This window comes from Pseudarthrobacter sp. YAF2 (genome assembly GCF_052113345.1).
Lineage (GTDB): Bacteria > Actinomycetota > Actinomycetes > Actinomycetales > Micrococcaceae > Arthrobacter.
On the sequence record NZ_JBFRDA010000009.1, the window covers coordinates 1 to 55,421 of the forward strand.

Below are 55,421 nucleotides of genomic sequence, written 5' to 3' on the forward strand. Positions count from 1 at the left end.
TTGAGGAGGTGTTGAAGGTTGGGGTGTAGATATAAAACATGACTTTGAGGAGGTGTTGAAGGTTGGGGTGTAGATATAAAACATGACTTTGAGGAGGTGTTGAAGGTTGGGGTGTAGATATAAAACATGACTTTGAGGAGGTGTAGAAGGTCGGAGTGTAGATACGAAGCTCAACCTTCCCGCGCTCTGCGTAACTGACTGCGGCTTGCTTCCTCCGGCTGTGTCACACGCTCTCCGTGGCAATCGTGGGCTTCATCGTGATCACCACTCTGCTGAACATCCTGGGCATCAACGTGGCGGACAAGGCCAACTACGTGCTGATGGCGTTCCAGCTGCTGGTGCTCGTGTTCTTCGTGGCGCTGGCCATCGGCAACGTGGTGTCCGCCAACGGTGGCGGGGGACTGGCCAGCGGGCAGCCGTTCTTCAACGACACCTCCAGCTTCGCCACCGTCTCCGCCGGCGCGGCGATCGCCGCGTACTCGTTCCTGGGGTTTGACGCCGTCACCACCCTCACCGAGGAGACCATCAACCCGCGCCGGACCGTGCCGCGGGCCATCATGCTTGTGGCCCTGATCGGCGGCGGCATCTTCGTGGCGGTGTCCTACGTGACCCAGCTGGTGCACCCCGGCGGGGTGTTCGAGGGCTCGGCGTCCGCGGCCAGTTCCATCGCCCTGCAGATCGGCGGGGAGCTGTTCGGGGCCGTGTTCCTGGCCGAGCTGGTGGTGGCGCAGTTCGCCTCCGGCCTCGCCGCGCAGGCCAGCGCGTCCCGCCTGATGTACGCGATGAGCCGCGTCTCCGTCCTGCCCAAGGCGGTGTTCGGCAAGCTCAATGAGAAGTTCCACACCCCGGTGGCGAACCTGGTCATCACGGGCGTCATCAGCCTGATCGCGCTGTTCCTGGACGTGGCCACGTCGACGTCGTTCATCAACTTCGGTGCCTTCACCGCCTTCACGCTGGTGAACGTCTCGGTGGTGTTCCACTACGTGCGCCAGCACCGGGCCGGGCACCAGCTGAACCCCGTGTCATACGTGGTGGTCGAGCGTGACCGGCAGTCGGAGCGTTGCTCGACCCAATCAAAACCTACACCTTGTCCTTGGGCCAGGAAGCGGGCGAGTCGTACCTCTGTGCGGCCCATAGCAATGCTCGTTTTTGCATCGGACTTGGACGCCGCCTGAGATTCTTGCTCGGGTGAACTGTCGCAGATTTCGAATGGAAGTATATATGGTATGGGAATGAGAGCACATCTTCCCGGAACACCCGGAAACATGAAATCAGCGGCAACGGCCTTAGCCCTTCTCGAAAAGGAGTTGCGCGCAATGAATATTTTTCATTTTGAATGGCCGCAGCATGTGGATTCAGGAATCGACTTGGTCGGCTTTGCCACGCTAGCACGGGAAAAAGAGGACGATCGAGGTGCTGCGACCGCATTTGTGGCCGGCTTTCAAGCTAAAGGAACCGATGAGTACTTCACGGAGAACCAGGGGCGATCGGTGCAAATCGGGCAACATGAAGATTATTGGAAGAGTGCGACACTTCCAGTCTTTGTTGCCAGGATAAGCAACGATGGTAACGCGCTCCTCATAGAGGACGCGCTTTCATCTCTTCATGGCATATCGCTGATACCTACATACGCTGGTCGTCTCAAGAGCATACCAACAAAAGTGACGATTCAGTCTGCAGCCACTGATATCCGATTGCGTATGTTCGCGCATGCTCTGGCTCCGTGGGTTTCCCAGCGACTGCGTTCCAGGACACTCGCACATGAAGATGAAAGTTGGGGGTTAAACGCACAATCAGCTTGGTCGCTGCTTGACTATGTGGCCGGACGTTATTCTGCATTCCCAATTCCCGGCTCGTGGACGGATGTCACTCAATACTTTAGGCTTGTAAGTTTCCTTTTTGACGATTTCAATTTTCGTAACCAACTATTGGACGATTTGAAAGTACGAAGGCTCGAGGCGGTGGATGATGAGGCTTACGGATGGGATGAGGAGTTTGTTTCAGAAAAGGCAAGGAGTTACGGAAAATCAATTCAAGGCGGTGCATACAGGCTGCTTGGGGGCATGGTGGAGCTAATACATAGATTTGAGTCCGTTCACGCCTCGTTAACTGCGGTACCGCGACCAAATGAACATACGCTAAAGGCTTTCAGGACTAAACTTGCCGAGTATCGCAAAAATGAAACGCGGGAGAATGCTCATGCCTACAAGCAAGCTGATGAAGCGCATAGCCGCCCTCGGGAAGCCGCAGCACGGCACGACGTCGAATATGCAATTGCGGTAACTAAAGAAGTGTGGAACGGAGCAGCAGCCGCGCTGGATTGCACACATCAGCAATTTGCCGATGAAGTCCTCCGATTTGCAGGCTCTCTTCGTTCTCCAGCTGGCAACGCTATTGGCGAAGTCGCCGAAGGCCGACTCGACCTTGAATCGGCGTTATATGAAGCCTTGCGACCCTGGGCTGCTACAGCCTTTTATGTCCGGCATTGGACATGATCCTATACAATATGGTCGAGCTTTGAGAAAGTTTGTGTATGGCCCCTGGCAGGTGTCATATAGCCAACCTCAACTTTTTGTCTTCTAGCTCTCCCCGCTAACTCGAGCTGGAACTGCCGATCTCGTCTTCCTTAAATTTGTTCCGTGTGAACAGTGAACAGCGACTTATTGGGTTATTGCTGCCGAGACTAATAGCCTGGCCTAGTGAACACACCTGACTGGGGATCAGAAATGGAACAACTGCCCGAAGGTCTATATGAGTTGCTCAGTACTGAAGGCCTGAGGACAAGCTTGTCCAAAGTTTCTGAACTGCAACCACTCTATGGGCGCATCGATGACGAAGACTCTCCGGATATCCTTGCCCGTCATGTGGCTGGCGCTGTTCGGAAGGCTCTCGCCGAAGCAAATCCCACTAACCGAGTTGCTCTAGCAAACCGACTTCTTCAGGAGCTTAGGTGTGACGACCTGGTCTTGGATGTCCCTGCCCAACTCCAGTCCCTCTACCGCCCCGACGTGCTCAAGCGCAGACAACTCCGTCGGCCCACTACAAAGCTGAGTGAATCCGCGCTTCTCACCAACAGCAAGGATGATCCCAACCTTGCTGCTGAGCTCCGGGCCGAGATGGAGTCCGCCGATACGGTGGATCTCCTTTGCGCCTTTATTCGCTGGACCGGCCTGAGGCTCCTGCAGCCGGCACTTGAGCGGCTCAAAGAACGAGGCGCCAAGCTCCGAATCATTACCACTACGTACATGGGCGCCACGGAACGTCGAGCCATTGACGAGCTCGTGAACCGGTACGGGGCCGAGGTGAAGATCAGCTACGAAACGCAGGCAACCCGGCTGCACGCTAAAGCCTGGCTGTTCCGGCGTAACACCGGCTTCGACACCGCATACGTGGGCAGCTCCAATCTGAGCCAGGCGGCACTGTTGGATGGTCTGGAATGGAACGTCCGGCTCAGTTCCGTGGCAACGCCCGCTCTCCTGCAGAAGTTCGAAGTCACCTTCGACAGCTACTGGGAGCAGCGGGCTTTCCAGAGCTACGACCCGGAGCGCGACGGCGAGAGGCTGGACGATGCGCTGGAACGAAACGGCGGCCGACGCACCGCGGCGCCGGACGCGCCCACCGGTCTTGAGGTGCAGCCGTTTCTCCACCAGGAGGAGATGCTGGAGGACCTGGAAGCGGAGCGGCTCAAGGGTTTCAACCACAACCTTCTGGTTGCCGCGACGGGCACCGGCAAAACAGTCATCGCTGCCCTGGACTACAAACGGCTAAGCGAAACTGCCGGAAGAGATCTAAAACTGCTCTTCGTCGCCCACCGGCAGGAAATTTTGAAGCAGGCGATGCGCACCTACCGTGACGTCATGCAGGACGGCGCCTTCGGGGAGCTCTACGTGGGGGAGCACAAGCCGCACGAGTGGAAGCACATCTTCGCCTCAGTCCAATCGCTGTCATCGCTCGGTATCGAACAGCTGGAGCCGGACTTTTTCGATGTCGTCGTAATCGATGAATTCCACCATGCCATGGCACCGACATACCGCCACCTGCTCGACCATCTCAAACCGCAGCAACTCCTCGGGCTCACCGCTACACCGGAGCGCGGCGATGGCGTCGACGTCGCCAAAGAGTTCTTCGACGGCCGGACCGCCAGCGAGCTAAGGCTTTGGGACGCCCTGAATGCTGACCTGCTGGTGCCGTTCCACTACTTCGGCGTCTCCGACGACGTCGACCTGAGCCAGTTGGAATGGAAACGCGGCAACTACGACACCACCCAGCTGAGCGCCCTCTATACGGGCAACGATGCCCGCGCCGCCAAGGTCATCCGCGAACTCAGGGACAAGGTGACCAACACCGACCAAATGCGGGCCATCGGCTTTTGCGTCTCCGTGCAGCACGCCCACTACATGGCTGAGGTGTTCAACCGGGCCGGCATTGCGTCCGTGGCCGTTGACGGCACTACTGACAATGCTGACCGGGAGGAAGCCCTCCGGCGCCTGGGGCAGCGGGAGATCAACTGTATCTTCGCCGTCGACCTTTTCAATGAAGGCCTGGACCTGCCGCAGGTGGACACCATCCTGCTGCTCCGGCCCACGCAGAGTGCCACGGTCTTCCTCCAGCAGCTGGGACGCGGTCTGCGCCGCGCTGAGGGCAAGGCAGTGCTGACGGTCCTGGACTTCATCGGCCAGCAGCGCCGTGAGTTCCGCTTTGATCTGCGCTACCGGGCTCTGACCGGTTACGGGCGCAAGGAGCTGGAGAAAGCTGTTGAGGACGAGTTCCCGTACCTGCCGTCGGGGTCGCAGATCGTCCTCGACCGGGTGGCGCAGAAGGTGGTGCTGGACAACATCAAGGCACAGCTCCGGTTCAGCCGGGCACAGCTGGTCCGGAATATTGCCTCGTACGCCGAGACCGAGCTGGAGGCCTATCTGGAGCGGTCAGGGAACGATGTGAAGACGATCTACCGTTCCACCAGGGACTCGTGGACCGGTTACCTCCGCCAGGCAGGGCTGATCGAGGGGCTTTCACCCCTCGAGACCGTGTTGCGCGGGAAGCTCGAGGAACTGTCAGACGCGGAGGAAAAGAAGCTGCTGGGCCGCATGGCCGCGCTCATTCACGTGGACGACCCGGAACGCGCCGCGGCCTATTCCATGCTGGTTGCTCCCGACGCTCCCCGCTACGCCGACCTCGGCATGCGTGAGAAGGCTTACGCTCGCATGCTCTTCTATACGCTGTGGGATGACGGCGGAGGATTCAAGACGTACGACGACGGCTTGGACCACCTGCGCGGCTACCAGTTTGTGTGCCGCGAGATCCGCCAGGTGGTGAAGCTGGGAGTGGCGGCATCGAAACATGCAGCGAAAAGCCTTGGCGCCGGATTGCAGCACATCCCGCTGCTGTCACATGCCACCTATCGGCGCGAGGAGGTCTTGGCGGCGCTGCAGTACGGTTCGCTTGAGCAGGGCAAGAACATTCAGCACCGGGAAGGCGTCGCATGGTGTCCTGCAACTTCTACCGACGCCTTCTTTGTCACCCTGAACAAGGACGACAAGAAGCATTCGGCAACGACGATGTACAAGGACTACGCCATCAGTCCTGAGCTGTTCCACTGGGAGTCGCAGAATGCCACATCACCGAAGAGCCCGACCGGACGGCGCTACCTGGACCGGGCTTCCCACGGCTCGAGGATTTTGATCTTCACGAGGGACACGGCCGATGACGAGACCGGGCTGACAGTTCCCTACACGTGCCTTGGGCAGGTGGACTACGTACAACACACCGGCGAGAGGCCGATCGCCATCACCTGGAAGCTGCACCGGCCGATGCCGACGGACGTATTCAAAACAGCGGCGGCCGTTGCTAACTGATGTGTCCCCGACTTTATGACTCATAACATGCACTCGAGATTTTGGAATAAGAACAGCCATCCCCGGGGGGAGTGACGACATTGGCCAAGCTAAGACACTTCACTGTGGCGGAGTTGATGGGAGCCGGTTTTGATGGGTTCATTCCGTTCAGCAGCATCCGTCAGCAATATTCTCAGGGGGACGGCGGTATACCAATGTCACCAGGCGTCTATGTTGTTGTAAGGCCGAGCACGGATCCTCCGACGTTCCTGGCCAAAGGCTTCGGCGGCACGCACAAAGCCAAGAAGGCGAACGTGCCGGTTGCCGAGTTGGCTGCCAAATGGGTTCCGGGGGCCTCGGTGCTTTACATCGGTAAAGCCAGCCAGCGCAAGAGCCTTGATGGCTTGTGGGGTCGTATCAGCGAATACGAGAAGGCTGGACACCGAGGCCAGACCCACAGCCACAGCGGCGGCGAACGCATCTGGCAATTAGCGGATGCCCAGGACCTACGGGTGGCTTGGAAAGTCGTGCCTAACAAAACCGAAAAGAGGCTGGAAACGGCCATGATTCTGGCCTTTATGGATAGGTACGGGCGAATTCCGTTCGGTAACCGAAAGGCCAGCTAGTGAAACGCCCGTCCCGTCACGCGAGGCTTAGCCCTTAGTTTTCGCTGTCACTGTCACCCGTCTGACCATCGGCTTCACCAGGTTCATCAACGGCATCGTCAGGACCATCTGAGTTCTGCATCTTCTTGAAAGCTGCCTTCAGCTTTGCTTTTGCCGTCGCTGTGCTCACCTTACGTTCCTCAGACATGGACTTGTACTGGGTTACGACGTATTTGCTGAACTTAACACATCCCACGGCCACGGCCACCAGTGCGACACCAACGACAAGGCCTTCCGCATGCTGCTTAAGAGCAGCATCATCCACGGCGTCGGATTGAAGCTGCTTGATGTACGTATCCGCGTCTCGGGTGAATTCCCCGTACCTACCTAAGTTGTCTATGTTGCTCACAGCGAATTGCCCCTGCTCTGTAAATCATTGTTGCCCAGACTTCGTACTTCACATCTTCGCAGATGCCCTAGAGTTGTAAGGAAGCGCTTCAGGGTGGAGTTCCCTCGGGAGGGGTCGGCACTCGGATTGGCGAAACCATATGAAAACGCCCAGGTCAGGTGGCTTTGATCCTTCCGGGGCAATTCCAGGTCAGGCGAAGCACATATTTGCGGCAGAACCCCAAAAGTCAATTCAGTTTCCGTTAAACCGACGGGTTAGAGAAGTAGAGCGGGGCAGGGTGGCTCAGATCGGCGGCATTGGTCAGATTGTCACCAGCTGCACATAGCTTGAGCGCCGCAGCGGGCCTCCCGCTGCATACTGACTATTCGGTACGACTTTTAGTACTTCAGATAGTTTCCACTCTGACATAGTCACCTTTTGTGGCCTTCAAACTGTAGAGTCCGCTGTGACGGAAGAACTTGCGGCTTGGGGGAATAATGGATTTTGGAAAATTTCTGGAAGAGCAAGAAACCGCGTTGCCGGTTGAACCGGGTGAGCTTCACGAGCAGTTGCCCAACAAAGTTCCTGGATATGGGTACCTGCGTGACGTGCAGGCTCAGGTTCTTACGGCCTGGCATGCTCGACGGGAGGAACGTGACCTCGTCATAAAGGTGAATACGGGTGGTGGTAAGACCATAGATGGCTTGGTCATACTGCAGAGCTGCCTCAACGAGGGGGTGGGCCCAGCACTCTATGTAGCTCCAGACAAGTACTTAGCAAAGCAGGTTCTGCAAGAGGCTTTCAACTTAGGCATCGCCACCGTTACGAACCCCGATGACGCCCGGTACCTGCGAGGTGAAGCCATCGCCGTGGTGAACGCACACAAGCTGTTCAATGGTAGGACGGTCTTCTCCGACGATCGGACACCGGCGGCCCCCGTCCCAATTGGAACCGTTGTTATTGACGATGCGCATGCGGCGATCGCCACAACGCGAAAGCAGTTGTCGCTCACCATCGCTCGACCACGACTAGGTGCTCCGGTGGATTCTGAAACGGACTCAATGTTCGAGGACCTACTCGATCTCTTTCGTGAGGATTTACATCAGCAGTACCCAGACGGCCTCCTAGACATCATCGAAAGGAGTCCGGGGGCTTTGATCCGGGTTCCGTTCTGGTCTTCGAGGGGGAAAGTCGAGGAGGCTCGTAGCATCCTGCGTGCTCACACAAAGTCAGGGCAGAAGCTTTATTACCCCTGGCCAGCCGTGAGCAGGGTACTGCACCTCTGTCGCGTCGTGTTCAGCAGCACGGAAGTGACTATTACACCGCCTTGCCCTCCAATCGCGCATGTCAGCAGTTTCGCTGGCGCAAAGCGCAGGATCTATCTCTCGGCGACGATGGCGGACGACAGCGTACTCGTTACCGACTTTGGTGCCAGTCCTGAAAGCATCAAGAACCCCATAAATCCCCTTACAGCCGGTGACATTGGGGAGCGCATGATCATTGCGCCACAAGATATAAACGGGAGCATCACTAGTGACGAAATCCGGAAGGCAATAGTAAAACTGAGTGTCGACTACAACACAGTCGTGCTTGTGCCCAGCAACGCTGCTATGGCTGCATGGCCCGAGGCGGATAGGACGGCGAGTGCTGACGACATTGAAGGCGACGAACATCCAAGTAGTTACTGCGGCTGCCTCCATGACGAACTCCCCCTGTTTTGCGTTAGAGCCACGCGAGATCCAACTCCGGCCAGATCATGGCGTGGAACTGCTGCTGCCCACCCTACCGGCGACCTCCAGGATTTCGTTGAACAGGTGGCAGGTGACGGCCGGACTGAATCCTCTTGAGCAGGAGGACTGGCGCGGCGGCACCCGGCGCTACAAGAAGCGGCCGTCTGTAAGGATGGACCCATGAACCAGAGCAGCATCCGCCAACACCAGGATTCCATCACGGTCAACGTCCCCGCCGAGGCGCTCTACGACCTGGTCTCCGACATTACCCGCACCGGTGAGTGGAGCCCGGTCTGCACGTCGTGCTGGTGGGACGACGAGAACAGCGCCGGCCACGTCGGTGCGTGGTTCACCGGGCGGAACGAACTCCCGCACCGGACCTGGGAGACCCGCTCCCAGGTGGTGGCTGCCGACCGCGGACGCGAGTTCGCCTGGGTGGTGGGCGGCAAGTACGTCCGCTGGGGATTCACCCTTACCCCTGCAGAGACCGGAACCGTCCTGAGCGAGTCATGGGAATTCCTGCCGGACGGGATAGCCATGTTCGGAGAGAAATACAGCGACGAGGCAGACGCCCACATCGCCGAGCGCACCCAGCAGGCCCTCGACGGCATTCCGAAAACACTCGCAGCAATCAAGCGGATCGCCGAGTCCACCGCCGCCCACGACGAAGTAAGGTCCTAAAGCCGCCATGACCCGCGAACAGCACGAATCCGCCGCGTCGGAACTGGACAGCACCGACCTCCCCGCATTCGAAGCCGCCTATCAGGCCGCCCAGAAGAGCCTTTCCGAAGGCGGCATCCCCATTGGGGCTTCGCTCGCCAGGGGCGGAGCGGTGGTTGCCAGCGGCCACAACGAACGCGTCCAGAACGCAGATCCGATCGCGCACGGGGAGATGTCCGCGCTCCGCGCCGCCGGCCGGCAGACGAGCTACCGTGACACCACCCTCTACACCACCCTGGCCCCGTGCGCCATGTGCGCCGGGACCATCATCCAGTTCAAGATCCCCCGCGTGGTGGTGGGGGAGGCGCGCACGTTCGACGGCGAACTGGAGCTCCTGCGGTCACGCGGGGTTGACGTGGTGGTCCTGGACGACCAGCGCTGCGTGGACATGATGCGCTCGTTCCAGGCCGACAAGCCCGAACTGTGGGCCGAGGACATCGCCGAGTAGCCTCAGTTCAGTGTGTTGTGAGATGGCGTTTAAGGGCGAACCGGTGAGGCAGCCTCGTTGCCTAACACCGTGGTCCACGGGCCGGCGGTCCATGACGTCACGACGCCGTTGATGACGTAGGGGTCTGCGGCTGCAAACGCCTTGGCGGACTCGAGTGCGTTCTCGCCGGTGAAGACCAGCAACCCTTTGAAGGGTCCCTCGCCAACGGCCCCACCCAGCAGAAGCTCGCCGCGCTCGACGGCTTCCCACCCGGCTCTGAGGTGGTCTGCGCGGTACTGTTCGCGGGATTCAAGGTAGTTGTCCGCGTAGGTGTATTCGAGCACGGCATGCATAGTGACCGTCCATTTCGTTGAGGGTTTCGCTGCTTGCAGAAGTAGCGTACCCATCTATGCCCCTGCCAAGCAGCGGCTGCCAGCCACCGGGTTCAGCGCCGCAGGCCAGCCGTCATCGCAGCCAAATCTGTCATAGCGCGCACAGCGTCCTCATTTGGGAGCCCGTTGTCGTGGCAGAGGGAACGCCAAGTCCAGAAGGACACCGCGTGGGCGATCACGGCGCGCAGGCGGCCGCCGCCGGGCTCCGGAAATGGCTCCAGGAGCTGGTCACGGAAGAACGTGTCGCGCTCTTGGATGGCTGTGCGGTGCTTCTCCGGAAGGGCCGCCCAATCGCCGTAGATGTTCCTGAGCATTGACTCGCCGTCACGATAAAACCGGTACAGGTCCGTCAGCCCGGCGTGCAGGCGTTCCAGCGGGTCCGAGAGTTCACGCCACGCCGAGGGATCCGGCAGCTGCTGCTGTGAAAGCCAATGCGAAGAGCAGGCGGAGAACAACGCCTCGTCGTCGGCAAAATGCCGGTAGACCGTCAGCCGCGTGACCTGGGCCTGCTCCGCGACGCCTGAAATGGTTGTCCGGGCAGGGCCAACGGATCCATGCAGGGCTACGGCCGCGTCGACGATGCGCTGACGCGTTGTGTCCATCTGCTCGGCACGCTTGTTCATCTGGTACATGCGCGCTTTGGCTGAACGCTGCTGTTCACTCAAAGTATTGACACCGGTCCTGGATGGGTTGACAATTCGATGTACACCACTGTATATCGAATTGGAAAGGATGAATGCCATGGGCGCTAAGGAGGCTCCGCGGCTTACAGTCGTGCAGCCTGGGGAAGGACGCCAGGGCAGCCTGGGAACCATCGGGGTTGTCTTCAAACTGTTCGGCGAACACACCAACGAGCAGATCTCCATCGTGGAACACCCGTTTCCGGTGGGAGCCTTGGTGCCGCCACATCTGCACAGCCGCGAGGATGAATATTCAATCGTCCTCGAAGGCGAGATCGGATTCCGCTCCGGTGAGCGCGAGGCAGTATTGGGCGCTGGAGGCTACATCACCAAGCCGCGCGGCGAGCTGCACACCATGTGGAACGCGGGCAAAGTTCCGGCACGGATGATCGAAGTGATCAGTCCGGCCGGGTTCGAGCATTTCTTCTGGGGGCTGGCCGACCAGCTTGAGGCCGGGGGACCGCCGAACCCTGAAGCCATCGGCAAACTGGCTGCAGAATACGGACTCCAGTTCGGCGAGGCCCCGTGGCTGCCGGACATCATCGCCCGGTACGGGCTAAATCCACCAATGGGCTGACTGGAACGCCATGGGCGTCCAGGCTCCCCTTTACCGAACGGGGCGGCGACTTGGTCTCGCCGCCCGGAAGCCGGGGGCACCGCTGGCCGGAATGGCCGCCGTCGTACTTCTGCTGCACGTGGTGGGCTGGGGAGTGCTGGTGCTGGGCGTCATCCCGCAGAACCTCCTCCTCGGCTCCAGCCAGATCTTCGGGCTGGGGATCGGCTTAGGCGCCTATCTGCTGGGCATGCGCCATGCCTTCGATGTGGACCACATCGCCGCCATAGACTGCACCACCCGCAAGCTCGCAGGCGAAGGTCTTCGCCCCGTCTCCGTGGGTTTCTGGTTCTCCTTGGGCCACTCCAGCATCGTCTTTGGCCTCTGCCTGCTGCTGGCTGCGGGAGCCCGCGTCCTGGGAGGCCAGCTCGGCGATGACGCCTCCTGGTGGCGCGAGGTCATGGGACCAGTGGGCGCAACGATCTCCGGTTTGTTCCTTTACCTCCTGGCCTTTCTCAACCTTGCCCTGCTGAGTCGCGTCGCTTCCGACTTCCGCCGGCGGCGGGCAGGCCGGCCCGGAGCAGGGGTGCATGTGGGGGTCTCGAGCCTTATGGTCCGCCTGCTGCGCCCGGTGATGGGGAGCATTACCCGGCCCGCGCATATGTATTTGGTGGGGCTGCTTTTCGGCCTCGGGTTCGATACCGCCACCGAGGTGGTGTTGTTGGTTGTAGCCGGGGGAGCCTCGGTGGTGGAACTTCCCTGGTATGCGCTCCTTACCTTGCCCGTCCTGTTCGCGGCGGGCATGAGCCTGTTCGACAGCCTGGACGGATGGTTCATGAATGCGGCCTACGGTTGGGCGTTTGCGCGTCCGCGTCGGAGGATGCTGTACAACCTGGTCCTGACGGGGCTCTCCGCCGCCGTGGCACTGGGTGTGGGGACCGTGGAACTGCTGTCTGTGGCCAAAGCGAACACCGGAGCCGTTTCCGGGGTTTTTGCGGCTGTCGGCAGCATCGATCTGACTGGGCTTGGCTATGCCGTTGTTGGCTTGTTTGTTCTCGCCTGGCTGGCCGCAGCCTGCATCTGGAGGTTCCGGCGCGGCGTAACAACTGCCACCCGCCTGAAGGAGTGAGCCACCCTCGTTCTTCTGATCCTGCCTGCTTCAGCCCTCCGGAAGGAGGTTGGCCGCCAACGTCCGGGCCATAAACCGCCCGAACCGCTCCGCGCTCCAGCGGCGCTTGAGGACCAGGGTCTCGTAGAGCTCGGCCGAGGTACTCATAAAGAAGACGTCGGCCACCTCCTCCACCCCTAGGTCCGGCCGCAGGAAGCCCCGCCGCAGCACCTGGTGCGCGTTATGCAGCATCCGCTGGTACCGCTCGTCGTCCACGTCGCGCAGGAGCGCAGCCATGTCATGGTCCCCGCTCGCTGCGGCGTCCCTGATGAGGAGGTACACCGGCGATCCCAGGGGACTGATCTCGGCGACGAACCGCCCGAACTGCTCCATGAGTTCCCTGGGGTCAGTGACCGTGGCCTGTGCGCGGTCGGAGCGCTCTTCCGCCGGAGGGCCGCCGGCGCCAAGGAGGCTTTGCTCGTAAATCGCCCGGACCAGCCCCGGCTTTCCACCGAAGCCCTTGTACACGGACTCCTTGGAGACGCCCGCGGCGTGCGCAATGGCGGCGATAGTGGTCCGGCCGTATCCCTTGGCCAGGAAGAGCCCGCGCGACTCCGCGAGAACCCGCTTCCTCGACTCCTCGGCCGCCTCCTGCCGGCGCCGGGCGTCGTAGCTCCGCGAGCGGGGTAATGCACCGTTGACCGCGGGTCCCATGGGGCTTAAGCTCCTTGTATCAGTTAGATACAGCTGACTGTATCAGATTTAGCGTACCAACCTCTCCGCCTCCCGCGACGGAATCTAAGGAGCAGATCATGGACGCTTCAGGACTCGACCGCGTCCCCGAAGGCCCGGTCCGGCGCATGCTGGCCGCGGCCGGCCGCCATGACCTCGAGGCCATGGTGTCCGAGTTCGCGGAAGACTACCGGAACACCACCCCCGTCCACCCGGCCCGCAGCTTCACCGGGTCGGCCCAGGTCCGGAAGAACTGGACGGCACTTTTTGCCGGCCTGCCGGACCTTACCCTCACCGTCCATGACGCGGCCACCGGACCGGACGGCAAAGTCTGGCTGGAATGGAGCAACCGTGGCACCCGGCCGGACGGATCCGTGCAGCGAGCCGCTGGGGTTGCTATCTTCACCCTTCGCGACGACAAAATCGCCGCGGCCCAGTTCTACCTTGAACCTGTAGACCAGGACTCCGGCGACGTGAACGAAGCCGTCCGGGAGGCAGTCCATGGGGCAGCCGGAGGTGACCGGTCATGATCCTGGTGGTCGGCGGCACGGGCCGCCTGGGCCGCGCCGTGGTTCCCCTGCTGGTGCAGGCCGGGCAACAGGTCCGCGTCCTGGCCCGGGGCAAGTCCCAGCCGTTCCTCCAAAAGATGGGCGACGGCGTCGAGCTCCTCCGCGGGGACCTCGGCTCCAACGCGGACTGCCGGGCAGCCGTGGCGGGCTGCACCGAGGTGGTGTTCGCGGCCTCGGGGTTTGGGATCAAGGACTCCAGCCCGCGCGCGGTTGACCGCGACGGCGCCATCCGCCTGGTCCGCGCGGCGGCGGCGGCCGGAGTGCGGCACCTGGTCATGATGTCCATGCCCGGCGCCGCACCCGACGGGCCAATCGACTTCCTACGCTGCAAGGCGGCGGCCGAGGATGCCGTCCGCTCCTCCGGAATGGACTGGACGATTGTCCGGATCGGAGCGCTCCTGGAACAGCGGCTGGAGATTATGGGGGAGCCGCTTGCGTCGAAGGGCAAGGTGCCCGTGTTCGGCTCGGGATCCGCTCCGGTGACCTATACCTCGGTCCGGGACGCGGCCGCCGTCGTGGTCCGTGCCCTCCGCGACCCGGCGCTGCGGAACCGCGTCATCGACTGGGGCTCGGAGACACTCAACGCAAATGAGGTGGCGGAGGCGCTGCTTGCCCGGGCCGGCCACGGCTCGGTCCAGCGGGTTCCGGCGGCCGCCGTGCGTGTCCTGTCCGTGGCCGCCAGGCCGTTCTCGCCGTTCCTCGCCAGAGTGGCAGGGGCAGCTGTCTGGGAGGAATCGGGAGCAGCCGCGTTCGAGTTTGGTCCGGCGCGCGCAGAGTTCCCGGACATCCCCGTCACCGGGCTGCAGCAGGTTCTCGAAGCATCCGGGGCGCCGGGACCATAATCCGGTTCAAAATCCCGCGCCTGGTGGTTGGGGGAAGCACGGGCGGTCGACGGCGGGCTGGAGTTTCCCAGGTCGCGGAGTAGGGGATTTCCGGGCGGTTGTTGTTTAGCTGCCCGGGGCCATCGTATGAAGCCCCGCTTGCGTTGCTGCCCGCTGGATCTCCTTGTCGAAAGCGACAAGGAGATCCGTTTCGAGCCTGATCGCCGCAGCAAGATGAATCGCATCGGCACTGCGCAATTTTCCTGGGAGCGCGGCAGCGTACAGAAGGTCTGCACGCGTCAGGTCCACCAGGTTGACTGCGTCCAGAACGGCGTTGACCAAGTCCGGCGGCAAGTCGCGGCGGTTGGCGGCGCAGTGCAGTTCCGTGTGGAGGAGCATCGAGGCGACAAGTCGGTCACCCTGCTGCGCCGCTGTCGAAAGGAACTCTGCGGTGAGACCGGATTCCGGCTCCTCGACCACCAGTTTCAGGGCAGCCGATGTATCGACGTAGACGATCACCGGTCGCCGCGGAGGTCAGTGATCATTTCTGCCGTGCCAACATCAGATGCCACGCGTTGGAGCAACCGGAGGTCGACGGCGCTTTGCGATGCCGGCCGCACGCTGCCGGACAGGAGCAGGCGCTCGAAGGGTGAGGCGGCGGGCGGGATGAGGGTGGCGGCAATTTCACCATTATTGGTGACGTCGATGGTTTCGCCATTTTTCACCCGCTCCAGGATCTTGCTGCTCTGGTTACGTAGCTCGCGGTGGGGAATTGTTGCCATGGGAAACCTCCGTAGCAATCGTAGCATTTGCGCCTCCGTGGACTCATGAAAGCCAGGGCCCGTAGCGACGTGACTGCCCCGGAGGCGGAAAGCTAACTGCCGATGGTCCGGTAGATCCCGGTGTGGTCAAGGTCGCCGTCGCCTGCCGCGATCATCTTTTCGAAGACGCTCTGCAGGCAGCCGGCCAACGGAAGTTTCAGGCCGGAATTCCCCGCAGCCTCGGCGATGAAGTTGAGGTCTTTCAGCTGGTTCTTCGCCGACCCGCCGCCGTCGAAATCCTGGTCGATGAAGCGCTGTCCCTTCTGGGCCAGCACCTCCGAGTTGGCCAGGCCGCCGGCAAGGACGGACTGCACCTTCGCCAAATCCAGGCCCGATGCGTCTGCGAGGGCCATGGCCTCGGCCAGCGCGGTCACCGTGGCGGCAACCACGATCTGGTTGCAGGCTTTGACGGTTGATCCGGCTCCGGTTTTCCCGAACCACGCCACTTTGGCGCCGTACAGCCCGAACAGTGGTGCGCAACGTTCGAAGGCATCCCGCGGACCGCCGGCCATGATGCTGAGCCGGCCCTCCTCGGCGCCAATCGTGCCGCCGCTAAGAGGTGCGTCAACCACCGTCACTCCCCAGTTCCGCAGGCACTCCTCACCGAACGCCGCAACGGCCACGGGCGAGACCGTCCCGTGGATCACGAGGATGGGTTGTTCGGTGCCGGCGCGCTCCCACCCGGCCAGCAGCCCGTCGTCGCCCTTCAACAGGGCCTCGACCTGCGGCAGGTCCGGCAGGACCGTCAGGACGATGTCCCTGGCGGCGCCGGCAGGGGAGGCCGCAACGCTGCCGCCCGCGATGGCCCGGGCCTTGTCCGGTGTCCGGTTCCACAGGGCCAGCGGGACGCCGGCGGCCAGGATGTTCCGTGCGATGGGCGCCCCCATCGGTCCGGTGCCCAGGAGGGCCACGGACCGGTGGATGGCGGGCTGCTGCTGTTGCTCAACTGTCAAGGTGGTCATGTTCTCTAGAAGGGGATGAGGCCGGCGAGGGCGGGGAGGAAGGTGCTGAACCATGGCACGGCCGCGAGTACGAGGAGTCCGATGAACACGGCGATGAGGTAGGGCCAGAAGTGCTTGAGGCTCTTCTCGACGGTTTCGTGCCCGGTTGCGCAGGCTACATAGAAGCCGACGCCGGCCGGCGGTGCGAAGGAGCCGATGCCCATCGAGATGATCAGCACCATGGCGTACTGCACCGGGTTGACGCCGAAGCTGGTGGCGATCGGAAGCAGCAGGGGCGCGAAGATCAGGACGGCAGGGAGGCCTTCGAGCAGCTGGCCCATGATGATGAGCAGCACGACGGTGAAGAGCATGAAGAGGACGGGCGAATCACCCAGGCTCGACATGAGGTCGTGGATCTGCTGGGAGACGCCGGCGAGGGCGAGGGTCTGCGCCAGGGGCGAGGCGGCGGCGATGATGAACAGCACCATGCCCGCCGTCGTGGTGGTTTCCCGGAGCGTGTCGCCCAGCAGCCGCTTGCTGCCGCGGCGGTAGGCGGCGGCGAGGATGAAGGCGTACGCGACGGCGACGGAGGACACCTCGGTGGGGGTCGCGAAGCCGCTGAGGATCCCGGCCACCATGCCCACGGGAAGCAGCAGCGTGGGAATCGCGAAGAAGGTGGCTGATCCGCGGGTCCGCCACGTTGCCTTGGGGCTGGCGACGCCGCCCTGTTTGCGGGCGCGGACGAACACGAGCGCCATCACCACCAGGGCCAGGAAGGCTGCCGGCAGGAATCCTGCCAGGAACAAGGTGGTGGTGGAAATGGTGGTGATGGATCCAAGGACCAGCAGGACGATGCTCGGCGGGATGGTCTCGCCCATGATGGCCGAGGCCGACAGGACCGCGACCACCTCACCGCGGGGGTACTTGCGTTCTTCAAGCATGTTCCGCATGGTGGTGCCGACGGCGGCAACATCTGCCACCTTGGAGCCGGAAATGCCGGAGAAGATGTACATCGTCACGACGACCACCTGGAGCAGGCCACCGCGCAGGTGCCCGATGAGTGCGTCAACGAGTTTTGCCAGGGGAAGCGTCAGCCCTGCGGAGTTCATCACCGTCCCGGCGAGGATGAAGAACGGGATGGCGAGCAGGACGAAGCCCTTGGCGCCGGAGGCCATGCCGATGGGGATGGCACTGACGTCGGAGATGCCGCCGAGGTAGAGGTAGATCCCGGAGGCCAGGGCCAGGACGAAGGCGATGGGAAGGCCAAGGAACAGCAGGATGAACAGCACCGCAAGGACGACGCCGAGGAGGAGGTTGGGGGACGCGTAGTAGAAGAGCGGCTGGCTGAGGACCACCAGGGCAACCAGCACCGCGGTGATGCCGGCCGCCACGAAAACAGGCCGCCGCTCCTGCCGCTTCAGCTTGACCAGGGCGAACCAGGCGATCAGGATCATCCCGGCCGAGAAGGGAAGGGACACCCAGAACACGGGCAGCTGGAGGATGGGGGTCTTCTCTTCGATCTGCTGCACCAGGGTGGGGACGTAGAGGGCAAACGATCCCGCGCTCATGACCAGGACCAGGCAATCGACGAGGGCCGCAAGGTAGGGCTTCCAGGTGGCCGGCAGCCGCATGATGAGGGCCTGGACGGACATGTGCGCACCCTTGGGGTAGGCGATCGCGCCGCCGATGAAGGCGATGGTCAGGAGCGCGATTTCCGACACTTCCTGGGTCCAGAGCACGGAATCGCCGGTGACCAGCCGGACCATGATGTTCAGCAGGATGACCAGGAGCTCTGCGATGATCGCCGCGCCAACGGTGCCCTCGAGGACCTTGTCGAACCACACGGCCCCGCTCCAGCGCGGCGGGACGTGGCCGTGGTGCAGGATCTCCTCCGCGTCAGAGGGGAGGACTTCTTCAAGTTCCTCGGGAGGGATGGTGTGTTTCATGTTCTTCCAGACTGTCGACGTTGAGAGCGGATGTGATGTGCAGGTGCCGGGGCGGCGGTGCGCCCCGGCACCCGGCTGCGGTTAGTTGGAGGAGGTGAAGGCGATCGCCTGGTCGAAGAAGTCCTTGCCGATCAGCTCGGAGAACTTCGGGTACAGGCCCTTCGCCGCGGTCTTGAATTCCTCGACCGCGGAGGCGCTGAGCTCGTTGGCCTGCATTCCCTTGGCCTTCAGGTCGTCCAGCTGCTTCTTGGACTGCTCCGCGTCGTAGCCGGTCTTGAACGTGGCCGTCTCGGCGGAGGCATCGGTGAGGGCCTTCTTCTGGTCTTCCGAGAGCGTGCCCCACTTCTTCGATGACAGGGCCAGGACCCACGCGTCATTGATGTGGTTGGTCAGGGACACGTATTTCTGCACCTCGGAGAACTTGTTGGTCCACGGCACCTCGATCGGGTTTTCCTGCCCGTTGATGGTCCCGGTCTGCAGGCCGGTGAAGACCTCGGAGAACGCCATGGTGGTGGGGCTCGCACCCAGCGACCCGAAGTAGTCCGTCCACAGCGGGTTGCCGGGGACGCGGATCTTCATGCCCTTCAGGTCAGACGGCTGCTGGATGGGGCGCACCGAGTTGGTGATCACCCGGCCCGTCCTGGTCAGGAAACTGAGCGCGACGGTATCCTTCTGGGCCAGTTTGTCCTTCAGGACCTGGCCTGGCTTGCCATTGAGGAAAGCTGCCTCCTGGGTGGTGTCCTTGAACAGGTAGGGAATGCTGATGCCGTTCATCTCCGGCACCACGGAGGCGTACACCGACGTTGACAGGATCAGCGCGTCCAGCGAACCACCCTGCAGGCGGGTCACTGCCGCGTTCTGGTCGCCGCTGAAGCTCGTCCCGTTGGGAACCACGGTGACCTGGACCGACCCGTTGGAGGTCTTCTTGACCTGATCGGCAAAGTGCTGGGCCGAAACGCCGACGGACGAGTCAATCGGATCGGGGATGGAGAGCTGGATCTTCGCCGGGGCTGCGCCACCGGTGCCGCCGGCAGCGCCCGACGCGCAGCCCGCCAGGAGTGACGCGGCGAGGGTGCAGGCCAGCGCTCCGGTGAGGGCGCGGAATTTCGAGTTCATGTGAAGCCTTTCTTCGTTGGAAGGAGTCAGTTCAAAGCGGGCAGGTCAGGCGGTGAGGGCGGATTCAGTGACGAGCGCTTCGGTTTCCCGGCGCAGTTCCAGAGCCTGGGCCAGGGAGTCGTCCATGATGACGTCGTCCCAGCCCACGATTGCGCCCTTGGCGATGTCATTGCGCAGTTCCACGTGGTGGGCCAGCGCCACCGGCAGCGCTCCGGTTTCCACGGAGTGCCTGGCCGAAACGAGCTTGCCCCAGACGGTGTAGCCGCCTTCGCCGTCGAGGAACTCGCCGGCTTTGAGGTCCTTCTTGGCCGTGGCCACAACGTCGCCGAAGAAGCCCACGGGCGAGCCGGTGGCAATGCCGCGGAGGGCTGCGTTGGCGATGGAGACGTTAAGTTCCAGGCCGACGTAGTGGTAGGGGCGGTACAGTGCGGCGTACTGGCCGGTGGGGTCCGGGTGCCAGGGGTACTCGGTGAAGCAGCCGGAAACATATCCGTTGGTCGCCTTCACCACCACGAAGACGCCTTCCTGCGTGTTGTGGCTGATCCAGCTGCCGTCCCGGTTGACGCTGGACATGACGTCGACGCTGCCTTCGTGGGCGAGGGCACCGCCCACATCGCTTGGCCGGCAGACCGTGGCGATCTGCTCGACGTCGCCCGGGGTGAAGCTCAGCCCGTTATCTGACGGGACCAGCCCGGCGCCGTTGGCGACCGCGGCCATCTCGATCGATGCCTTGGTGCCGTCCCGGAACGAGGTGTGCATGTACGGGTTCAGCTGGCCGGAGTCGGTGAGTTCCTTCGAGAATTCCCAGTTTTCCCAGACGTTGTCCGGGTTCATCTCGTGGTAGTGCTCGAGGTACTTGGCGCCCTTGCCGGCGCAGACAACGTCGAAGCCGCTGGTCCGTGCCCAGTCCACCAGTTCCATGATCAGGGCCGGCTGGTCCCCGTATGCCATGGAGTAGACCACGCCGGCGGCTTCCGCGCGGCGGGCCAGTGCCGGCCCGGCCAGGGCGTCGGCTTCAACGGTGACCATGATGATGTGTTTCTTGGTGTCGATGGCCCGCAGCGCGTGCTTGACCCCCACGATGGGGTTGCCGGTCGCCTCGACGATGACGTCGATGTCGACGTCGAACAGCTCGTCGGCGTTTGCAATGATCGCCGTGCTGCGGTCGCGAAGGGCGGTGGCGATATCCGGCGCGATCTCGTTCTTGGGCCAGCCGACAAGTTCGAAGGCTCCTTCGGCGCGCTTGACGTTGATGTCCGCGATGGCCACCACATGGATCCCGGGGATGTTGTTGGCCTGGGCGAGGTACATGGTGCCGTACCTGCCGGCGCCGATGAGTCCCACTCGAATGGGACGTCCCTGCTGCTCGCGGTCGCTGAGGAGCTTGTGAAGGTTCATGGGTGGATCTCTCTGATTGGCGTTTCCGCGTCCGGGAAGCACCGCCACCGCACTGGTGGGGCAACTTCGTTGTCGCGGGATGTGAATTCGGGGTTCGGAGTGGAACCGGTTCCACTTTTGTACCAGTGGGTGCTAGGCTGTGTCAACGGTCACAAGGAAAACGCGTTATTTGACGCCTCCCATGACGGCGACGCCGTTAATGCCGGCGATCGGATAGAACCTTCAATGAGGAGGAGAAGTGAAGAAGGCTCCAACAATCCGCGATGTCGCGTCCGCTGCGGGCGTGTCGGTTTCCGTGGTGTCCCGGGTCCTTAACCCGGAGTCGGGCCCTGTTGCACCGGCCAAGCGGGACATGGTCCTCCGGGTCATCGAGGATCTCGGTTACCGGCCGCGTGCCGCCGCCCGTGAATTGAGCGTGGGCCATGCCCCCACCGTCGGGCTGGTGGTTGCGGACCTGGCCAACCCTTTCTTCGCCCAGTTGGCTGACCGGATTGTCTGGGAGGCGCGCGGCCACGGAGTGCAGGTGGTGGTGATGACCACCCAGGAGGACCCGCACCTGGAAGCGGATTCCCTGGATACACTTCTGGACCGGTCCGTGAGCGGTGTTATCGCCACGCCCACCGGAGCAAACGTTGAGAAGTGGGCGCGGCTGCAATCCCTGGGTGTGAACGTTGTCTTCGTCGACCGCACCATCCCGGAGCTGGCGGACGTTGACGTGGTGAGCATCGAAAACGTGGACTCGGCCCGCCGCGCCACCGAATACATGCTCGGCCTGGGGCACACCCGGATCGGGTTGATTACCGGGCCGGTCAGCACCTCCACGGGAAGATCCAGGATCCAGGGGTACCAGGCCGCCCATGACAGCTGCTCCGTCATGGTTGACCCGCAGCTGATCCGGGATGTGCCGTTCCGGGGTGACGGAGGGGGCGACGCCGTGGGGTCCCTGCTGGCACTGCCGGACCGCCCCACAGGAATCATCGTTGCCAATACCGCCCAGGTCCAGAGCGCCGTCCGGCGCCTGGTCCAGACAGGCACCCGCATCCCCACTGACCTTTCGGTCATTGTCTTTGACGACAGTCCCTGGACTGAACTGACAAGCCCGCCGCTCAGCATCATCCGCCAGCCCATCGCCATGCTCGCGCTGCACTCGCTGGAGCTGGTGCTGGGGCGGATGCAGGGCAAGTTGCCCGACGGCCAGCGCACCATCGAAGTCAAAGCGGACTTCGTACCGCGCAGCAGCTGCTCACCACTTGTGCTCACCCCAACCAGATAAGGAACACCATGACTGTCATTGTTACCGCCGTCTTCACGCCCAGGGACGGGGCCTTCGATGCCGTTGCCGCCGCCCTTGCCCCCGCCATCGCCGAGGTGCACAAGGAGCCGGGCTGCCAGCTCTACGCCATCCACGAGGCCCCCAACGGCCAGATCGTCATGATCGAAAAATGGGACTCGGCCGAACTGCTCGACGCCCACGGTGCAGGTGAAGCCGTCGCACGGCTCGACGCCTCCCTCGAGGGCCTCCTGCGGGAGCCGGTGGAAGTTACCAGGCTGGCCCCGATGCCCGCCGGAACTCCGCATCAGGGCGAGCTCTGACAGGCCTCGTCCTCTCCGCATTCTCAATGAAGAGGACGACGGCGAACACGCCTTGGGAGCGTCACCGCCGCTAATGATGCCGGCCAGCTGAGACCCTGCCCGCTACCCGGCCCGGACGAGGGCACCGATCCAGGTTGCCGCGAGCCAGTTCGAGAACCTCTCGTCGCTCCAGCCGCGTTGACCCACGAGCTGGGACCAGAGGGTGGCGTCCATGGTCGCGAACAGCACGTCCCTGCACTCCTCTTCGCTGACGCCGAGCTGCCCCGTCGCGGCCGCGGCATGTGCATAGCGGGTGGCCACATCCAGCCGCCGCTGCGCCCACTCGGCGAGCATGGCGGCGGCGTCGGTCTCGCTCGCGGCAGCTCCGGTAAGGGCATTGAGAAGCGGAAAGATGCGGCGGTTGGTCGCCGTCACGAAGACAGCGTGGCGGCGGATCCTGTTCGACAGGTCCGGCTCCGCCAGGATGGACTGCATCTCCGCGCGGTCATACAGCGCCACGTCCGCTTCATCCCCCCGGAAATCGACGTACCAAACGTGCCTGAGCAGCGCTGCTTTGGTGCCGAAGGTTGCGTACACGGTCTCGACGGAGACGCCGGCCCGTGCGGCCACCTGCTTGATGGTGGTCTGGCCGTAGCCCTGGGCAATGAAGAGCTCGTTCGCGGCCGCGATGATGTTCCGCCGCGTTTCGGCCGCCTGCGCCTGGCGGCGACGGGAATCGTACTGCCTCTTGATCTTGCGTTCCATTAGATGCATTATAACTGTATTCAAAACAGTTCGACTGTAATGGAGTTGGTCATGTCCACCGAAACGGATGCATTCCTGGCCGAGATGATTCCCAAGCAGCGGGCCGCGGACGGCGCGATCCACAGTGGTGACGTCGCTCCGCGCATCGCGCTTTGGTCGCGGAACGATCCTGTGACGCTCTTTGGTGCGCGGCTCAGCGGCACGGGCTGGGGCGAAGTGGAGCCGATGTTCCACAGCGTGGCCTCGTGGTTCACGCATGCGGACTCCTTCGACCTCGAGATCATCGCCGCCGGAGCAAGCGGCGACCTCGCCTATACGGTGGGGTACGAGCACACCTCCGCCACCGTCGAAGGCACCCCGCGCCAGTACACCCTGCGGGTGACCCACGTCTACCGCCGGGAGGATGGCAAGTGGCGGATTGTGCACCGTCACGCGGACTTCCCGCCGGGCGAGCCCACTGTCCCGCTGCCCGGCGCCCCAACGGGTACGTGAGCGGGCGACGGTGAGCGGGCCATGCACAAGCAAACGGAAGCGTTCCTGGCAGAGATCCTGCCGCGGCAGCGTGACATGACCGTGGCGCTGCATAAGGGCGACGTGGCACCCCGCATCGCCCTGTGGTCGCACCGGAACCCGGTGACGTTGTTCGGCGCGCATATTTCTGGAAAGGGCTGGGCGGACCTCGAACCCAAGTTCCGCCAGGAGGCCCTCCGGTTCACGGGCTCCACCGGCTCTGAGTTCGAGGTCGTCGCGACGGGTGCCAGCGGGAGCATGGCCTACACGGTGGGGTTTGAACACAGCACCGCCGTGGTTGATGGCATCCCTGCCGTCTACACGATGCGCACGACGCACGTCTATCGCCGCGAAGGGGGCGTCTGGCGGATCATTCACCGGCACTCCGATCTCCTGGCAGATCAAGGCCTCCGGGGCCGCATGCCCTGATTGCGCGGAGCCTGTTCCGGAGGAATGAGGGCGCGCTTGGGAAAGCGGCTCAACCTTAGAGCTCCGGCGCGAACACCACAGCAGGACATCCTCGCCGGGAACGTGCCAGTCCCGCTCCGGCGCGCGGCGGAACCCCAGCGACCGGTAGAGGGCGTGGGCGCGTTCCATGAACGTGGCGCTGGTGATGCTGATCGCCCCGATGCCGGGCAGTTGCCGGGCGTGGATGGTCCGCCACGAAATGCCCCGCTTTGAGGTACGCGTCGCGGAGCGGAAAGATGCCCGCTCCACATAGTGACCCAGGTGTGCCAAATCCGGCTGGGAGGACGGATCGCCCACGGCGTCGGCACCCAGCGCATTGGCCAGTGCCAGCGCCGAGGTGTCGCCCAGTCCCTGCAACAACGCCACCGAGGGGCTTTGGCCTCTGTGTCCACTCCCAGGACGGGGCGTTGACTGGAACCAGCGGGAACGGCACGGCCCGGGATGCGAAGGGCGTTCCCGGGGCTGCGGCAATATCGAAGGAGCAAGCGCATGGCACAGTTATTTGAGTTTTTCACGGACCGGGAATCGCAAGTGCCTTTGGTGCGCCCCGGCAGGGGCAATACCGGTCGGCGTTCCTCCTCCGTTGCAAGCGCCTGACATGCAGTCTGCGGCGACGGCGGACGTTAGAACCGGGACTGAGGATGTTCTCGCGGTCAACGCCCTGGTCAAACGCTATGGCGACCAAACGGTCGTCGACGGGGTCTCCTTTCGCATCCGGGCAGGAGAAATCTATGGGCTACTTGGGCCAAACGGTGCGGGCAAGACCACCATTATTTCCATGGTGGCTGGACTGATCCCTTCCGAGGCCGGGTCCGTCAAGGTTCTGGGAGAGGCCATGACTCCCTCCAGCACGGGTCCCAAGGGACATATCGGTCTGGTTCCCCAGGAATTGGCGATATACCCGGACTTGACCGCCCGGGAGAACCTGCGGTTCTTCGGCAGCCTCCAGGGGTTGCGGCGCAAGGAGCTCAGGGCAAGAACCGCGGAGGTGCTGGAACTCATCGGACTGACTGACCGCGCCAGCGAACAGACCAAGAAGTTTTCGGGCGGCATGAAGCGCCGGCTGAACATCGGGATCGGCCTGCTTCACCGCCCCACTTTGCTGATTCTGGATGAACCGACAGTTGGTGTGGATCCGCAGTCCCGGAACTCGATCCTGGAGTCGGTGGAGCGTCTCGGGACCGAAGGGATGGCGGTCCTGTACACCACTCACTACATGGAAGAGGCGGAGCGGCTGTGTGACCGTATCTCCATCATTGATGAGGGCCAAGTCCAGGCGGAAGGGACAAGGGATGAGCTAATCCGCCTCACCGGTGGCGTGGACCGCATTGATCTGCGCGGAAGCGGCAACACCAGTGCTGCCGCGGCGGCCTTGAGGAAGGTGCCCGGGGTGCAGCATATCGACGGCGGCGGGGGCGGTTTGATACTCACTGTCCTGGACGGACCGAGTCTTCTGCCGGCCATCGTCACCGGGGCAGGGAGCGCGGGGATGGCTTTGACGTCCGTGAAGATTACCCGGCCGGATCTGGAATCCGTTTTCCTCCACCTGACTGGCAAGGCCCTGAGGGATTGATTGACATGACCGGAATCTGGACAATGGTCGGAAATGATTTGAGACAGCGTCTTCGCGACAGGTCGGTTTTCATTTTCTCTCTCCTGGTTCCTCTCTCGCTCATGGGCGTGCTGAACCTAGCCTTCGGTGGACTCGGTACCGACGGTCCCGACCTGAAGCCGGCCACCGTCATCGCCGGCGTGGACGACAGCGGACAGCTCGGTGCCGCGCTCCTGGACGCCGTCGGGTCGTTGAAGATCATGGACGTGACGATCAGGAAGGTCCCCGCTGCTGACGTAATCCGGGAAACCCGCGACAGCGGAGCGGACCTGGGCATCATCATCCCCGCAGGATTCACCGGCGCCGTGACCTCAGGGCGTGCTGTCACGGTGCAACTCGTGGAGGGCGCCGACGCCGGGCTGGAAACGAGCGTACTGGTCTCGCTGGTGGACGGTCTCGTTGATCAATTCGGAGCCGGAATGGTCACCGCGGCAGCCGCGGAGACGGCCGGCCTTCCCCACGATGCCATCGCTGCCGTTGCCCAGCAGGCTGCTGCCGGCGCCCCCGCCCTGACCCTGTCCGAAGGGAAGGCATCTGCAGAACAGCTCTCATTAAAAGGAACACTGGTGGCAGGCCAGTCGGGGCTTTTCCTCCTCTTTACTGTGGGCTTCGGTGTGCTCGGCCTGCTGGCGGAACGCGAGCAGGGCACGTTGGCGCGCCTGAAATCAATGCCGGTGCGCGCGGGCTCAATCATCATCGCCAAGGCACTTGTTGGATTTATCCTTGGCGTGTCCGCCACAGCGGTGCTGCTCACGGTTGGCACGTTGCTGTTCGCCGTCTCCTTCGGCTCACCCTTCGTGGTGGGACTGCTTGTTCTGAGCATCTCGGCGGCGGCCACCAGCATGACCTTCATCGTTGCCCGACTGGTGCGGACAGCCGAGCAGGCGAACATCGCCCAGTCAATTCTCGCCATGGTGCTCGGTATAGCCGGTGGAGCGTTCTTCCCGATTGAAGCGTCGGGCGCCATCGCAGCTTTCATGGACCTGAACCCGGTGGCCGCGTTCATCAGGGGCCTGGGCATCTCTGCCGGTGGCGGCGGCCCAGCCGACGTCGTAATTCCCATGGCCGCGATGCTGGGATTCGCGGCGCTTTGCACACTGGCTTCTCGGCTGGTGCCGGACCGGGGGACCCAGGCATGAGCGTCATCATGGCAATTGCAGGTGTTGAAGTCCGCCGGTTCCTGCGCGACTGGTCCAACATTTTCTTCGTATTCGTCTTCCCGCTCCTGCTGATCCTGTTGCTTGGTTCCCAATTCGGCGCGAACAGCGGGCAGGCTCGAGTGTCGGTGGCGGGAGATGCCGCCACTGAACTTGAAAAGAGCATTACCGGCCAGCTCCAGGCCGATGGAGTCAAGGTGACGCACGATAGCCCCGCATCGGTCAGGGAACAACTCAGCAGGGGCCGGACCGACGTTGGCATTTTCATCAGTGACGGTGCGGCGGCCGCTTTCGAGGCCGGTAACCCGGCTGACCTCGAAGTGGTCGCGTCATCGCACTCGGGTGCCCAGGCAGCCCTGCAGTTGGTGCGTGCCTCAGTGCAGACGGTCAGCACCCAACAACGGCAGCTCGCAGTTCTGCAGAATGCCGGCATCGATGCCGATACAGCGGCCGCGGCGCTGCGACAGGCAAAAGAACACCTCGATCTCCCTCAGTTGGAGATCGTCGATACCAATGACGTGTCGCAGGATTTTCGCAGTCTGGGCCAGTTCGATCTCGGCGCCGCTCAGCAATTGTTGCTTTTCGTGTTCCTGAGCTCCCTCACCGGTGCCGCAACCCTGATCCAAGGCCGACGCCTCGGGGTCATTGCCCGCGTCCTTGCGGCACCTGTCTCGACCGGGCAAGCGATAGCGGGGGAGGCGTTGGGCCGGTTCGGCATCGCCGCGGTCCAGGGTGGATACATCATGCTCGGCACCGCCGTGCTGTTCGGCGTCGACTGGGGAAATCCCCTCCTTAGCGGTCTGGTACTGCTGCTCTTCTGTGCAGTTGCTGCCGCGGCAGCAATGGTCATTGGTTCAGTCATGGATAACGACGCCGCTGGCTCCGGCCTGGGCGTAGGACTGGGCCTCGTCCTCGCCGGCCTGGGAGGTTCCATGGTGCCGCCCGAGTTCTTTTCCGACGGCATGCAAATCGCTTCCCGCTTCACCCCGCACCGCTGGGCCTATGACGCCTTCGCCACAATTCAACGGCACGACGGATCGTTGCTGGACATTCTTCCCCAACTAGGAATGCTCACCGCCATGGCAGGAACGCTCTTGGTACTGGGTGCTTTGCTCCTGCGCCGAAGCCTCGGCCGCGCGCTCTAAACGGCCCGATGCGGGCGCCGCGTCAGCGCTCCTGATCTAACGCTGTCTTCTCCAGGGATCGGGCCGATGCGCGAAGCAGGAAAGCGAAAACTACGAGCAGGGCGCCGGTAAACCATCCGCCGACGGTGGACGGCGCGGCGAGCCGCCCGAACAGAAGTAGAACCCCTGTTGCCGTCAGCGCTGCCGCCAGGACTGCGAACAGGCGCATGCCGTAGAGAAAGACGAAGGGGAGGTAGTGTGCGCCGACGATGACCATGCTCGCCGGGAAGAATAGTTCACTGCGGCCCCCGAGCATGGCTATGACCACGACGAAGCCGATGGGTACCGTGAAAGCTATCTGCATCGCCAATCCCGCCATCGGGTGCCCTGCCGGCAATGATGAAGGCCGTCCGGAGAGTCGGATGACGAGCGTCGTCAGCGGGAAGATCAGCATACCGCCGAAGAAAAGGGCGCCGACACCAGCCGGTGGAGAGATCCATGTGGCCGCGGCGGCGGCGATCAGCCAAACCACCCCGGAAACCAGCTGACCATAGAAGCCACCCGCATAAACCCGGCGCACCTCACGCTGAGCTTCAGCTATCGACACGAAGCTCCCTTCAGGGGCACAGGATATGCAGACTTCACATGTCGCCTCATGTGGCCCTTGGCTTGCCTGGAGGCGCAGGATATTAGCAGCCTAGCCTCAAGGAGATGCGAGTCAATACCGGTACCTCGCTGTGGAGAGGTGGGTCAACCGGCAGATCATGGGCTAGGTCGACGCCACCGGTTCCACCGTCATGACGCCGGTCAAGGCCGGGCCGGGTCTCATGGCCAAGAGAAGCCGCCACAGCGCTCCGAGGGTGGTGGCCGCGATGAGCCCGATCGGCAAGAGGATGAACCAGTCGGCTGCCTCGCCACGCGCTTGCGTGACGAATGGAATGACGAGGATGGGCAAGCAGGTCACTCCGAGGAAGACCAGCGAGGCAACAGCCGACGCATAGCCGATCCGCCGGCGCCGAAGCAGGAGAATGCCGCTGGCAAAGACCCCGGGCAGGAAAAGGGCCAAGTCAAGAACGTGGACAGGATTGGTGGGTACGTCCCAGTAAGCCGCGCTCGTCGACGGCCTCCCGGCCAACAGGTCCGGAACAATTTCATTTAGCCACAACAGGGTAAACAAGGCAGACGTCGCGAGCAGGGTCCAGGCGGGGAAGCGCGCTTGCTGGCCACCGGACAGTGTTTTCGGGTCCGGCCGGAGGATCGATGCCATGCTGCCGGCGGCGGCGAAGACGGACAGTCCCAGCACGGCCACCCAGAGCAGGAACAACGGCCCGAAGTGGACGGAGAATGCGTAGATTGCGTAGTTGTAGGCGGTGAAGGCCAGGAAGCCGTTCAGGCAGAGCCACGACGACGGATGCCGCCTCCGGGCCGCGACGGTGGCAAGGAGCAGCGTCATCGGCGCAACGAGGAACAGGTTAACCAGGTCCTGCGCAATCGCGGCGTTGAAGAGGGCCGGGGTTTCCCGTCCATAGATCAGTTCGGGAGCCAGGAGCCCGATGGCACTGCCTGCCAACCCAAGGACAGCGGCTGTCCAGGACGGTACCGCCCACAGCAACGGCAGCCCTTCGCGGTTCCCCGTGCCCGGTTCCTCACTGGGCATGTGTCGGCTCATGACGCTCCGTCCACAAGTGCGGCCCGTCCTTGCCGCGGCGAAACTATTGCGGGCGCAATCCCAAGCACCGCGAGCACGAGTATCAGTTCCAATGCCCCGAACCCGAAGTACACGCTTTGCAGCCAGGAGTAACCGATGATGGCCAGTTCGGTGAAATTCCAGATGAGCATGGCAAAGCCCGCAACGGCGGAGGCCAGCAGGGCCCAGCGGCGCTGTGTGAGCATCGCGATCGCGGCCACCGTATGCGTACCACCGAGGATTATCCCCAGGATGAGGCCCAGGGCCAGGAAGGAGGACTGAAACCACGTTCCGGCAAGGACTTCGAGCGGAACGCCCGCTCCGTTAAAGAAAATGGCCATGACAGCGCCCGCGAACGATGACACAGCGTCGAAGAACAGGAGCGCAATGAGAATGCCTGAAAATGTCTTGCTGGAAAATGGGAAATCCACGATTCAGGACCTTCCGGGTGGCGCCTTGGGTGTCCAGGGATCAACTGATCTCCTTGAAGAAGACTCTCTGGCTCCTGGTTGGCCGCACAGGGCCTAAAGTCACACCGTGGCGGGAAACGGGTAAGCCATTGACGGGCAAACCCGGCCGGTCCGGTAGCTTCCGGTTCCCGTGTTCGGCGCGTCACGTCGTCGGCATTTACTTTAGGCGACGCTCCTGACATTCTTCATCCAGCCCACAACGGAAAGAGGTTGGGATGTGGCCAGCACTCCCTCGTCAGAAACCTCTCCGGCGCGTGGCCGCCGTTGCCGCGTTCCTGCTGGCGCTCTCCACCGCGGCTTGCACCAGCCCTCCGAAACCTCCGGAGCCCGCGGCTCCCGCGCCCGATGTCCACATCGCAGCGGTGGGGGACATGAACCCGGCCGACAACACTGACCCTGACAGCCCGTCAGGCCGCAACGGTGCAGCGATCACCAAGCTCGTGGAAGACAACGGGATCAACGCGTTCCTGGGGCTCGGGGACTTCCAGTACAGCACCGGGTATTGCGACGACTACGTGAACTACTGGGCCCGTCTGTGGGGCGGAACCATGCCCAGGTTGTACTGGGTGGCCGGGCCCAACCATGACTGGGAACCCGGCCGCAACGAAGACCTGGAGAAGTTCATGAACGGCCAGTGCCCCGGGGCTCCGGAGAAGGCTGCGATCAACCAGGAACGTCGGTTTTTCCCGAGCGGGGAACCGTACTCGAAGGACTTTGGAAACTGGCACTTCGCGTTCCTGTCATCCGGGCAATGGCGGTACGACAAGGCACAGGCTGCGGCTACAACGGCGTGGCTGGACAGAGACCTCGGCGCTGCCCAGGCGGCGGGCAAGCACCTGGCGGTGGCGTACCACGAGCCGTACTTCACTTCGGACACGGAGGAGCACACCAGGGCTGCTGCCCAGAAGCCCTGGATCGACGTGATGTGGAAGCACCGGGTCCGGCTGACCCTGTCCGGCTCGCAGCACAACTACGAACGGTCCTGTCCTGTGAACAACGCTGACAAGTGCGTCGCGGACGGGATGACAGCGTTCCAGGTTTCCACGGGAGGCGTCGACCTACGCCCGTTCACCAGCAGCCCGAGGTACATCGAGAAGCGGTTCAGCGACACCCACGGGTTCCTCCGGCTGACGCTGCACGGCGACGGGTCCTTCGACTGGAATTTCGTTCCCACCACGGGGTCCAGTACGGACTCGGGCACGCGCTCCGCCCCGTAGGTTGGGCGCTGAACCGGACATTGAACCGCAGTGGCGGGGAGTCCAGCAGGAATGCCGGACGCCCCGCCGTCGTGCGTTTGCCCGTGACGTCAGGCCTGCGCCTGCAGCCCCGGCACGCCGTCGAGGATCTCGAAGGAGGCCTTGGTGGACGCCGGTGCGCCGGGAGTGGTGACGTGGTCCAGCACCCGGAAGTCCGCGGTCATGGCGTCCCTGGTGATGCGCGTGTTCACATAGCCGCGGTTGTCGTTGTAGAACTTCAGGTGCGGGTTCCAGGCCATGGTGGCATCCGTGGTGGAGCCGGTGCCGTCGCCGGTGGAGGTGATGGAGGTGCACACCAGTTCCGAGCCCACCACGGGGGAGGCGGGGTCCTTGTAGTCCACCTTCACGTCGTTGGCCCAGTTGCGGTGCACATCGCCGGTGAGGACGACGGCGTTGCGGACGTTGGCGTCCACCCAGCCCTGGGTGATGCGGCGGCGGGAGGCTGCGTACCCGTCCCAGCCGTCCATGGAGACGTCATCGATGTCCGGTGCCTTGTTCCGGTCGCGCTCGGCGAAGAAGACCTGCTGGCCCAGGACGTCCCAGCGCTGGGTGGAGTTCCGGAAACCGTCCAGCAGCCACTTCTCCTGCTCGGCGCCGGTGATGGTCCGGTCCTCGGCAAGCCGCTCCGCCACGTTCTTCTGCCAGCCATCGCCGGCCAGCTGGTCATCCCGGTACTGCCGCGTATCCATCATGTGGAAGTTGGCAAGCTGGCCCCACTGGATCCTGCGGTAGATCTTCATGTCCGGCCCGGCCGGCAGCGAGGACGGCCGCAGCGGCATGTTCTCGTAGTACGCCTGGAACGCGGCTGCCCTGCGCTGGCGGAAGTGCTCCACGCTGTCGTTGAGCTGGCCCGCGTCCTTGTTCTCCGGGACGTCGTCCGCCCAGTTGTTGTCCACTTCGTGGTCATCCCAGACCACCAGCCAGGGCGCGATGGCGTGCGCAGCCTGGAGGTCGCCGTCGGCCTTGTACTGCGCGTGCCGCTGCCGGTAGCTTGCCAGCGAAACCGTCTCCGGGCCCTCGTGGTCCCGCGGATTGCCGCCGCCAATGACGTAGCTGTCCTTCTTGTACTCGTACAGGTAATCGCCCAGGTGCAGCACCAGGTCCGGGTGGTCTTCGGCCAGGCGGCGGTACGCGGTGAAGTAACCGTGCTCGTACTGCGCGCAGCTGGCGAACGCCATGGCCAGCGCCGCCGGCGTCTCTTGCAGGGCCGGGCTGGTGAGGGTGCGCCCCACCGGACTGACGTGTTTGCCGGTCCGGAACCGGTAGAAGTACTCCCGGCCCGATTTCAGGCCGCGCACCTCCACGTGCACCGAGTGTGCATTTTCGATCCGTGCCTGCTCCACGCCGCGGGCCACCACGGTGCGCATGCCCGCATCCTCGGCCACCTCCCACTGCACCGCAACCGGACGGGACGGCATGCCGCCCAGCCCGTCCTCCGCCACCGGGTCCAGCGCCAGGCGGGTCCAGAGGACGAAGCCGTCCGGCCACGGTTCGCCCGACGCGATGCCGAGCATGAAGGGGTCGGTGCGGAGGCCGGCGTCGTCAGCGGTGGAAACGGCGACGGCGGTACCCGGCAGTGCGGCGACCAGGCCCGCTCCGAGGCCGGCGGAGATAAGGGATCTGCGGGAAATGTTGTCCATGGCTCCCACGCTATTTCCAGCCCTTGTACAGGCTTTTAGGAGGATATGAATGGGTGGTTAACTGCGTGACAAGAAATGACCAGCTGGTGAGGCGGCGCCGCCGGACTTTAGTCCCTGTTCTGGACTAACCCCCGGGCGTACCGTGAAAGTGGGTCCCGCGACCGCGGGCACCGCGTTCGAGGGGGCATCATGGCCAGGTCCGGGCTTTCAGTATTCAGCGTTCTGGGCGTTGGGGCCGCGATCGTGCTGACAGGGTGCTTCGGGCCGCCGGCCCCGGCCCCCACCACCAGCTCAGCGGCACCAAGCGCGACGACGGGCCCCACCTCGAGTGCCACGGCAAGCCCTTCCGCCGCGCCCGGCACGACGGCGGCCACGACCACGCCCACCACCACGGCAGCCGCGCCAACAACCACCGCTGCCGCCCCGCCGTCGTCCGCCCCTGCCAGCCCGACGGCCACCGGGGAACCCGCTCCCACCGGCCTCCCCGAGCAGACAGGTCCGCTGACCGTTTTCTACGTGGCTGTCGGTGACAACGGCGTCTCCGGACCGGCGATCGGCTGCGGCGACAGCCTGGTGGCCACCACCACCGCCCCGGTCCGTTTCACGGACCAGGTCGGCCCCAGCGTGGGGACCCTGCTCGCGAACAAGAGCCGCGACATAGGCCAGTCCGGGCTGATCAATGTGCTGTACCAGTCGAACCTTACCTACGTTGCCGGTGAGCTCGATGGCAGCACCATTACCATCTGGCTGACCGGCCAGTTCATGCTGGGCGGCGTGTGCGACATCCCTCGCGCGAAGGCCCAACTGGAGTACACCGCCATGGCCGCATCCGGTGCCACCAGTGCCCAGGTTTTCGTCAACGGCCGCCCCATCGACGACGTCCTCAGCCTTAAGTAGGGCCCCGCGATGAACCCAGCCGGCACGGGGCCGGGCTCCCTGCAGCACCCACGATTCGCCCGCGCCTTTGCCCGGGCCGTGGGCGCAATGGACCGCCGCGGGGCCACCGACCACCGCCGCCGCGTCCTGGCCGGGCTGCAGGGCTCAGTCATCGAAATTGGGGCCGGGGCCGGGTCCTCCTTCCCGCTGTACCCTCCCGCCGTCACCCACGTCCTGGCGCTTGAACCCGATGACTACCTCCGGGCCGTCGCTGAAACACAGGCCGCCACGGCAAGCGTCCCGGTAACGGTGGTTGCCGCGGCAGCGGAGAACATCCCCGCAAAAACCGGCAGCGCCGACGCCGTGGTAGCCAGCCTTGTACTTTGCAGCGTCAAGGACCAGGCCGCCGTGCTCGCGGAGATCCGCCGCGTGCTGCGTCCCGGCGGAACCGTTGCCTTTTATGAGCACGTCCGGTCCGTGCACCCCTTCCTGGCCGCGGCGGAAGACGTGCTGACCCCGGTATGGGGGCGGTTCATGGGCGGGTGCCACCTCAATCGGGACACGCTGGCCGCAATTACCGCGGCAGGGTTCACCGTCCGGGACAACCAGCGCTTCGGCTTCGCCGTGCAGCGGCTGAACCCTCCGCTCGCCCACATCCTGGGCACGGCCACCAGCCCCGGGCCACCAGGCTGACGTGAACTTGCGCCGGGCTCCCGAGGTTTGCGACGTGAGGGCTGCACCTTGAGGTCGCATCCACGAGGGTGGGACGGTCGTCGTACCGTTGACCTAAGGTAGCGGTAGAACATCGGTACGTTCGAACGGATCCGGCATGACAGAGCTCAACGTCCGGGAGCAAAGCTCCCTTCCACTGCCGATCACCGATGCCGCGGGCCTGACCGCAGAGCAGACACTCGCGCGGCTCGGGTCCGGTCCGGGAGGGCTCACCGGGGAGGAAGCGGAACGGCGCCTGGCGGAGATCGGACCCAACGCCGTCCGCAGCCACCGGGCCAACGGGTGGGCAGTGCTGGGCCGCCAGTTCGCCAGCCCCATCCTGATCCTGCTGCTCATCACCGCCGGGCTGTCCCTGTTTCTGGGCGACGCCACCAACTCGATCGTGATCGGCGTGATCCTCCTGGTCAGCGTTGGCCTGGGTTTCACCAATGAGTTCCGGGCCGAGCGGGCATCCGAGGCCCTGCATGACCGCGTCACCCACCGCGCCGTGGTGCTTCGCGGCGGCACCACCACGGAAGTGGACGTCACCGCGCTGGTGCCGGGCGACGTCGTCCATCTCTCCCTGGGCGCCATCATCCCCGCCGACATCCGCCTGCTGACCACCGGCAACCTCCTCTGCGACGAAAGCATCCTGACGGGGGAGTCCCTGCCCGCCGCCAAGGATCCCGCCGCCGTGCAGGCCGGCGCGGCCCTGGCCGATCTCTCTTCCTGCGCGTTCATGGGCACCGTCATCCAGTCCGGCAACTGCACCGGCGTGGTGGTGGCCACCGGCGGCCGCGCCGAATTCGGCCGGATCGCCCTGGGCCTGGGCGAACGGCAGCCGCAGACCGAATTCCAGCTGGGGCTCAAGAGGTTCTCCTTCCTGCTGCTGCAGGTGGCCATCGGACTCACCACGCTGATCTTCATCGCCAACCTGCTGCTGCAGCGCCCGCTGATCGAATCGCTGCTGTTCTCCCTGGCCATCGCGGTGGGCATCACGCCGCAGCTGCTGCCCGCCGTCGTCAGCACCTCCCTGGCCACCGGCACCCGCCAGCTCGCCAAGCGGAAGGCCCTGGTCAAGCGGCTGGTCTGCATCGAGGACCTGGGGGACATGGACATCCTGGTCACGGACAAGACCGGCACCCTCACCGAGGGCAAGATCAGCTTCACGGCTGCCGTTCCGGTCACCGCGGACGTCTCCGGTGACGCCCTGCTCACCCTGGGCCTGCTGGCCACCGAGGCGGACTACACCGAAGCCAAACTCACCTCCGCCGGGCAGAATCCGCTGGACGCCGCCCTCTGGGACAGCCCCGGCGCGTCCGGGTTCCATCCTGGCCGCTTCGAGCGGCTGGACATGATCGGCTTCGACCACCAGCGCCGCCGCACCACCGTGCTGGTGCGCGAGGCCGGCGGGCTGCCGCAGCTGGTCACCAAGGGCGCTCCGGAGGATGTCCTCGCCCTGTGCGGGCCGGCCGCGCCGGCCGTGCAGGCCCTGCTGGACGAGCAGTTCGACGCCGGTTCCCGGGTGGTGGCCGTGGCCACCCGCCAGGCCGCGGAGCTAAGCAGGCTTACACCAGCGGATGAACGCGGCCTCAGCCTGGCAGGCTTCCTGGTGTTCCTGGACCGGCCCAAAGCCAACGCCCGGCAATCCCTGGACCAGCTGGAGGAACTGGGCATCTCGGTGAAGATCGCCACCGGAGACAACGCCAAGGTGGCCGAGAAAGTCTGCGCTGACCTGGACATCATCTCGGGCGGCACCCTCACCGGGGCCGAGATCGACGCATTGTCCGACGCCGACCTCGCGGCATCGGCCCGTACGGTCACCATCTTTGCCCGGGTCTCGCCCGAGCAAAAAGCCCGCATCATCGCCTTGCTGCGCCTAAGCGGCGGGTCCGTCGGATTCATGGGCGACGGCGTCAACGACGCCCTCGCGCTGCACAAGGCGGACATTGGCATCTCCGTGGACAGCGCCACGGACGTCGCCAAGGACGCCGCCGACGTCGTCCTCCTGGACAAGGACCTCGGCGTCCTGGCCGAAGGGGTGATGGAGGGCCGGCGGATCTTTGCGAACACCATCAAGTACGTCCTGATGGGCACCTCCAGTAACTTCGGCAACATGTTCAGCGCCGCCGTCGCGTCCGTGGTGCTCAGCTTCCTGCCCATGCTGCCCGGCCAGATCCTGCTCAACAACCTGCTGTATGACAGCGGCCAGTTGGCCATCCCGGGCGACCGCGTTGACAAGGAACAGCTCCGCGCCCCCTCGCACTGGAACATCGCGTTCATCCGCCGGTTCATGTTCCTGTTCGGTCCTATCAGTTCGGTGTTCGACTTCGCCACGTTCGCCCTGATGCTGTTCGTGTTCGACGCCGTCCCGGGCGAGTTCCGGGCCGGCTGGTTCATTGAGTCCATTGCCACCCAGACGCTGATCATCTTTGCCATCCGCACCCGGCGCGTTCCGTTCGTGCGGAGCCGGCCGTCCGCCGGGTTGATCACGGCTTCGCTGGGTGTGGTGGCGCTGGGCATCTTCCTGCCGCTCTCGCCGTTGCAGGGCGTTTTGGGGTTCGATCCCCTTCCCGTGCCGTTCTTCCTTGCCCTGCTGGGCATGATCGCGCTCTATCTGGTGTTGGTGGAATTCGCCAAGGCATGGTTCTTTGCGCGCGCCGCACAGCAGGTCCCCACTATTCCGGTGAGGCGCCGGGCGGATACCCACCACATCGCCCGCCGCGCGTTCCGCTTCAGCACTCCCGTCAAGGTGCCCCCGATCACCGCCGCGCTGCCAGGAATCCGGCCTCCCGGCAGGCGGCGGCGCCGTGGCCAACCGATTTCGCCCAAGCCGGGCGCGGCGCGGCGGTCCGGGGGCTAGCATGGCAGTAAGAGGGTCTTGGACTTTCTTGATCGGATTCAGGGCGATGAAGCCCGTCGTGGATCATGCTGGTCAATCGACCGAGGTGTCTTATTGTGTGGCGTGAACCTATCAGGCGGCGGACCCGCGAACTTCTCCGGGAGTTTGTAGACAGGGCAGACGAGTTGGTGCGGACCCAGGAGCATGTGGAGGGTCTGCTCGGTGCTGTCGTGTCCCTTGCGGAAGACTTGAGCCTTGAAGCTGTCCTGGACCGGGTGGTGCAGTCGGCATGCGAACTCGTCGGCGCGCGGTACGGTGCGCTGGGTGTCATCGGGGACGACCAGCAGCTCAGTCACTTTATTACTGTCGGCATCGACGAAGACGGCACCCGCGTCATCGGTGACCTGCCCACCGGCCACGGGGTCCTGGGGCAACTGATCCGCGAACCCAAACCGCTAAGGCTCCATGACCTGGGCGAGCATCCGATGGCAGTTGGGTTTCCCGCCAACCACCCGCCCATGAAGACCTTCCTGGGCGTTCCGGTCCGCGTCCGGGACACCGTGTTTGGGAACCTGTACCTGAGCGAAAAGATCGACGGCCAGGATTTCACGGCCGAAGATGAGGACCTTGCGGTTGCCCTCGCCTCCGCCGCCGGTGTCGCTATCCAGAATGCGCGGTTGTTTGAGGACAGCAACAGCCGCCAGCGGTGGCTCGAAGCGGGAATGGAGGTCAGTGACCGGCTGAAGGCCAATCCGAGGTCCGATACCGAAAATTTGGAGATGATTGTGGAGGGGGCCATGCACGCCTCCGCCTCTGCGTTGTCCCTGGTTGCGTCGCTGGCGGGGGACGGAAGCCTCAGGTGCCGGACGTCCTTGGGGGTCCAATCAATTCCGGCCGGGCAGGAACTTCCTGCCGCGTCCTTCTTTAGGGAGGTGCTTGAGTCGAGGCAATCCAGGGCCTTTGCCGACCCCCGCTATGTGTTCGATCCCGCGGCGGCCGAAAAGCTTGGACCGGTTTTGGTGGCCGCGCTGGCCAGCGATACCGACGGGCAGCGCGACAGTGTGCTGGTCGTTGCCCGGGCCGCCGGTGGCGCCCGCTACTCGGAACTGGATGTTGAACAGAGCGCGGTGTTCGCTTCCCGGATCGGTCTGACGCTTGATCTGCTCAAGGCGAACCAGTTGCGGGAAGAACATGCCTTGTTCATCGACCGTGAACGGATTGCGGCGGACCTGCACGACCTGGTTATCCAACGTCTTTTCGCGGCAGGACTGAGCATTCAAAGCCTGCGCCGCTACATTTCCGACCCCGAGGCGCACGAGCGCCGCATCGCCACCATCACCACCGAACTGGATGACTGCATCCATCAGCTCCGCGACACAATCTACTCGCTCCAGGCCCGGCAGCCTGACCGGGAGCTCCTCAGCGGACGCGTCCTCCACGCCGTCCTGGAAGCTGCCAATGCCGCTGGCTTCCTGCCCAGGGTCCAGCTCTCCGGCCCCATTGACCTGGTGGGCGACGAGGTGGCTGAGCAATTGCTGCCGGTGCTGACCGAAAGCGTCAGTAACGCGGTGCGGCACTCCGGCTCCGAGGACATCCACGTGGTGCTGGCCGCCTTGGAGGGCGAGGTTGTACTTACCGTGCGCGACCACGGGCAGGGTTTTGAGAATCCTGGCCGGGTCAGCGGGCTGGACAACATGAAAAACCGTGCCACCCGTTTGGGCGGCCGCTGCCTCATCGACAGCGCCCCCGGAAAGGGCACCAGCGTAACCTGGACGGTGCCCCTGCCGTGACGGGTCGGGTGCAGCTGCGGCATGCTGCAGCGCCTTGGCGCGGTGATTTCCGCACTTAGCTGAGCGGCACCGGGAGCACCTGGCCCCGGCGCCTGAAGCCCAACTTCTGCAATACGGAGGACACGGAAGCGGTTACTGACTCCTCGGGCAGCGTCATCTCCTGCCCGATCTGCTTGTTGGTCAGGCCGCGGGCCATGAACGCAAGGATGCTCCGTTCCGTTACGGTCATCGTTTCCAGCCAGGCGGCCGAGGCGGTCGCGTAGAGGCTGTCCGCAACCCTTTCCCTGACGCCCGGCTTGAACAGCTGGGTGCCGGCGATGGCGCTGCGCAGGCTGTTTATGATTCCGTCCTTATCGCCAACCTGCATGAGCACATATCCGGCCGCGTCCGCCAGAACCGCTGCACGCACTGCGTGGTGTTCGTCCCGGCTGGTCAGGATCAGGCACTTCACGTGGGGTGCGGTGGCGCGGAGCCCGCGGCACACCTCAATGCCGGTACCGTCCCCCAGCCTGTCGTCCAAGAGTGCAAGGTCTGGTTCAAGGACGTGGATAAGGCGTGTGGCTTCCGCCGCTGATGCGCTTTCGCCAACGATTTCGAACCCGTGATGTTCGAGCAGGTCTTTGAGTCCCTGGCGCAACAATGCATGGTCGTTGAGTATGAAGACCCGGACGGCCTCGTTCGGCGCCCCAACCGCGTCCTGCGGTGTTGCTGGTGTTTCCATGATGACGCCCTCGTTGGTTCGATTCCGTCCCCGGCCGCCTGGTCGGTGCAGGCACCTTGTCCGGAAGGAACCTCAACTCATCATCCTGCGGTGCGGCGCTGGATGTCAGGGTCAAAGGTCCGTTGCCCGCCGTTCCGGCCCCGAAAGCTGGAGACCCGGACGGCGCTTTTGCAAGGATGCCCAGCGTCCGGAACCGCCTGTAGGGCAGAAGGTCCCGTTATCTGCCGGTGGGGGTTATGACACCAGTGGTACGGGGGCTTTGTGCCCTGTTTCGCGGTTCGGGCCCGCCCTAGCCTGAATTAAGCAGTGTGGTGGACGGCCGCCTGCCGTACCCGGGAGGCGTACCGTGAAATCGACAAACGCGAGCATCATCGCAGGCATTGTCCTCATCGCGCTGGGAGGGCTGTTACTGCTGGACCGGCTTGGCATCACGGACAGCGGAGCCTTTGTGGCGCCCCTGATTTTCGCCGTGGTGGGTGTCCTGTTCCTGTCCCTCTTCGCCAGGCGCCGGGAGAACTGGTGGGCTGCCATCCCCGGCTCGGTTTTCCTTGGCCTGGCCGCCGTCATCGTGACGACGCAACTCACTGATGGCGCCTGGGGTGCGGCGTTCCTGTTCCTTTTCATGGGGGGTGGCTTCGCGGCCGTGTACCTGCGGGAGCGCACCAACTGGTGGGCCCTTATCCCGTCCGGAGTCATGTTCACCCTGGCAGCCATCGTGGCCCTCCCGCAGGCGATGCAGGGCACGCCGACGGCCGCCGTCCTTTTCCTGGGCCTGGCGGCAACTTTCGGTGTGTTGTCCCTGGTTCCGGTGGATGCTCCCGGCCACCCCGGCGATCACGGGGAGCGGATGAAATGGCCGTTGGTCCCCGCCGGGATCCTTGCCGCCATGGGCGTGATCTTTATCCTCCAGTCCGCGGCCGTGCTCATCCCGTTGGACTTCGCATTCCCGGCGATCATGATCCTGGCGGGGCTCGCCTTGATGGTCTACGCCTACCTCGCGCACCGCGATGGGAAGCGCAGGGCGCACGGCCCCACCCCCGGGTAGGCTCAGCCGGCCGTTTCGGCCCGTCCCCAGTGTGCGCTGAGCAGACCGCCAACGCGCTCCGGCTCCGCCCGGAAGCAGGATGACGCGAAACGGTTTCAGAACTTGACCTCCGCTGGTTGCCGGTCAGCCGCGCGATGCCAGGTGGTCAGTCACGTACTCGGCGTCCGGACCCACGCCCACCAGGGTGGCGGAAATGTGCCGGGTGAGCCAGGGGAGCCCGACGGCGTACAGACCCGGGTGCACCGTCACGCCTTTGGTGTGGCGCGGGTAGTTCCACTCGTCCAGGAGCGGAAGGTCCAGCATGCTGAAGTCCAGCGCATACCCGGTGGACCAGATGATGGAGGTGATGCCTTCACCGTGGAGGTCCAGCCGGGCATCGGAGCTGGCGGGCTGCCAACCGTCCGGTTCCGCTGTCTCGGCCTCGGGAGCGTCGATCCCCGCGGCGTTGATGTAGGCGTCAAAGAGCTTCTTGAACCGCTGGCCGAACCCGGCCTCCACGGCAGCCAGGCGCTGGGGGAGGTCGTCCGTGAAGACCGGAACTCCGTCGTCGACACCCTCAAACCGGCCATGGAGCCGGACGCCGCGCCGGCCCAGTTCGCGCAGGCGGACGCTGTGCCCGCCGCCGGTGCCGGACAGCAGCGGGTTGCACATGAACCGCCCGGCGGGGGAGGGCAGCTGGTCAACCAGCAGTGCGTTGATGCCGTACTCCGGGCCATGGACGTTCACCTGCATGATCCAGTGGAAGATGTCCTGGCCCCGGTACCGCCGCGGCGCCTCGGGGCACGTGGACACGGACAGGTGCACGGTGCGGCCGGCGTCGAGCAGGTCTTCGGTGATCTGCCCGCCGGACTGCCCGGTCCCCACCACCAGGACCGCGCCGTCCGGCAGCTGGCCCGGGTTGCGGTAGTCATGGCTGTGCAGTTGCAGGACATCCGGGGAGATGCCGACGGCGGCGGCCGGGATCCGCGGGCGCTGGAACGCGCCGCTGGCCAGCACCACGTTCCGGGCCGCCCAGGTGCCTTGGCCCGTCTGTACGGCGAATCCGGCATCCGTCGGGGTGATCCGGGTGACCTCGGTATCCAGTTCCACCGGGGCCTGGATGTCCTTGGCATAGCCGCGGAAGAACCCGATGGTGGCTTCCCTGGTCAGGAACCCGTCCGGGGCCGTCCCGGCATAGGGGGATCCGGGCAGGTCGACGGAGAAGTTGGGGGTGTTCAGGTAGAAGGAGTCCCATCGGTCCTGCCAGGCGCCGCCGAGGGCGGGACGCTGCTCGAGGATGCGGTGTTCCACGCCGCGCTGCACCAGCCAGTAGCTGGTAGCCAGGCCCGCCTGGCCCGCGCCCACCACCAACGTGTTGGTGTCCTGCCGGGGAACTGCGGTGGCGGACACGGCTACCGTGCCGCTGTCCCGCGACCGCTGGTCCGGGGTGTCCGGGCTTTGGGTTCCTTGGGCGGCAGGGTGGCGACGTAATGCAGGGCTTTCCCGGTCCATGCCCGCGCCCGGGTGTCGTCGCCGTCGCCCTCCTCGTTCCAAACTTCCGGCAGCCCCGTATAGCCGCCCATCGGACGCTCCGCCGGCCCGAACGGCACGGTCCGCTCGGATGACTCCAGCAGTTCCTTGTCCTCCGGGGAGAGCTTCACCCCGATGGTGGAACCGAACAGGCCGGCGAACATGTTGCCGTTGACGAACGCGCCGAGGTTGCCGAACATCGGTTTCACCACCACGTCCGGATGGTCGGGAACAACGCGCCGGAAGCGTTCTTTTTCTTCCTCGGTGGCTTTGGGCATCTCCATGGCGTGATCTCCCGGTGGCAGCGTGGTTGTCCGCGGATATGGATGCAGGATATGCCCATCGGCGGACCCGGTCGAGAGCCGATTCCCCGGCTGCGCCCGCGCCGCGAAAATCCCGCATTAAGCAGGTCAAACTCCGTCCTGAAGTGCTATATATAGCTCAAGGCAACTAATTTTTGGGTTGCCTTGCCAAGGGCGAATTCCGATCCGGGAGTACCCGGGGGCTGGAGGCGACGGTGCCGTACCTGCCGGCTGGAGCCCCGCCCGCCAACTGTCCCCGCAGCCGGTCGCTGCTGCTGCTGGCTTCGGCAGTCGCCGCCCTCACGGTCCTTACCGCCTGCAGTGGTGGCACAAGCCAATCGGTTTCCACTGTGGTGAAGGACAGCTCCTCGGCCGTCGCCACCGCCCGGATAGCCCTCCGGCAGGACATGGACGGCAAGCTGACGCAAGCCGCCACCGGCACCGTCCTCGACGATGAGCTCAAGGAAATACAGTCCGGCCGGAACACCGTCCTGACGCTGTCACCCACGGTGCAGGGGGACCGCGACACGCAAAAACAAGCACTCGACGTGCTGGACCAGTGCGCCGCCGGCTTTGCCGTGGCGCGCGCCGCGCTCGCAGCCAACGACGGCGGCACCCCCTCGCTCTCCGACGGTGACAAGGCGCTCGCCGGCGCGCAGGACGCCCTCAAGCAGCTCGAAGACAAGGTGGGGTCAAAGTGAAACGGCTGCTCGGCGTCGCGCTCGGGATCCTCACCGCCATCGGCGGGTTCGTGGACATCGGGGACCTGGTGACCAACGCCGTCGTCGGTTCCCGCTTTGGCCTGTCCCTGGTGTGGGTGGTGGTGGTTGGCGTGGTGGGGATCTGCCTGTTCGCCAATATGTCCGGCCGGGTGGCGGCGGCGTCTGGACGGGCCACGTTCGAGGTGATCCGTGAGCGGCTGGGGCCGCGGGCCGGCCTGGCGAACCTCGCGGCGTCGTTCCTGATTAACCTCATGACGGTCACCGCGGAGATCGGCGGCGTTGCCCTGGCCCTGCAGTTGGCAAGCAGCGTGTACTACCTGCTGTGGATCCCGGTGGCGGCCTTTGCGGTGTGGCTGGTGATCTGGCGTGTCCGGTTCTCCATCATGGAAAACGTCACCGGGCTGCTGGGGCTGACCCTGATCGTCTTCGCCGTGGCGCTGTTCCTCCTCAAACCGGACTGGGGAGCGCTCGCCGGACAGTTGACGCCAGCCGTGCCGGACCAGGAGACGGTGTGGACGTACAGCTACTACGCCATTGCACTGTTCGGGGCGGCCATGACGCCCTACGAGGTGTTCTTTTTCTCCTCCGGCGCCGTGGAGGAAGGCTGGACCGTGAAGGACCTGCTGCAGGAACGCATCAACGTCCTGGTCGGTTTTCCGCTGGGCGGCCTGCTGTCCGTTGCCATCGCGGCCTGCGCCGCCGTCGTCCTCCTCCCCGCCGGCATCTCGGTGACGTCACTGTCCCAGGTGGTCATGCCCGTGGCCGAGGGCGCCGGCAAAGTGGGCCTGGCGCTGGTCCTGGTGGGGATCGTTGCCGCGACTTTCGGCGCTGCCCTGGAAACCACGCTGTCCAGCGGCTACACCCTGGCCCAGTTCTTCGGCTGGTCCTGGGGTAAATTCCGCCGGCCCGCCGAGGCCGCGCGGTTCCACCTTTCCATGATTGTGTGCCTGCTGGTGGGCATCGCAGTGCTGGCCACGGGTGTGGACCCCGTCCTGGTGACCGAATACTCGGTGGTGTTTTCGGCCATTGCCCTGCCTTTGACCTACCTGCCCATCCTGATCGTTGCCAACGATCCCCAGTACATGCGCGAGCACGTCAATGGCCGGACTGTCAACGTGCTGGGCGTGGTCTACCTGGTGATCATCCTGGTGGCTTCGCTCGCCGCCATACCCCTCATGATCGTGACAGGAGCCGGCTCATGACGTCCCCCACCGCCCCGCTGAAGCCGGCCCCGCGGGTGGCCGGGCGCATCCTGGATGCGCAGCTGCACCTGCTGGACCGGCAGGTCCTGGATAAGGACGGCGTCCCGGTCACCACCGTGGACGACCTCGAGTTAAGCGGGCCTGCCCCGGACGCCGAGATCCCGCCCGGTACCCCCGCCCCGGTCATCACTGCCCTCCTGACCGGGGCGGTGCTGGGGACGCGCATCTTTGGCGGCAGGCCGCCGTCGTCCCGGTTGATCCGCATCCCGTGGACTGATGTGGCGCAGGTGGAGGTGGTGGTGCGGCTGGGCATCCGCGGCGAACCGCTGGACGCCAGCTGGGTGGAACGGTGGGTCAGGGACAAAATCATCGCGCGTATTCCGGGAGGCCGCCATGATCCTCGGTGACCTGCTGGGCACCCCGGTCTTCGATGCCGACGGCGTACGGCTGGGCCGTGTGGCGGACGCCCGGTTCGTGCTGGATGGCACCCCGCACCAGCTGATGGCGGAGCCGCGGCTGCTGGGGCTGGTCGTGGGCCCGCACAGCGCGTCCTCTTTCATGGGCTACGAGCGGAACGGCCTCACCCAGCCCCGCATGATTGCCCGGATCCTCCGGTGGCGGCACCGCGGCTCCTTCCTGGTGCTGTGGGAGGACATCGCGATGGTGGGGGCGGGCTCCGTCCGGCTCCGTCCAGGGTACACCCGCTACAGCCCGGCGCTGGACGAGGGCGGGCAGGCGGAGACCCGTAATTAGGTGTGGGCGCAATCTCCTGTAGTGTTGTGTCTGTTGTTGTGTTTATGCAGTTGGTAGTTCAGGCAGTACGCGCGGTCGAGAGTCCGCGTTCTTCTGAAGTAGCGGTTTTTGAACACCCCACGCCGGAGGGCCCGAAAGTCGGGACTTTCCCTCCACCTTCACGAAGGACAAAAATAATGGCTACTGGTACCGTCAAATGGTTTAACGCTGAAAAGGGCTTCGGCTTCATCTCCCCGGACGACTCCTCACAGGACGTTTTCGCGCACTACTCCGCGATCAACTCCAACGGCTTCCGCTCCCTCGAAGAGAACCAGAAGGTTTCCTTCGACACCGAGCAGGGCCCCAAGGGTCCCCAGGCCACCAACATCCAGGCTCTCTAATTTCTTAGGGTTCCGGGACCGTTAGGTTTCCAAGCAGGGCTTGCCGTCACCGGCAAGCCCTGCTTTTTTGTTAACCCGGGTGTGCGGGTTCCCTGTTCGTCGTCCTACTCCCAGTGGGGGGCAGCGGATCACCCGAGCTCGGCTAGGACCGCGGCAATCCTGCGGGAGCGTGTCTCTTCGGTCCGCGCTCCGGTCACGGCGAGCACATGGCGCCGCTGATTACTGTAGGAGAGGGACCGGAAGCGTTCCGCCGCCGCAGGGAACGCTGATCCGGCGGACGGCGGCAGCCCTAGGTTTGACTCCTCGACAAAGTTCGGTTGAAGGAGCAATCTAAAAGGTGCGAGCCTCTGCCGCGTGGCAAGCCATGGCGGCGGCGGTTGGACAACAATTTTCAACCTCTGCGACACCAGTTGGGGTGGTGCATGTCCGGTGTGCTTACACGCCGGAACCGGTGCCCGAGCTCCCCAGCCCGGGCGTCCGGCACCCTATTACTCCGAAATCAGTGGCCTGTTTGGCCTGTGGGTTGAGTTGAGCCGGCCACCGCTGCATCGGCCTTTCGGCCGAATACCGTTCAAGAGAGCGTTGCCATGAAGCAAAACCGGGGAACCACAAGATTCAACAAACTCGCATTTATTGTCGCTTTCGCTGTTGCGTTGCTGGCCTCGATGGCCGCCGCCGGTCCGGCGTCGGCCGGCGGCTGGGGCCATCGGACCTGGCAGGTGCAAGTGGGCTCTGAGTCCCGCGACCAGGAAATCCAGGGAATGTCGTTCCTGCCTGCGGAGATCTTTATCAATGAGCACGACACCATCAGCTGGGAGGCAAACGCCGCGGAGATCCACACGGTGACATTCCTGGCGGCCGGCCAGTCGCTGCAACCATTCAATCCGTTCAACGCTGATGAGTTGCTGAAACGCGGAGGGGACAGCTACGACGGGCACTCGTATTACAACTCCGGCCTCCTTTCGAACGTGGCGGTGCCGGGCTTCCCCGTCACCACAAGCTACAGCCTGACGTTCCCGCGGGAAGGCGACTTCATCTACTACTGCCTGGTCCACGGCGAAATGATGAAGGGCATGGTCCACGTCCGCGAGCAGGGCACGGACTACCCGTACAGCCAGGCTGACTACAACAAGGCATCGCGGGCGCAGGCGCGGTCCATCCTTCAGGACGGGCACCAGCTCGACGCCTCGCTGGCCGAACAAGCCAGCAACCATAAGGTCCTGGCCGGCGGTGACGACGGCGTTGCCATGGTCATGCGCTTCGTCCGGCCCAGCGTGACGGTGCATGTCGGCGAAACGGTGGTTTTCGCCAATACCGGCATGGGTGCACCCCATACGGTCACCTTCGGCACCGAACCGGCGAATATCTTCGCTCCGTCGGGCACGCCGTCGAACTTTACCGGCGGCGACCTCAACTCCGGCATCATTCTGCCGGGCGGCGACTTCTCGGTGACCTTCAACACAAAGGGAACCTTCAAGTACATCTGCGCACTCCATGACTACATGGGCATGGTGGGCCAGGTGAGGGTGGTCGACTGACACCCATTGCACCCATGGTCCGGCCGGAGCGGAGGCTCCGGCCGGACCATGGGCGTCTAAGCTGTCAGTGCAGTCCCATCACCTCCTGACCGGCGGGAACACCGGGCGCCCCGACGTCGTTGTTTCCGTTGGTGTGCCCTCCCGGTGCGCCGCCCGCCGACCGAAGGACACACCTTGACTCCGACTCCTCGCACCATCGTGATCACCGGCGCCAGCGACGGCATCGGCGCGGCAGCCGCCAGGACGCTGGCGAAGGCAGGGGAGCGGGTGGTCGTCGTCGGCCGGTCTGCGGAGAAGACCCGCGCCCTGGCCGCTGAAATCGGCGCGGACCACCACCTGGCCGACTTCGCCGACCTGGCCCAGGTCCGCGCCCTGGCCGACACCCTGCGCTCCACCTACCCGCAAATCGACGTCCTCGCCAACAACGCCGGCGGCATGATGGGCAAGCGCACGCTCACGGTGGACGGCAACGAACTGACGTTCCAGGTCAACCACCTGGCACCGTTCCTGCTCACCACCGCCCTGATGGACACGCTGACCGCCAGCAAGGCGAAGATCATCAACACCGCCAGCGCCGCGAACTTCTCCGGCAAGCTGGACCTGTTCGACCTCAATGCCGAGCACGGGTACCGCACCTTCCGCGCCTACGGCACCGGCAAACTTGCCAACATCCTCTTCACCTCCGAGCTGCACCGCCGCTACCACGGGCAGGGAATCACGACGGCGGCCTTCCACCCGGGCGTGGTCCGCACCAACTTCGCGGCGGACTCCAGCAGCCCCTTCCGGCACGCTTACAAGAGCGTGGCCAACCGGTTCATGCTCAGTCCGGACCAGGGTGCCGACACCATGCTGTGGCTCATCAACGGGACGGCCGGCACCGACTGGATTTCCGGTGCCTACTACGCCAAGCGCGCCCTGGCCAAAGCCAACCGGCAGGCCTACGACGCTGAACTGGCGCGCGGGCTGTGGGAGAAGAGCGAAGAGCTGGTCAAAGCCTCCGCCTGAACTCCCGGTTTACTCACATCCAACGCCGTCGTGATCTGCATCCAGTCCGTAGATGTCGCGGCCGATAACCTGCACCGGGCCACGGACGTAAGCAGGTCCGTTGCCGCTTCCGCCGGCACAATCGACATCGGAGGCGATGGGAACGCATCCTGAATAGTTGGGATCACAGCCGGGATTTGTTCCGGGAACGGCGGGGGCCGGCGGCACAGGGGCCTTCGCGGCCGCGGCTGCAGCGGCCTGGGCCGCAGCAGCCTGGGCTGCGGCGGCTTGCTGCGCGGCCGTCGCGTCGGCGGCCTGTTGGGCCGCTGCGGCCGCATCGGCAGCGGCTTTGTCTGCGGCTGCCTTGTCAGCTGCGGCCTTGTCGGCAGCGGCCTTATCCGCAGCCGCTTTGTCGGCTGCCGCCTTTGCCGCCGCGGCGGCCGCAAGCTTCTCTGTCAGGCGCTTGGACTGCGTGGCTTCGAGCCACACCAACCGGCCCGATTCGTCCTTGGTGCAAACATAAGCGGTGCCAGCTGAGATCTGCTGCTCGTTGACGGTACTGCACGTTGTGTCGGCAATCGGTGTTGCCGTGGGGGTTGCGGTGGCGGATTCGGTGACCGGCCCTGCAGCTGCGGTCAGCGAGGTAGGCGATCCGCCGCAGCCTGTCAGCACAAGAATAATGGCGCCGGCAGCCCCTGCAACCAGGGCCTTGTTGGGCCCCTTCCGGGGAGGTCCTCCCGCTGGCACGCCGCTCTCGAGGCAAATTCGTGGCATGGCAGAGCTGGAAGTTGCAGGCATGGGTCCCCCAAGAGCTTGTACTGGATGCGAATGCACGGCCAGCGTAGCGTTGCCCACTTTGGCAGAACGGGTTAAGCGCAAATCTTGATGGATTCCTTGGACGATGCTTGAAATCGCCCGGTCAGTGGCCGGCGTCGGCCGGTCCGCTGCCCGGGACGTTGCCGTTGTGGCTGATGGAGGCGACGGCGCCGGACTGTTCGTTCAGGAGCACCTTGTCGTTGCGCCCATGGTGGAAGTTGAACATCGCGTCCACCGATCCTGCTGTCGCGTCGGCTGAAGAGTCGCCGATCTGGCCGGTGTGCCAGTTGTCCTCAATGAACCGCAGGATGGAGGCCTGGTCCGTCTCGGTGTGATCCACGAAGTTCCTCTTCGCATACGGCGAGATGACAACCAGCGGCTGGCGGGGGCCGGGGCCGCAGCGGTCGGCATAGCCCCCTGCCACGGGGACGCCGTTTGCTGCGGCGTTCAGGCACCATGCGGCGTCGTCGGATCCGGTGGAGGCGTTCTTCGGCTGGGCGGCCACGTGGTCGTACCAACCGTCGGAGTCGTCATATGCGAGAACGACGGCGGTGTTGTCCCAGTTCTTGGACTGCTGGATCTGGTTGACAGTCCTGGTGATGAAGTTCTGCTCGTCCACGGGATCCGAGTATGCCGCGTGGCCGTCCTGGAACTCCGAGGCCTTCAGGAAGGACACGGCAGGCATGTTGTCGCTGTCCACCACCTTGCTGAAGTCAGCGAGGTCGTACTGGTGGTTGGCCTGGCCGTTGTGCCCGATCTCCGCGTCCGAGGCCGGCGGAAGGTGGTGCGGGTTGGCGGTGGAGGCGTAGTACTGGAACGGCTGGTGGTGCGGGGAGTAGTCCACCACGGACGCGCCGGCGGCGTTGGTGTGGGCGGCCATGCACGATGCCGGAGTGCTCCTGGCAGCGGGGGTGGTGGGGGCGAAGCCGCCCTGGAACCAGCCCCAGGATGTTCCCTGCGCATTGAGCAGGTCGCCGATGTTCCTGCCGGTCATACCGGCAAGGTTGTTGGCCTTGGCATGGCTGCTGTTGGAGCAGTCGTCGTAGACCGGGTCGGGGTCGTTGATCACGGTGCCCACGCCGTTGGCGTCCGGCTGGCGGACTGCGCTGGATCCGGTGGCCGGGGTGGCCACGGGCTGCCCGGCGGCGTCGTACTGCTTGACGCCGTGGGTTTGGCCCGAGACCAGGTTCAGCGCGCCCGGGGTGGACGGGCCGAAGACAGTGCTGAAGTGGTTGTCGCTCATGGCGTAGTTCTGGGCGTAGTTCCAGATGCCGGTGACGGTGTTCCCGTCGTAGTAGTCCATGGTCAGGCCGGGGCGTCCGTACTGGTTGGTCCCGCACGCGTCGCGGCTGGTGAACTGGACGAACTTGTCCATGGCCCCGCCGTTGTAGGCGTTTTGCTCGGCCTTGTAGCCGTGGTCCTGGTCGCAGGTGACGGACTGCATCGGGGAGAGCCGCGCGGGCTGGACCGAGTTGGGGTTCTTCGGCGCCAGCAGTCCTGCAGTGGCCAGGGTGTTGATGTCCTTCGGGGTGTCCTCCGCGGCGGTGAACGTGGCCGCCGGAGCGCCGGAACCCTGCTGGGTTTCGCCCGCGGTGTTGGCCGCGTTGGGGTAGGTGGCGAAGTAGTGGTCGAATGAAACGTTCTCCTGGAAGAGCACCACGACGTGCTTGATCGGCGTCGCGGTGTCGTCGTGCGTGCCGGCGGTGGCCGGGGCCGCGCCGAAGCCGACCAGCCCGGCCGTCAGTGCGGAGGCGGCCAAGGCAGCCGCGCCGGTGGCAGCGGTAACGCTTTTCCTGGTGAATCTGGGGGACGGATAAGGCATGGGGTATCCAATCGTTCCTGTGGGGTGCACTGCCGCGGCCTGCGGCAGGTGCGGGGGGAGTGCTACTTTGCGGGGGTGGCGTCGGCTTCGTAGGTGAGGATTTCGGTGCCGTTGCCTTCGTCGCCGTTGTCGGGGGCCACCGTCATGGTGAGGTGGCCGCCGTTGGCGGTCAATTTGAACGGGTTGCGGGTGGCCACGTGTCCGGCGGTGGACCATTGCTGGAACGGGACATCACGGGTCACCGCATGGGACTTCAGGTCGATCATCGCCATCCCGCCCAGTTCGTAGGTGGCTGCGGTCCCGCCGGCCTGCGGGGTTTGCGGGAGGTTGGTGATTCCGGCGCATAGCATCTTCGCGTTGGGAACGTACTGGCAGTCCTGGTAGTCGATGAAGTAGTTCGGGTTCTCCCAGGTGGAGAGCTGCTTGCCTTCGAGGTCCCATTCTGCGAACCGCCGGGAGCCCCAGGTGTTCCCGACGAGGTGGCCGGTCTGCTTGTCCAGGACGATGCCGCCGAAGTGGTCCTTGACCTCGAACTGCTTATGGACGTCCAGGGTGTCCGCATCCACCTTGTAAATGATGGCGCTGCTGTCCGGCCGGTACTGCGCTACCGGCACCCAGACGTTGGTGCCGTCGAAATCGATGCCGCCCGGGTGGTACATGTCGCCCTCGCCGAGGATGATGTCCTTTTGCAGGTTGCCGGCCTTGTCCATGACGAACAGGTGGCCGATGCCCTTGCCCGGTGTGCGGTCGTAGCCGCCCTGCTGTGTGGAGTACTTGACCGTGGGTTCGAGGATCTGGACGGCGGAGAGGAAGATGTGGTCCTGGCTGTAGGCGATTCCCTCGGTGTGATAGGTGGGGAAGTCAAGTTTCAGTTTGGACGTTTGGTGCCAGGCCGTGTTCCGGGTGACGGAGTCGAACGCGTCGGCCAAATCGGTGTTTGTTTCATGGTGGGTCGCGGAGGCGGGGTCGGTGCCCTTGTCCGGGCCGTCCGCCTGTGCGGCCGCTGTACCGGCGGCCGCACAGGCGGCGATAATCAGGGATGCGGCCATGGTGAGGGCACGCCGCGTGGGTTTGGAGCTCATGGGGCCTCTTAAGGTTGGGGTCTCAACAGGAGCTCTCAAGTTACTAATGGGTAATGAACCGGGCATGGCGCACCGGTGAACTGCCGTTGTCGCAGGACTGTCCGGTTGGCGCGTCGCCGCGCCGGGTCCCCCCTAACCGGATTGCCTCGCCAGCGATTCGCCGATGACGCGTGCCCCTTCCGGGTACGCGCCCGGGTTGGGGCCGGAATAGTTCAGTCGGATGAAGGCGCCCGCCGGTTCCGCCGGGAACCACTCCGTGCCGGCGGCGATGACCACTCCCGCATCTTCGCAGTCGCGCGCCAGCCGCGGGAGGTCCGTCCCATCGGGCAGGCGCACCCACAGGTTCAACCCGCCGCGGGGCAGGTTGTCGATATGGGCCGGTGGGACGTATTCGCGGATGCTCGTGGCCAGCAGGTCCCGGCGCGACTGGAGTTGCTGGCGGAGGCTGCGCAGGTGTGTCTGCCACCCGGGCTGCGTGACCACATCCAGGGCGGCCGCCTGCAGGAGCCCGCTGACGTACATGGATTCGGCGGCACGCTGGCCAAGGATGCGTTCCCGCGCCGGGCCGCGGGCAATGACCGCCGCGATGCGGATGGCGGTGGAGACGCTTTTGGTCAGGGACCGGATGTAGACCACGTGACCGGAATCATCCCGTGTGGCCAGCGGCAGGGGGTCAGAGGTGATGCCGAAATCGTGCGCCCAGTCGTCCTCCACCAGGAATGCGCCGTGCCGGCGGGCCACGTCCAGGATCTCGCCCGCCCGCTCTGCCGCCCACTGCGTGCCGGTGGGGTTGGCGTAGTTGGGCTGGATATAGAAGGCCCGGGCACCGGTCTCGGCGAAGGCGCGGTCCACGTCTGCGGGGTCGGGTCCATCCGGCCCGGTGGGCACCGGCACCAGGCGCACCCCGGTTTGCGCGGCGGCCAGGATGGCACCCCAGTATGACGGTGATTCGATGAGCATCGGCTGCCCGGCCCCCACCAGTGCGCGGAAGATGGAGCTGAGTCCGCTCTGGCTTCCAGGCAGCACGATCACGTCATTCGGCGTGGGCGGCGCGATCCCTACCGGGGTTGCCTGCCCCAGCTCGCGGGCGAACCACTGCTGCAGTTCCGGCATGCCGGCGGCGGGCGGCCGGGACAGTGCGGCGTCGCCGCGGGCGGCCCGGGCCAGGGCTACCCGCACCAGCCGTTCTGGAAGCAGTTCACGGTCCGGGTATCCCGAATGCAACCAGATGGCGTCGTTGGGGACGTTGCGCATCGTGCTCGACGACGACGGCAGCGGCGAGTGCGGCGACCGCAGCGCTGCGGTCTGCCAGCCATAGTCGGACGGACGTGCCGTCCGTACCGCGCGTACGAACGTTCCTACGCCGGGGCGGCTTTCAATCAGTTCCTGCGCGGCGAGTGCCTGCAGGGCCTTCTGTACCGTCACGGGGCTGGCTTGGTGTTCGGCCACCAATTGCCGGGTGGACGGCAGCCGCGCGCCGGGAGCCGCACTGCTGATCCACTGCCGGAGTGCCGCAGTGATTCGCGAACTGCTATCGTTGTTCATGAAAGAACATAGTAGCGCTACTGTCCTGGAGCGCCAAGCGATACCGCAGAGAATGTCCGCCGGAGTCTGGTGGGGACTCCTTGGCGTGGCAGCCTTTTCCTTCACCGTACCCTTCACCCGTGTTGCCGTGGCCGGGATCCCGCCGCTGTTCATTGGCTCGGGCCGTGCCGTCGTCGCCGCAGTCCTTGCCGCCGCAGCGCTCGCGCTGACCCGGCAGCGGCTGCCACGCCGCGGCACCTGGCTGCGACTTGCCCTCGTGGCGGGGGGCGTCGTCGCGGGCTTCCCGCTACTGACGTCCTACGCCCTCACGGCGGTGCCCGCCGGGCACGGCGCCGTGGTCATCGCCCTCCTTCCCGCTGCGACAGCCACAGTGGCCGTGCTGCGCACCGGCGAGCGCCCGGCCGCCGCATTCTGGCTGGTCATGGCGCTTGGTTCGCTGGCGGCGATCGCCTTCGCCTTCCTGCAATCCGGGGGAGTCGGGCACCTGCAGTGGGCAGACCTGCTGCTCCTCGGAGCCGTGGCCTGCGCCGCCGTCGGATACGCCGAAGGGGGACTGCTGGCCCGTGAACTGGGGTCGTGGCAAACCATCGCCTGGGCCCTGGTCCTCGCTGCCCCGGCCATGCTGGCCCTGGCCGTGGTCTCCATCCTCAGCCAGCCGCCGTCGGCCACGCCCGTCCAGTGGGCGGCCTTCGGCTACCTGGCAGTGGTCAGCATGTTCCTGGGCTTCTTCGCCTGGTACCGCGGGCTGGCCATCGGTCCCATGGCCCAGGTCAGCCAGATCCAGCTGCTGCAACCGGTCCTCAGCATCGGCTGGGCGGCGCTGCTGCTCGGGGAGGCGCTCACCTGGACCACCGTCCTGGGCGCCCTTGCCGTCATCCTCTGCGCCGCCGCGGCCGTCCGCGTCCGCCTCAACCGTCCAGCCCGCCAGCCTTAAAGGAGCACCCGTGTATATTCCCGCCCACTTCGCTGCCACCCCCGAAACAGTCAACTGCCTGCTGGCCAAGCCCGGAGCCGCCAACCTCATCACCATGACGGAGCAGGGGCTGCTGGCAACGCTGCTGCCTTTCGCCTTCAACCCGGGTGTGGGGGAGCGCGGTGCCCTGCAGGCTCACATGGCGCGGAACAACCCGCAGTGGTCCAGCGTGCCAACCGGCGAAGCGCTGGCCATCATCCAGGGCCCCGACAACTACATCTCGCCCTCGTGGTACGCCGCCAAAGCCGAGCACGGCCGTGTGGTGCCCACCTGGAACTACGCCACGCTCAATGTTTACGGCGAGTTGGTGATCCATGACGACGCCGGCTGGCTGGCACGGCACGTCCGGCACCTGACCGGCCTGCATGAGGACAGCCGAGAGCACCCCTGGGCCGTGGACGACGCCCCGGAGAAGTTCATTGCCGGGCAGCTGCGCGCGATTGTGGGCGTGGAACTGCTGGTCACCCGGATCGAGGCGAAGGAAAAGCTGAGCCAAAACCGTTCCGACGCCGACGCCGCCGGGGTGGCGGCAGGCCTGCGGGCCGGCGGCCGGGAAGCCGGGGCTGCCGCCGTCGAACGCGCCCGCAGGAACTGACCGCCAACGGCAGGACGGAGCAGGTGGTCAGTCGGCCCGTTCCAGCAGCACCATCACCTCGTAATGCGTGGTCTGCGGGAACATGTCCAGCACCCGTGCCCGGCGCGCAGTGAAGGACGAAAGGGCTGCCAGGTCGCGGGCCAATGACTGTGCGTTGCAGCTGGAGTAGAC

The 55,421-nt window shown here is 64.6% G+C and carries 57 protein-coding genes (1 of these 57 running past the window's edge); 33 read left to right on the forward strand and 24 right to left on the reverse strand.

The genetic code is table 11. The features are described 5' to 3' along the window. The first annotated feature begins 236 nt into the window (after positions 1–236). From AB4Y79_RS10505 to AB4Y79_RS10520, 4 genes are all read left to right on the forward strand, one after another. Entirely contained in the window at positions 237–1,175 is a 939-nt protein-coding gene (locus AB4Y79_RS10505) for an APC family permease (RefSeq protein ID WP_441861190.1), read from the forward strand. A 57-nt stretch (positions 1,176–1,232) separates the two neighbouring features. Continuing rightward, the gene (locus AB4Y79_RS10510; protein ID WP_441861193.1) at positions 1,233–2,495 is read left to right on the forward strand and encodes a hypothetical protein; all 1,263 of its coding nucleotides are present in this window, start codon (positions 1,233–1,235) and stop codon (positions 2,493–2,495) included. A 231-nt stretch (positions 2,496–2,726) separates the two neighbouring features. Then, positions 2,727–5,855, forward strand: a complete 3,129-nt coding sequence (locus AB4Y79_RS10515; protein ID WP_441861792.1) for a DUF3427 domain-containing protein — start codon at positions 2,727–2,729, stop codon at positions 5,853–5,855. Between the two features lie 104 nt (positions 5,856–5,959). Continuing rightward, positions 5,960–6,460 carry a hypothetical protein gene (locus AB4Y79_RS10520; RefSeq protein ID WP_441861195.1) on the forward strand — a complete coding sequence of 167 codons (501 nt, stop codon included), beginning with the start codon at positions 5,960–5,962 and terminating at the stop codon, positions 6,458–6,460. A gap of 34 nt (positions 6,461–6,494) precedes the next feature. On the opposite strand, the gene AB4Y79_RS10525 is transcribed toward AB4Y79_RS10520, so the two are convergent. After that, positions 6,495–6,848 carry a hypothetical protein gene (locus AB4Y79_RS10525; RefSeq protein ID WP_441861197.1) on the reverse strand — a complete coding sequence of 118 codons (354 nt, stop codon included), beginning with the start codon at positions 6,846–6,848 and terminating at the stop codon, positions 6,495–6,497. A 476-nt stretch (positions 6,849–7,324) separates the two neighbouring features. Here AB4Y79_RS10525 and AB4Y79_RS10530 point away from each other — a divergent pair, with 476 nt between their 5' ends. The 3 genes from AB4Y79_RS10530 (at position 7,325) to AB4Y79_RS10540 (ending at position 9,725) form a co-directional block, all read left to right on the forward strand. Beyond that, on the forward strand, positions 7,325–8,674 hold the full coding sequence (locus AB4Y79_RS10530) for a DEAD/DEAH box helicase (protein ID WP_441861199.1): 1,350 nt from the start codon (positions 7,325–7,327) through the stop codon (positions 8,672–8,674). Between the two features lie 63 nt (positions 8,675–8,737). Then, the gene (locus AB4Y79_RS10535; protein ID WP_441861201.1) at positions 8,738–9,238 is read left to right on the forward strand and encodes an SRPBCC family protein; all 501 of its coding nucleotides are present in this window, start codon (positions 8,738–8,740) and stop codon (positions 9,236–9,238) included. Between the two features lie 7 nt (positions 9,239–9,245). Further along, the gene (locus AB4Y79_RS10540) at positions 9,246–9,725 is read left to right on the forward strand and encodes a nucleoside deaminase (protein WP_441861203.1); all 480 of its coding nucleotides are present in this window, start codon (positions 9,246–9,248) and stop codon (positions 9,723–9,725) included. A gap of 29 nt (positions 9,726–9,754) precedes the next feature. Here the strand turns inward: AB4Y79_RS10540 and AB4Y79_RS10545 are convergent, their stop codons facing one another. After that, positions 9,755–10,057, reverse strand: coding sequence for a YciI-like protein (locus AB4Y79_RS10545; RefSeq protein ID WP_441861205.1), 303 nt, complete (start codon positions 10,055–10,057; stop codon positions 9,755–9,757). Between the two features lie 92 nt (positions 10,058–10,149). Further along, positions 10,150–10,728 (reverse strand): TetR/AcrR family transcriptional regulator, encoded by a 579-nt coding sequence (locus AB4Y79_RS10550; RefSeq protein WP_441861207.1) that lies wholly within the window; start codon positions 10,726–10,728, stop codon positions 10,150–10,152. 109 nt (positions 10,729–10,837) lie between these two features. On the opposite strand from AB4Y79_RS10550, the gene AB4Y79_RS10555 reads away from it, so the two are divergent. Further along, a complete protein-coding gene (locus tag AB4Y79_RS10555) occupies positions 10,838–11,353 on the forward strand; it encodes a cupin domain-containing protein (protein ID WP_441861209.1) in 516 nt (171 codons plus the stop codon). A 10-nt stretch (positions 11,354–11,363) separates the two neighbouring features. Next, a complete protein-coding gene (locus AB4Y79_RS10560) occupies positions 11,364–12,458 on the forward strand; it encodes a HoxN/HupN/NixA family nickel/cobalt transporter (RefSeq protein WP_441861211.1) in 1,095 nt (364 codons plus the stop codon). Positions 12,459–12,488: 30 nt separating this feature from the next. On the opposite strand, the gene AB4Y79_RS10565 is transcribed toward AB4Y79_RS10560, so the two are convergent. Beyond that, positions 12,489–13,151: a TetR/AcrR family transcriptional regulator gene (locus AB4Y79_RS10565; protein ID WP_441861213.1), complete on the reverse strand. Its 663-nt coding sequence runs from the start codon at positions 13,149–13,151 to the stop codon at positions 12,489–12,491. Positions 13,152–13,249: 98 nt separating this feature from the next. On the opposite strand from AB4Y79_RS10565, the gene AB4Y79_RS10570 reads away from it, so the two are divergent. Then, positions 13,250–13,699 (forward strand): nuclear transport factor 2 family protein, encoded by a 450-nt coding sequence (locus tag AB4Y79_RS10570; protein ID WP_441861216.1) that lies wholly within the window; start codon positions 13,250–13,252, stop codon positions 13,697–13,699. Beyond that, positions 13,696–14,580 carry an SDR family oxidoreductase gene (locus tag AB4Y79_RS10575; protein ID WP_441861219.1) on the forward strand — a complete coding sequence of 295 codons (885 nt, stop codon included), beginning with the start codon at positions 13,696–13,698 and terminating at the stop codon, positions 14,578–14,580. Before AB4Y79_RS10570 ends, AB4Y79_RS10575 begins: the two co-directional genes overlap by 4 nt. A gap of 105 nt (positions 14,581–14,685) precedes the next feature. Here AB4Y79_RS10575 and AB4Y79_RS10580 read toward each other — a convergent pair whose 3' ends face one another. The 6 genes from AB4Y79_RS10580 to AB4Y79_RS10605 all read right to left on the reverse strand — a co-directional run bounded on the left by AB4Y79_RS10580 (position 14,686) and on the right by AB4Y79_RS10605 (position 20,781). Continuing rightward, on the reverse strand, positions 14,686–15,078 hold the full coding sequence (locus AB4Y79_RS10580) for a type II toxin-antitoxin system VapC family toxin (RefSeq protein WP_441861222.1): 393 nt from the start codon (positions 15,076–15,078) through the stop codon (positions 14,686–14,688). Beyond that, entirely contained in the window at positions 15,075–15,341 is a 267-nt protein-coding gene (locus tag AB4Y79_RS10585) for a type II toxin-antitoxin system Phd/YefM family antitoxin (RefSeq protein ID WP_441861225.1), read from the reverse strand. The genes AB4Y79_RS10580 and AB4Y79_RS10585 overlap by 4 nt, the downstream gene beginning before the upstream one ends. A gap of 92 nt (positions 15,342–15,433) precedes the next feature. Beyond that, entirely contained in the window at positions 15,434–16,342 is a 909-nt protein-coding gene (locus AB4Y79_RS10590; protein ID WP_441861228.1) for an NAD(P)-dependent oxidoreductase, read from the reverse strand. A 5-nt stretch (positions 16,343–16,347) separates the two neighbouring features. After that, positions 16,348–18,267 (reverse strand): TRAP transporter large permease, encoded by a 1,920-nt coding sequence (locus AB4Y79_RS10595; RefSeq protein ID WP_441861231.1) that lies wholly within the window; start codon positions 18,265–18,267, stop codon positions 16,348–16,350. Positions 18,268–18,348: 81 nt separating this feature from the next. Continuing rightward, positions 18,349–19,383, reverse strand: coding sequence for a DctP family TRAP transporter solute-binding subunit (locus AB4Y79_RS10600; protein ID WP_441861234.1), 1,035 nt, complete (start codon positions 19,381–19,383; stop codon positions 18,349–18,351). A gap of 45 nt (positions 19,384–19,428) precedes the next feature. Next, positions 19,429–20,781: an NAD(P)H-dependent oxidoreductase gene (locus AB4Y79_RS10605; protein ID WP_441861237.1), complete on the reverse strand. Its 1,353-nt coding sequence runs from the start codon at positions 20,779–20,781 to the stop codon at positions 19,429–19,431. A 238-nt stretch (positions 20,782–21,019) separates the two neighbouring features. On the opposite strand from AB4Y79_RS10605, the gene AB4Y79_RS10610 reads away from it, so the two are divergent. Further along, on the forward strand, positions 21,020–22,054 hold the full coding sequence (locus tag AB4Y79_RS10610; RefSeq protein ID WP_441861240.1) for a LacI family DNA-binding transcriptional regulator: 1,035 nt from the start codon (positions 21,020–21,022) through the stop codon (positions 22,052–22,054). An 8-nt stretch (positions 22,055–22,062) separates the two neighbouring features. Continuing rightward, positions 22,063–22,374 (forward strand): putative quinol monooxygenase, encoded by a 312-nt coding sequence (locus AB4Y79_RS10615; protein ID WP_441861243.1) that lies wholly within the window; start codon positions 22,063–22,065, stop codon positions 22,372–22,374. A 102-nt stretch (positions 22,375–22,476) separates the two neighbouring features. On the opposite strand, the gene AB4Y79_RS10620 is transcribed toward AB4Y79_RS10615, so the two are convergent. Continuing rightward, positions 22,477–23,118, reverse strand: a complete 642-nt coding sequence (locus tag AB4Y79_RS10620) for a helix-turn-helix domain-containing protein (protein ID WP_441861246.1) — start codon at positions 23,116–23,118, stop codon at positions 22,477–22,479. A 51-nt stretch (positions 23,119–23,169) separates the two neighbouring features. Here AB4Y79_RS10620 and AB4Y79_RS10625 point away from each other — a divergent pair, with 51 nt between their 5' ends. From AB4Y79_RS10625 to AB4Y79_RS10645, 5 genes are all read left to right on the forward strand, one after another. Further along, positions 23,170–23,610, forward strand: a complete 441-nt coding sequence (locus AB4Y79_RS10625) for a nuclear transport factor 2 family protein (RefSeq protein ID WP_441861249.1) — start codon at positions 23,170–23,172, stop codon at positions 23,608–23,610. A gap of 21 nt (positions 23,611–23,631) precedes the next feature. Further along, positions 23,632–24,057, forward strand: a complete 426-nt coding sequence (locus tag AB4Y79_RS10630; protein WP_441861252.1) for a nuclear transport factor 2 family protein — start codon at positions 23,632–23,634, stop codon at positions 24,055–24,057. A 637-nt stretch (positions 24,058–24,694) separates the two neighbouring features. Next, a complete protein-coding gene (locus tag AB4Y79_RS10635) occupies positions 24,695–25,669 on the forward strand; it encodes an ABC transporter ATP-binding protein (RefSeq protein ID WP_441861255.1) in 975 nt (324 codons plus the stop codon). A 23-nt stretch (positions 25,670–25,692) separates the two neighbouring features. Then, the gene (locus AB4Y79_RS10640; protein WP_441861258.1) at positions 25,693–26,847 is read left to right on the forward strand and encodes an ABC transporter permease; all 1,155 of its coding nucleotides are present in this window, start codon (positions 25,693–25,695) and stop codon (positions 26,845–26,847) included. Beyond that, positions 26,844–28,010, forward strand: a complete 1,167-nt coding sequence (locus tag AB4Y79_RS10645; RefSeq protein ID WP_441861261.1) for an ABC transporter permease — start codon at positions 26,844–26,846, stop codon at positions 28,008–28,010. The genes AB4Y79_RS10640 and AB4Y79_RS10645 overlap by 4 nt, the downstream gene beginning before the upstream one ends. Before the next feature lie 22 nt (positions 28,011–28,032). On the opposite strand, the gene AB4Y79_RS10650 is transcribed toward AB4Y79_RS10645, so the two are convergent. From AB4Y79_RS10650 to AB4Y79_RS10660, 3 genes are all read right to left on the reverse strand, one after another. Further along, positions 28,033–28,596 (reverse strand): DUF7010 family protein, encoded by a 564-nt coding sequence (locus AB4Y79_RS10650; RefSeq protein WP_441861264.1) that lies wholly within the window; start codon positions 28,594–28,596, stop codon positions 28,033–28,035. Between the two features lie 162 nt (positions 28,597–28,758). After that, the gene (locus tag AB4Y79_RS10655) at positions 28,759–29,658 is read right to left on the reverse strand and encodes a hypothetical protein (protein WP_441861267.1); all 900 of its coding nucleotides are present in this window, start codon (positions 29,656–29,658) and stop codon (positions 28,759–28,761) included. Further along, complete coding sequence (locus tag AB4Y79_RS10660) at positions 29,655–30,107, reverse strand: hypothetical protein (RefSeq protein WP_441861269.1); 453 nt, start codon at positions 30,105–30,107, stop codon at positions 29,655–29,657. Before AB4Y79_RS10660 ends, AB4Y79_RS10655 begins: the two co-directional genes overlap by 4 nt. 293 nt (positions 30,108–30,400) lie before the next feature. Here AB4Y79_RS10660 and AB4Y79_RS10665 point away from each other — a divergent pair, with 293 nt between their 5' ends. After that, positions 30,401–31,363, forward strand: a complete 963-nt coding sequence (locus tag AB4Y79_RS10665; protein ID WP_441861271.1) for a hypothetical protein — start codon at positions 30,401–30,403, stop codon at positions 31,361–31,363. Positions 31,364–31,452: 89 nt separating this feature from the next. On the opposite strand, the gene AB4Y79_RS10670 is transcribed toward AB4Y79_RS10665, so the two are convergent. Beyond that, positions 31,453–33,042, reverse strand: a complete 1,590-nt coding sequence (locus tag AB4Y79_RS10670) for an alkaline phosphatase D family protein (protein ID WP_441861273.1) — start codon at positions 33,040–33,042, stop codon at positions 31,453–31,455. Positions 33,043–33,231: 189 nt separating this feature from the next. Between AB4Y79_RS10670 and AB4Y79_RS10675 the strand changes: the two genes are divergently transcribed. The 4 genes from AB4Y79_RS10675 (at position 33,232) to AB4Y79_RS10690 (ending at position 39,261) form a co-directional block, all read left to right on the forward strand. Then, entirely contained in the window at positions 33,232–33,939 is a 708-nt protein-coding gene (locus tag AB4Y79_RS10675; RefSeq protein ID WP_441861275.1) for a hypothetical protein, read from the forward strand. A gap of 9 nt (positions 33,940–33,948) precedes the next feature. Further along, positions 33,949–34,611: a class I SAM-dependent methyltransferase gene (locus tag AB4Y79_RS10680; RefSeq protein WP_441861277.1), complete on the forward strand. Its 663-nt coding sequence runs from the start codon at positions 33,949–33,951 to the stop codon at positions 34,609–34,611. A gap of 136 nt (positions 34,612–34,747) precedes the next feature. Further along, positions 34,748–37,492, forward strand: coding sequence for a magnesium-translocating P-type ATPase (gene mgtA / locus AB4Y79_RS10685; protein ID WP_441861279.1), 2,745 nt, complete (start codon positions 34,748–34,750; stop codon positions 37,490–37,492). A gap of 95 nt (positions 37,493–37,587) precedes the next feature. Beyond that, positions 37,588–39,261 carry a GAF domain-containing protein gene (locus tag AB4Y79_RS10690; protein WP_441861281.1) on the forward strand — a complete coding sequence of 558 codons (1,674 nt, stop codon included), beginning with the start codon at positions 37,588–37,590 and terminating at the stop codon, positions 39,259–39,261. Between the two features lie 55 nt (positions 39,262–39,316). Here AB4Y79_RS10690 and AB4Y79_RS10695 read toward each other — a convergent pair whose 3' ends face one another. Beyond that, the gene (locus AB4Y79_RS10695; protein ID WP_441861283.1) at positions 39,317–39,982 is read right to left on the reverse strand and encodes a response regulator; all 666 of its coding nucleotides are present in this window, start codon (positions 39,980–39,982) and stop codon (positions 39,317–39,319) included. A 346-nt stretch (positions 39,983–40,328) separates the two neighbouring features. On the opposite strand from AB4Y79_RS10695, the gene AB4Y79_RS10700 reads away from it, so the two are divergent. Further along, positions 40,329–41,027, forward strand: a complete 699-nt coding sequence (locus AB4Y79_RS10700; protein WP_441861286.1) for a hypothetical protein — start codon at positions 40,329–40,331, stop codon at positions 41,025–41,027. 123 nt (positions 41,028–41,150) lie between these two features. Here the strand turns inward: AB4Y79_RS10700 and AB4Y79_RS10705 are convergent, their stop codons facing one another. Both AB4Y79_RS10705 and AB4Y79_RS10710 read right to left on the reverse strand, forming a co-directional pair. Next, positions 41,151–42,416, reverse strand: a complete 1,266-nt coding sequence (locus tag AB4Y79_RS10705; protein ID WP_441861288.1) for a flavin-containing monooxygenase — start codon at positions 42,414–42,416, stop codon at positions 41,151–41,153. A gap of 2 nt (positions 42,417–42,418) precedes the next feature. Then, the gene (locus AB4Y79_RS10710) at positions 42,419–42,820 is read right to left on the reverse strand and encodes a TfoX/Sxy family protein (protein WP_441861291.1); all 402 of its coding nucleotides are present in this window, start codon (positions 42,818–42,820) and stop codon (positions 42,419–42,421) included. A gap of 233 nt (positions 42,821–43,053) precedes the next feature. Here AB4Y79_RS10710 and AB4Y79_RS10715 point away from each other — a divergent pair, with 233 nt between their 5' ends. The 5 genes from AB4Y79_RS10715 to AB4Y79_RS10735 all read left to right on the forward strand — a co-directional run bounded on the left by AB4Y79_RS10715 (position 43,054) and on the right by AB4Y79_RS10735 (position 45,895). After that, the gene (locus AB4Y79_RS10715; RefSeq protein WP_441861294.1) at positions 43,054–43,539 is read left to right on the forward strand and encodes a hypothetical protein; all 486 of its coding nucleotides are present in this window, start codon (positions 43,054–43,056) and stop codon (positions 43,537–43,539) included. Then, positions 43,536–44,762 carry an Nramp family divalent metal transporter gene (locus tag AB4Y79_RS10720; RefSeq protein ID WP_441861296.1) on the forward strand — a complete coding sequence of 409 codons (1,227 nt, stop codon included), beginning with the start codon at positions 43,536–43,538 and terminating at the stop codon, positions 44,760–44,762. The genes AB4Y79_RS10715 and AB4Y79_RS10720 overlap by 4 nt, the downstream gene beginning before the upstream one ends. Next, positions 44,759–45,169, forward strand: coding sequence for a hypothetical protein (locus AB4Y79_RS10725; RefSeq protein ID WP_441861298.1), 411 nt, complete (start codon positions 44,759–44,761; stop codon positions 45,167–45,169). The genes AB4Y79_RS10720 and AB4Y79_RS10725 overlap by 4 nt, the downstream gene beginning before the upstream one ends. After that, positions 45,156–45,515 carry a PRC-barrel domain-containing protein gene (locus AB4Y79_RS10730; RefSeq protein ID WP_441861300.1) on the forward strand — a complete coding sequence of 120 codons (360 nt, stop codon included), beginning with the start codon at positions 45,156–45,158 and terminating at the stop codon, positions 45,513–45,515. Before AB4Y79_RS10725 ends, AB4Y79_RS10730 begins: the two co-directional genes overlap by 14 nt. A 176-nt stretch (positions 45,516–45,691) precedes the next feature. After that, on the forward strand, positions 45,692–45,895 hold the full coding sequence (locus AB4Y79_RS10735; protein ID WP_009372930.1) for a cold-shock protein: 204 nt from the start codon (positions 45,692–45,694) through the stop codon (positions 45,893–45,895). Between the two features lie 128 nt (positions 45,896–46,023). On the opposite strand, the gene AB4Y79_RS10740 is transcribed toward AB4Y79_RS10735, so the two are convergent. Further along, positions 46,024–46,302, reverse strand: a complete 279-nt coding sequence (locus AB4Y79_RS10740; RefSeq protein ID WP_441861304.1) for a YdeI/OmpD-associated family protein — start codon at positions 46,300–46,302, stop codon at positions 46,024–46,026. A 180-nt stretch (positions 46,303–46,482) separates the two neighbouring features. Here AB4Y79_RS10740 and AB4Y79_RS10745 point away from each other — a divergent pair, with 180 nt between their 5' ends. Beyond that, entirely contained in the window at positions 46,483–47,433 is a 951-nt protein-coding gene (locus tag AB4Y79_RS10745; RefSeq protein ID WP_441861306.1) for a plastocyanin/azurin family copper-binding protein, read from the forward strand. 174 nt (positions 47,434–47,607) lie between these two features. Next, positions 47,608–48,438, forward strand: coding sequence for an SDR family NAD(P)-dependent oxidoreductase (locus tag AB4Y79_RS10750; RefSeq protein ID WP_441861309.1), 831 nt, complete (start codon positions 47,608–47,610; stop codon positions 48,436–48,438). A 9-nt stretch (positions 48,439–48,447) separates the two neighbouring features. On the opposite strand, the gene AB4Y79_RS10755 is transcribed toward AB4Y79_RS10750, so the two are convergent. The 4 genes from AB4Y79_RS10755 to AB4Y79_RS10770 all read right to left on the reverse strand — a co-directional run bounded on the left by AB4Y79_RS10755 (position 48,448) and on the right by AB4Y79_RS10770 (position 53,682). Then, entirely contained in the window at positions 48,448–49,215 is a 768-nt protein-coding gene (locus tag AB4Y79_RS10755; RefSeq protein WP_441861311.1) for a hypothetical protein, read from the reverse strand. 121 nt (positions 49,216–49,336) lie between these two features. Beyond that, positions 49,337–51,055 carry a phospholipase C gene (locus tag AB4Y79_RS10760; RefSeq protein ID WP_441861313.1) on the reverse strand — a complete coding sequence of 573 codons (1,719 nt, stop codon included), beginning with the start codon at positions 51,053–51,055 and terminating at the stop codon, positions 49,337–49,339. 62 nt (positions 51,056–51,117) lie between these two features. Continuing rightward, positions 51,118–52,137, reverse strand: coding sequence for a DUF6454 family protein (locus AB4Y79_RS10765; RefSeq protein WP_441861315.1), 1,020 nt, complete (start codon positions 52,135–52,137; stop codon positions 51,118–51,120). Between the two features lie 132 nt (positions 52,138–52,269). Beyond that, positions 52,270–53,682: an aminotransferase-like domain-containing protein gene (locus AB4Y79_RS10770; RefSeq protein ID WP_441861317.1), complete on the reverse strand. Its 1,413-nt coding sequence runs from the start codon at positions 53,680–53,682 to the stop codon at positions 52,270–52,272. Here AB4Y79_RS10770 and AB4Y79_RS10775 point away from each other — a divergent pair. Both AB4Y79_RS10775 and AB4Y79_RS10780 read left to right on the forward strand, forming a co-directional pair. After that, entirely contained in the window at positions 53,681–54,616 is a 936-nt protein-coding gene (locus AB4Y79_RS10775; protein WP_441861319.1) for a DMT family transporter, read from the forward strand. The genes AB4Y79_RS10770 and AB4Y79_RS10775 overlap by 2 nt on opposite strands. 10 nt (positions 54,617–54,626) lie before the next feature. Continuing rightward, entirely contained in the window at positions 54,627–55,250 is a 624-nt protein-coding gene (locus AB4Y79_RS10780) for an FMN-binding negative transcriptional regulator (RefSeq protein WP_441861321.1), read from the forward strand. A 27-nt stretch (positions 55,251–55,277) separates the two neighbouring features. On the opposite strand, the gene rlmC is transcribed toward AB4Y79_RS10780, so the two are convergent. Continuing rightward, a protein-coding gene (gene rlmC / locus AB4Y79_RS10785; RefSeq protein WP_441861323.1) for a 23S rRNA (uracil(747)-C(5))-methyltransferase RlmC crosses the window boundary here: on the reverse strand, positions 55,278–55,421 show its 3' end. 984 nt of this gene lie beyond the right edge of the window; 144 of the gene's 1,128 nt are visible here — the last part of the coding sequence; the start codon falls outside the window, past its right edge — the gene reads right to left on this strand; the stop codon is at positions 55,278–55,280.

Coding starts and splice junctions, on each gene's coding strand:
- AB4Y79_RS10710 (WP_441861291.1), bottom strand. CDS start 42,820: ATGGAGATGCCCAAAGCCACCGAGGAAGAAAAAGAACGCTTCCGGCGC.
- AB4Y79_RS10590 (WP_441861228.1), bottom strand. CDS start 16,342: ATGACCACCTTGACAGTTGAGCAACAGCAGCAGCCCGCCATCCACCGG.
- AB4Y79_RS10655 (WP_441861267.1), bottom strand. CDS start 29,658: ATGAGCCGACACATGCCCAGTGAGGAACCGGGCACGGGGAACCGCGAA.
- AB4Y79_RS10695 (WP_441861283.1), bottom strand. CDS start 39,982: ATGGAAACACCAGCAACACCGCAGGACGCGGTTGGGGCGCCGAACGAG.
- AB4Y79_RS10595 (WP_441861231.1), bottom strand. CDS start 18,267: ATGAAACACACCATCCCTCCCGAGGAACTTGAAGAAGTCCTCCCCTCT.
- AB4Y79_RS10730 (WP_441861300.1), top strand. CDS start 45,156: ATGATCCTCGGTGACCTGCTGGGCACCCCGGTCTTCGATGCCGACGGC.
- AB4Y79_RS10635 (WP_441861255.1), top strand. CDS start 24,695: ATGCAGTCTGCGGCGACGGCGGACGTTAGAACCGGGACTGAGGATGTT.
- AB4Y79_RS10760 (WP_441861313.1), bottom strand. CDS start 51,055: ATGCCTTATCCGTCCCCCAGATTCACCAGGAAAAGCGTTACCGCTGCC.
- AB4Y79_RS10620 (WP_441861246.1), bottom strand. CDS start 23,118: ATGGAACGCAAGATCAAGAGGCAGTACGATTCCCGTCGCCGCCAGGCG.
- AB4Y79_RS10680 (WP_441861277.1), top strand. CDS start 33,949: ATGAACCCAGCCGGCACGGGGCCGGGCTCCCTGCAGCACCCACGATTC.
- AB4Y79_RS10675 (WP_441861275.1), top strand. CDS start 33,232: ATGGCCAGGTCCGGGCTTTCAGTATTCAGCGTTCTGGGCGTTGGGGCC.
- AB4Y79_RS10555 (WP_441861209.1), top strand. CDS start 10,838: ATGGGCGCTAAGGAGGCTCCGCGGCTTACAGTCGTGCAGCCTGGGGAA.
- AB4Y79_RS10670 (WP_441861273.1), bottom strand. CDS start 33,042: ATGGACAACATTTCCCGCAGATCCCTTATCTCCGCCGGCCTCGGAGCG.
- AB4Y79_RS10540 (WP_441861203.1), top strand. CDS start 9,246: ATGACCCGCGAACAGCACGAATCCGCCGCGTCGGAACTGGACAGCACC.
- AB4Y79_RS10645 (WP_441861261.1), top strand. CDS start 26,844: ATGAGCGTCATCATGGCAATTGCAGGTGTTGAAGTCCGCCGGTTCCTG.
- AB4Y79_RS10770 (WP_441861317.1), bottom strand. CDS start 53,682: ATGAACAACGATAGCAGTTCGCGAATCACTGCGGCACTCCGGCAGTGG.
- AB4Y79_RS10775 (WP_441861319.1), top strand. CDS start 53,681: ATGAAAGAACATAGTAGCGCTACTGTCCTGGAGCGCCAAGCGATACCG.
- AB4Y79_RS10585 (WP_441861225.1), bottom strand. CDS start 15,341: ATGGCAACAATTCCCCACCGCGAGCTACGTAACCAGAGCAGCAAGATC.
- AB4Y79_RS10510 (WP_441861193.1), top strand. CDS start 1,233: ATGAGAGCACATCTTCCCGGAACACCCGGAAACATGAAATCAGCGGCA.
- AB4Y79_RS10575 (WP_441861219.1), top strand. CDS start 13,696: ATGATCCTGGTGGTCGGCGGCACGGGCCGCCTGGGCCGCGCCGTGGTT.
- AB4Y79_RS10550 (WP_441861207.1), bottom strand. CDS start 10,728: ATGTACCAGATGAACAAGCGTGCCGAGCAGATGGACACAACGCGTCAG.
- AB4Y79_RS10545 (WP_441861205.1), bottom strand. CDS start 10,057: ATGCATGCCGTGCTCGAATACACCTACGCGGACAACTACCTTGAATCC.
- AB4Y79_RS10755 (WP_441861311.1), bottom strand. CDS start 49,215: ATGCCTGCAACTTCCAGCTCTGCCATGCCACGAATTTGCCTCGAGAGC.
- AB4Y79_RS10535 (WP_441861201.1), top strand. CDS start 8,738: ATGAACCAGAGCAGCATCCGCCAACACCAGGATTCCATCACGGTCAAC.
- AB4Y79_RS10560 (WP_441861211.1), top strand. CDS start 11,364: ATGGGCGTCCAGGCTCCCCTTTACCGAACGGGGCGGCGACTTGGTCTC.
- AB4Y79_RS10725 (WP_441861298.1), top strand. CDS start 44,759: ATGACGTCCCCCACCGCCCCGCTGAAGCCGGCCCCGCGGGTGGCCGGG.
- AB4Y79_RS10605 (WP_441861237.1), bottom strand. CDS start 20,781: ATGAACCTTCACAAGCTCCTCAGCGACCGCGAGCAGCAGGGACGTCCC.
- AB4Y79_RS10625 (WP_441861249.1), top strand. CDS start 23,170: ATGTCCACCGAAACGGATGCATTCCTGGCCGAGATGATTCCCAAGCAG.
- AB4Y79_RS10600 (WP_441861234.1), bottom strand. CDS start 19,383: ATGAACTCGAAATTCCGCGCCCTCACCGGAGCGCTGGCCTGCACCCTC.
- AB4Y79_RS10530 (WP_441861199.1), top strand. CDS start 7,325: ATGGATTTTGGAAAATTTCTGGAAGAGCAAGAAACCGCGTTGCCGGTT.
- AB4Y79_RS10565 (WP_441861213.1), bottom strand. CDS start 13,151: ATGGGACCCGCGGTCAACGGTGCATTACCCCGCTCGCGGAGCTACGAC.
- AB4Y79_RS10640 (WP_441861258.1), top strand. CDS start 25,693: ATGGTCGGAAATGATTTGAGACAGCGTCTTCGCGACAGGTCGGTTTTC.
- mgtA (WP_441861279.1), top strand. CDS start 34,748: ATGACAGAGCTCAACGTCCGGGAGCAAAGCTCCCTTCCACTGCCGATC.
- AB4Y79_RS10630 (WP_441861252.1), top strand. CDS start 23,632: ATGCACAAGCAAACGGAAGCGTTCCTGGCAGAGATCCTGCCGCGGCAG.
- AB4Y79_RS10515 (WP_441861792.1), top strand. CDS start 2,727: ATGGAACAACTGCCCGAAGGTCTATATGAGTTGCTCAGTACTGAAGGC.
- AB4Y79_RS10615 (WP_441861243.1), top strand. CDS start 22,063: ATGACTGTCATTGTTACCGCCGTCTTCACGCCCAGGGACGGGGCCTTC.
- AB4Y79_RS10745 (WP_441861306.1), top strand. CDS start 46,483: ATGAAGCAAAACCGGGGAACCACAAGATTCAACAAACTCGCATTTATT.
- AB4Y79_RS10765 (WP_441861315.1), bottom strand. CDS start 52,137: ATGAGCTCCAAACCCACGCGGCGTGCCCTCACCATGGCCGCATCCCTG.
- AB4Y79_RS10735 (WP_009372930.1), top strand. CDS start 45,692: ATGGCTACTGGTACCGTCAAATGGTTTAACGCTGAAAAGGGCTTCGGC.
- AB4Y79_RS10570 (WP_441861216.1), top strand. CDS start 13,250: ATGGACGCTTCAGGACTCGACCGCGTCCCCGAAGGCCCGGTCCGGCGC.